This window comes from Noviherbaspirillum sp. (genome assembly GCF_035254685.1).
In the GTDB taxonomy this organism is placed as follows: domain Bacteria; phylum Pseudomonadota; class Gammaproteobacteria; order Burkholderiales; family Burkholderiaceae_D; genus Noviherbaspirillum.
The window spans coordinates 1-55,944 of the sequence record NZ_DATFAI010000045.1; the positions used below are offsets into that span (position 1 = coordinate 1).

57 protein-coding genes and 1 tRNA gene (1 of these 58 only partly in view) are annotated in these 55,944 nt (G+C 60.0%); 35 read left to right on the forward strand and 23 right to left on the reverse strand.

What is annotated here, in order from left to right:
* From coxB to VJ698_RS20935, 6 genes are all read left to right on the forward strand, one after another.
* Positions 1-505: cytochrome c oxidase subunit II (coxB, locus tag VJ698_RS20910; protein WP_324104748.1), on the forward strand; the 505-nt coding region annotated here is incomplete at its 5' end.
* A 51-nt stretch (positions 506-556) separates the two neighbouring features.
* On the forward strand, positions 557-2,155 hold the full coding sequence (gene ctaD / locus VJ698_RS20915; RefSeq protein WP_324104749.1) for a cytochrome c oxidase subunit I: 1,599 nt from the start codon (positions 557-559) through the stop codon (positions 2,153-2,155).
* A 36-nt stretch (positions 2,156-2,191) separates the two neighbouring features.
* Positions 2,192-2,299, forward strand: a complete 108-nt coding sequence (locus VJ698_RS20920; RefSeq protein WP_324104750.1) for a cytochrome oxidase small assembly protein — start codon at positions 2,192-2,194, stop codon at positions 2,297-2,299.
* A 1-nt stretch (position 2,300) separates the two neighbouring features.
* Positions 2,301-2,864: a cytochrome c oxidase assembly protein gene (locus VJ698_RS20925; protein WP_324104751.1), complete on the forward strand. Its 564-nt coding sequence runs from the start codon at positions 2,301-2,303 to the stop codon at positions 2,862-2,864.
* Between the two features lie 16 nt (positions 2,865-2,880).
* Complete coding sequence (locus tag VJ698_RS20930; protein WP_324104752.1) at positions 2,881-3,096, forward strand: DUF2970 domain-containing protein; 216 nt, start codon at positions 2,881-2,883, stop codon at positions 3,094-3,096.
* Between the two features lie 29 nt (positions 3,097-3,125).
* Positions 3,126-3,986: a cytochrome c oxidase subunit 3 gene (locus VJ698_RS20935; RefSeq protein ID WP_414691200.1), complete on the forward strand. Its 861-nt coding sequence runs from the start codon at positions 3,126-3,128 to the stop codon at positions 3,984-3,986.
* Positions 3,987-4,046: 60 nt separating this feature from the next.
* On the opposite strand, the gene VJ698_RS20940 is transcribed toward VJ698_RS20935, so the two are convergent.
* Positions 4,047-4,247: a twin transmembrane helix small protein gene (locus VJ698_RS20940; RefSeq protein WP_324104754.1), complete on the reverse strand. Its 201-nt coding sequence runs from the start codon at positions 4,245-4,247 to the stop codon at positions 4,047-4,049.
* 73 nt (positions 4,248-4,320) lie between these two features.
* Here VJ698_RS20940 and VJ698_RS20945 point away from each other — a divergent pair, with 73 nt between their 5' ends.
* Genes VJ698_RS20945 through VJ698_RS20965 form a run of 5 tightly spaced genes read left to right on the forward strand, consistent with a single transcriptional unit; the run spans position 4,321 to position 8,266 of the window.
* The gene (locus VJ698_RS20945) at positions 4,321-5,034 is read left to right on the forward strand and encodes an SURF1 family protein (protein WP_324104755.1); all 714 of its coding nucleotides are present in this window, start codon (positions 4,321-4,323) and stop codon (positions 5,032-5,034) included.
* The gene (locus tag VJ698_RS20950; protein ID WP_324104756.1) at positions 5,021-5,611 is read left to right on the forward strand and encodes a cytochrome C oxidase subunit I; all 591 of its coding nucleotides are present in this window, start codon (positions 5,021-5,023) and stop codon (positions 5,609-5,611) included. Before VJ698_RS20945 ends, VJ698_RS20950 begins: the two co-directional genes overlap by 14 nt.
* Positions 5,612-5,617: 6 nt before the next feature.
* Entirely contained in the window at positions 5,618-6,730 is a 1,113-nt protein-coding gene (locus tag VJ698_RS20955; protein ID WP_324104757.1) for a COX15/CtaA family protein, read from the forward strand.
* A gap of 9 nt (positions 6,731-6,739) precedes the next feature.
* Positions 6,740-7,624: a heme o synthase gene (gene cyoE / locus VJ698_RS20960; RefSeq protein ID WP_324104758.1), complete on the forward strand. Its 885-nt coding sequence runs from the start codon at positions 6,740-6,742 to the stop codon at positions 7,622-7,624.
* Between the two features lie 3 nt (positions 7,625-7,627).
* Entirely contained in the window at positions 7,628-8,266 is a 639-nt protein-coding gene (locus tag VJ698_RS20965; RefSeq protein ID WP_324104759.1) for an SCO family protein, read from the forward strand.
* Between the two features lie 59 nt (positions 8,267-8,325).
* On the opposite strand, the gene rpoH is transcribed toward VJ698_RS20965, so the two are convergent.
* From rpoH to ftsY, 4 genes are all read right to left on the reverse strand, one after another.
* On the reverse strand, positions 8,326-9,216 hold the full coding sequence (rpoH, locus tag VJ698_RS20970; protein ID WP_324104760.1) for an RNA polymerase sigma factor RpoH: 891 nt from the start codon (positions 9,214-9,216) through the stop codon (positions 8,326-8,328).
* A 229-nt stretch (positions 9,217-9,445) separates the two neighbouring features.
* Positions 9,446-10,369: a cell division protein FtsX gene (locus VJ698_RS20975; protein WP_324104761.1), complete on the reverse strand. Its 924-nt coding sequence runs from the start codon at positions 10,367-10,369 to the stop codon at positions 9,446-9,448.
* Complete coding sequence (locus tag VJ698_RS20980; protein WP_324104762.1) at positions 10,366-11,046, reverse strand: cell division ATP-binding protein FtsE; 681 nt, start codon at positions 11,044-11,046, stop codon at positions 10,366-10,368. Before VJ698_RS20980 ends, VJ698_RS20975 begins: the two co-directional genes overlap by 4 nt.
* A gap of 1 nt (position 11,047) precedes the next feature.
* Positions 11,048-12,271 (reverse strand): signal recognition particle-docking protein FtsY, encoded by a 1,224-nt coding sequence (gene ftsY, locus VJ698_RS20985; RefSeq protein WP_324104763.1) that lies wholly within the window; start codon positions 12,269-12,271, stop codon positions 11,048-11,050.
* Positions 12,272-12,421: 150 nt separating this feature from the next.
* Between ftsY and VJ698_RS20990 the strand changes: the two genes are divergently transcribed.
* Genes VJ698_RS20990 through VJ698_RS21010 form a run of 5 tightly spaced genes read left to right on the forward strand, consistent with a single transcriptional unit; the run spans position 12,422 to position 16,610 of the window.
* The gene (locus VJ698_RS20990) at positions 12,422-13,792 is read left to right on the forward strand and encodes a pitrilysin family protein (protein WP_324104764.1); all 1,371 of its coding nucleotides are present in this window, start codon (positions 12,422-12,424) and stop codon (positions 13,790-13,792) included.
* Positions 13,793-13,806: 14 nt separating this feature from the next.
* Entirely contained in the window at positions 13,807-15,129 is a 1,323-nt protein-coding gene (locus VJ698_RS20995; RefSeq protein WP_324104936.1) for a pitrilysin family protein, read from the forward strand.
* Between the two features lie 3 nt (positions 15,130-15,132).
* The gene (gene rsmD / locus VJ698_RS21000; RefSeq protein ID WP_324104765.1) at positions 15,133-15,774 is read left to right on the forward strand and encodes a 16S rRNA (guanine(966)-N(2))-methyltransferase RsmD; all 642 of its coding nucleotides are present in this window, start codon (positions 15,133-15,135) and stop codon (positions 15,772-15,774) included.
* A gap of 49 nt (positions 15,775-15,823) precedes the next feature.
* Positions 15,824-16,312, forward strand: a complete 489-nt coding sequence (gene coaD, locus VJ698_RS21005) for a pantetheine-phosphate adenylyltransferase (RefSeq protein ID WP_324104766.1) — start codon at positions 15,824-15,826, stop codon at positions 16,310-16,312.
* A gap of 37 nt (positions 16,313-16,349) precedes the next feature.
* Positions 16,350-16,610, forward strand: coding sequence for a YfhL family 4Fe-4S dicluster ferredoxin (locus VJ698_RS21010; protein ID WP_324104767.1), 261 nt, complete (start codon positions 16,350-16,352; stop codon positions 16,608-16,610).
* On the opposite strand, the gene VJ698_RS21015 is transcribed toward VJ698_RS21010, so the two are convergent.
* The 11 genes from VJ698_RS21015 to VJ698_RS21065 form a co-directional block, all read right to left on the reverse strand.
* Positions 16,611-17,705 carry a GGDEF domain-containing protein gene (locus tag VJ698_RS21015; protein ID WP_324104768.1) on the reverse strand — a complete coding sequence of 365 codons (1,095 nt, stop codon included), beginning with the start codon at positions 17,703-17,705 and terminating at the stop codon, positions 16,611-16,613. It lies immediately after the preceding gene.
* A 142-nt stretch (positions 17,706-17,847) separates the two neighbouring features.
* The gene (locus tag VJ698_RS21020) at positions 17,848-18,702 is read right to left on the reverse strand and encodes an MOSC domain-containing protein (protein ID WP_324104769.1); all 855 of its coding nucleotides are present in this window, start codon (positions 18,700-18,702) and stop codon (positions 17,848-17,850) included.
* Positions 18,703-18,720: 18 nt separating this feature from the next.
* The gene (ychF, locus tag VJ698_RS21025; RefSeq protein ID WP_324104770.1) at positions 18,721-19,812 is read right to left on the reverse strand and encodes a redox-regulated ATPase YchF; all 1,092 of its coding nucleotides are present in this window, start codon (positions 19,810-19,812) and stop codon (positions 18,721-18,723) included.
* Positions 19,813-19,872: 60 nt separating this feature from the next.
* Positions 19,873-20,973, reverse strand: a complete 1,101-nt coding sequence (locus VJ698_RS21030; protein WP_324104771.1) for a patatin-like phospholipase family protein — start codon at positions 20,971-20,973, stop codon at positions 19,873-19,875.
* The gene (pth, locus tag VJ698_RS21035) at positions 20,970-21,548 is read right to left on the reverse strand and encodes an aminoacyl-tRNA hydrolase (protein WP_324104772.1); all 579 of its coding nucleotides are present in this window, start codon (positions 21,546-21,548) and stop codon (positions 20,970-20,972) included. Before pth ends, VJ698_RS21030 begins: the two co-directional genes overlap by 4 nt.
* A 168-nt stretch (positions 21,549-21,716) precedes the next feature.
* On the reverse strand, positions 21,717-22,331 hold the full coding sequence (locus tag VJ698_RS21040; protein WP_324104773.1) for a 50S ribosomal protein L25/general stress protein Ctc: 615 nt from the start codon (positions 22,329-22,331) through the stop codon (positions 21,717-21,719).
* A gap of 96 nt (positions 22,332-22,427) precedes the next feature.
* Entirely contained in the window at positions 22,428-23,378 is a 951-nt protein-coding gene (locus VJ698_RS21045) for a ribose-phosphate pyrophosphokinase (protein WP_324104774.1), read from the reverse strand.
* Positions 23,379-23,478: 100 nt separating this feature from the next.
* Positions 23,479-23,555 (reverse strand) — tRNA-Gln (locus VJ698_RS21050).
* A 54-nt stretch (positions 23,556-23,609) separates the two neighbouring features.
* Positions 23,610-24,488, reverse strand: coding sequence for a 4-(cytidine 5'-diphospho)-2-C-methyl-D-erythritol kinase (gene ispE, locus VJ698_RS21055; protein ID WP_324104775.1), 879 nt, complete (start codon positions 24,486-24,488; stop codon positions 23,610-23,612).
* The gene (gene lolB / locus VJ698_RS21060) at positions 24,473-25,114 is read right to left on the reverse strand and encodes a lipoprotein insertase outer membrane protein LolB (RefSeq protein WP_324104776.1); all 642 of its coding nucleotides are present in this window, start codon (positions 25,112-25,114) and stop codon (positions 24,473-24,475) included. The genes ispE and lolB overlap by 16 nt, the downstream gene beginning before the upstream one ends.
* Entirely contained in the window at positions 25,111-26,883 is a 1,773-nt protein-coding gene (locus VJ698_RS21065; protein WP_324104777.1) for a tetratricopeptide repeat protein, read from the reverse strand. Before VJ698_RS21065 ends, lolB begins: the two co-directional genes overlap by 4 nt.
* Before the next feature lie 230 nt (positions 26,884-27,113).
* Here VJ698_RS21065 and mutM point away from each other — a divergent pair, with 230 nt between their 5' ends.
* Genes mutM through mutY form a run of 3 tightly spaced genes read left to right on the forward strand, consistent with a single transcriptional unit; the run spans position 27,114 to position 31,071 of the window.
* Positions 27,114-27,935 (forward strand): bifunctional DNA-formamidopyrimidine glycosylase/DNA-(apurinic or apyrimidinic site) lyase, encoded by an 822-nt coding sequence (gene mutM, locus VJ698_RS21070; RefSeq protein WP_324104778.1) that lies wholly within the window; start codon positions 27,114-27,116, stop codon positions 27,933-27,935.
* A gap of 49 nt (positions 27,936-27,984) precedes the next feature.
* The gene (locus tag VJ698_RS21075; protein WP_324104779.1) at positions 27,985-29,922 is read left to right on the forward strand and encodes a dynamin family protein; all 1,938 of its coding nucleotides are present in this window, start codon (positions 27,985-27,987) and stop codon (positions 29,920-29,922) included.
* Positions 29,923-29,931: 9 nt separating this feature from the next.
* On the forward strand, positions 29,932-31,071 hold the full coding sequence (gene mutY, locus VJ698_RS21080; RefSeq protein ID WP_324104780.1) for an A/G-specific adenine glycosylase: 1,140 nt from the start codon (positions 29,932-29,934) through the stop codon (positions 31,069-31,071).
* A gap of 17 nt (positions 31,072-31,088) precedes the next feature.
* On the opposite strand, the gene VJ698_RS21085 is transcribed toward mutY, so the two are convergent.
* The 7 genes from VJ698_RS21085 to ilvA all read right to left on the reverse strand — a co-directional run bounded on the left by VJ698_RS21085 (position 31,089) and on the right by ilvA (position 38,309).
* A complete protein-coding gene (locus VJ698_RS21085; RefSeq protein ID WP_324104781.1) occupies positions 31,089-32,195 on the reverse strand; it encodes a GGDEF domain-containing protein in 1,107 nt (368 codons plus the stop codon).
* A gap of 300 nt (positions 32,196-32,495) precedes the next feature.
* Positions 32,496-33,131, reverse strand: a complete 636-nt coding sequence (locus VJ698_RS21090; RefSeq protein WP_324104782.1) for an LON peptidase substrate-binding domain-containing protein — start codon at positions 33,129-33,131, stop codon at positions 32,496-32,498.
* A 9-nt stretch (positions 33,132-33,140) separates the two neighbouring features.
* Positions 33,141-34,004, reverse strand: a complete 864-nt coding sequence (gene rapZ / locus VJ698_RS21095; RefSeq protein ID WP_324104783.1) for an RNase adapter RapZ — start codon at positions 34,002-34,004, stop codon at positions 33,141-33,143.
* Between the two features lie 68 nt (positions 34,005-34,072).
* Complete coding sequence (gene hprK, locus VJ698_RS21100; protein ID WP_324104937.1) at positions 34,073-35,011, reverse strand: HPr(Ser) kinase/phosphatase; 939 nt, start codon at positions 35,009-35,011, stop codon at positions 34,073-34,075.
* A 4-nt stretch (positions 35,012-35,015) separates the two neighbouring features.
* Positions 35,016-35,483 carry a PTS sugar transporter subunit IIA gene (locus VJ698_RS21105; RefSeq protein WP_324104938.1) on the reverse strand — a complete coding sequence of 156 codons (468 nt, stop codon included), beginning with the start codon at positions 35,481-35,483 and terminating at the stop codon, positions 35,016-35,018.
* Between the two features lie 325 nt (positions 35,484-35,808).
* Complete coding sequence (queF, locus tag VJ698_RS21110) at positions 35,809-36,648, reverse strand: NADPH-dependent 7-cyano-7-deazaguanine reductase QueF (protein WP_324104784.1); 840 nt, start codon at positions 36,646-36,648, stop codon at positions 35,809-35,811.
* A gap of 107 nt (positions 36,649-36,755) precedes the next feature.
* Complete coding sequence (ilvA, locus tag VJ698_RS21115) at positions 36,756-38,309, reverse strand: threonine ammonia-lyase, biosynthetic (protein ID WP_324104939.1); 1,554 nt, start codon at positions 38,307-38,309, stop codon at positions 36,756-36,758.
* 98 nt (positions 38,310-38,407) lie between these two features.
* Between ilvA and VJ698_RS21120 the strand changes: the two genes are divergently transcribed.
* The 16 genes from VJ698_RS21120 to clsB all read left to right on the forward strand — a co-directional run.
* A complete protein-coding gene (locus VJ698_RS21120) occupies positions 38,408-38,896 on the forward strand; it encodes a YqaA family protein (RefSeq protein WP_324104785.1) in 489 nt (162 codons plus the stop codon).
* A 146-nt stretch (positions 38,897-39,042) separates the two neighbouring features.
* Complete coding sequence (locus VJ698_RS21125; protein WP_324104786.1) at positions 39,043-43,038, forward strand: FAD/FMN-binding oxidoreductase; 3,996 nt, start codon at positions 39,043-39,045, stop codon at positions 43,036-43,038.
* Between the two features lie 8 nt (positions 43,039-43,046).
* Positions 43,047-43,484 carry an HIT family protein gene (locus VJ698_RS21130; protein WP_324104787.1) on the forward strand — a complete coding sequence of 146 codons (438 nt, stop codon included), beginning with the start codon at positions 43,047-43,049 and terminating at the stop codon, positions 43,482-43,484.
* 49 nt (positions 43,485-43,533) lie between these two features.
* Positions 43,534-43,968: a DUF971 domain-containing protein gene (locus tag VJ698_RS21135; protein ID WP_324104788.1), complete on the forward strand. Its 435-nt coding sequence runs from the start codon at positions 43,534-43,536 to the stop codon at positions 43,966-43,968.
* Positions 43,969-44,087: 119 nt separating this feature from the next.
* Positions 44,088-44,822, forward strand: a complete 735-nt coding sequence (gene ubiE / locus VJ698_RS21140; protein WP_324104789.1) for a bifunctional demethylmenaquinone methyltransferase/2-methoxy-6-polyprenyl-1,4-benzoquinol methylase UbiE — start codon at positions 44,088-44,090, stop codon at positions 44,820-44,822.
* Between the two features lie 29 nt (positions 44,823-44,851).
* Complete coding sequence (locus tag VJ698_RS21145) at positions 44,852-45,766, forward strand: Tim44 domain-containing protein (protein WP_324104790.1); 915 nt, start codon at positions 44,852-44,854, stop codon at positions 45,764-45,766.
* 79 nt (positions 45,767-45,845) lie between these two features.
* Positions 45,846-46,421 (forward strand): ubiquinone biosynthesis accessory factor UbiJ, encoded by a 576-nt coding sequence (locus VJ698_RS21150; RefSeq protein WP_324104791.1) that lies wholly within the window; start codon positions 45,846-45,848, stop codon positions 46,419-46,421.
* Positions 46,422-47,999 carry a ubiquinone biosynthesis regulatory protein kinase UbiB gene (gene ubiB / locus VJ698_RS21155; RefSeq protein ID WP_324104792.1) on the forward strand — a complete coding sequence of 526 codons (1,578 nt, stop codon included), beginning with the start codon at positions 46,422-46,424 and terminating at the stop codon, positions 47,997-47,999.
* Positions 48,000-48,002: 3 nt separating this feature from the next.
* The gene (locus VJ698_RS21160; protein WP_324104793.1) at positions 48,003-48,605 is read left to right on the forward strand and encodes a methyltransferase domain-containing protein; all 603 of its coding nucleotides are present in this window, start codon (positions 48,003-48,005) and stop codon (positions 48,603-48,605) included.
* Positions 48,606-48,762: 157 nt separating this feature from the next.
* Positions 48,763-50,226 carry a sodium:solute symporter family protein gene (locus VJ698_RS21165; RefSeq protein WP_324104794.1) on the forward strand — a complete coding sequence of 488 codons (1,464 nt, stop codon included), beginning with the start codon at positions 48,763-48,765 and terminating at the stop codon, positions 50,224-50,226.
* A 169-nt stretch (positions 50,227-50,395) separates the two neighbouring features.
* On the forward strand, positions 50,396-50,689 hold the full coding sequence (locus VJ698_RS21170; protein ID WP_324104795.1) for an FmdB family zinc ribbon protein: 294 nt from the start codon (positions 50,396-50,398) through the stop codon (positions 50,687-50,689).
* A gap of 51 nt (positions 50,690-50,740) precedes the next feature.
* Positions 50,741-51,376 carry a DUF502 domain-containing protein gene (locus VJ698_RS21175; protein WP_324104796.1) on the forward strand — a complete coding sequence of 212 codons (636 nt, stop codon included), beginning with the start codon at positions 50,741-50,743 and terminating at the stop codon, positions 51,374-51,376.
* A gap of 86 nt (positions 51,377-51,462) precedes the next feature.
* Positions 51,463-53,268 (forward strand): aspartate--tRNA ligase, encoded by a 1,806-nt coding sequence (aspS, locus tag VJ698_RS21180; RefSeq protein WP_324104797.1) that lies wholly within the window; start codon positions 51,463-51,465, stop codon positions 53,266-53,268.
* 213 nt (positions 53,269-53,481) lie between these two features.
* Positions 53,482-53,985, forward strand: coding sequence for a dihydroneopterin triphosphate diphosphatase (nudB, locus tag VJ698_RS21185; RefSeq protein WP_324104798.1), 504 nt, complete (start codon positions 53,482-53,484; stop codon positions 53,983-53,985).
* 83 nt (positions 53,986-54,068) lie between these two features.
* Complete coding sequence (locus tag VJ698_RS21190; protein ID WP_324104799.1) at positions 54,069-54,863, forward strand: endonuclease/exonuclease/phosphatase family protein; 795 nt, start codon at positions 54,069-54,071, stop codon at positions 54,861-54,863.
* Positions 54,864-54,928: 65 nt separating this feature from the next.
* Positions 54,929-55,944 carry the 5' portion of a cardiolipin synthase ClsB gene (gene clsB / locus VJ698_RS21195; RefSeq protein WP_324104800.1) on the forward strand. It continues 151 nt past the right edge of the window, so the window shows 1,016 of its 1,167 coding nt (coding positions 1-1,016); its start codon is at positions 54,929-54,931; the stop codon falls past the right edge of the window.

The following is a 55,944-nucleotide window of genomic DNA, read 5'->3' on the forward strand; positions in this document are numbered from 1 at the left end:
GATTCCCGCCGCCCGCACCCTGATCAAGATGGAAGATACGCGCGGCTCACAACTGACCGTCAAGGTCACCGGGTTCCAGTGGCGCTGGCAGTACGACTACATCGATGACGGCGTGCGCTTCTTCAGCACGCTGAAGCGCGACAGCAACGCGGCGCGGAAGCTCAACTCCGGCATCGATCCGAAGACCGTCGACAATTACCTGCTCGACGTCGACAACCCGCTTGTGGTGCCCGTGAACACCAAGGTCCGCCTGCTCGTGACGGCGGCGGACGTCATTCATTCGTGGTGGATGCCGGCATTCGGCGTCAAGAAGGACGGCATCCCCGGCTTCATCAACGAAGCGTGGTTTCAGGCCGACACCGAAGGCACCTACCGAGGCCAGTGCGCGGAGCTCTGCGGCATGGATCACGGCTTCATGCCGACCGTGGTGCGCGTCGTGAGCCGCGCGGAATACGACAACTGGCTTAAAACGCAGCGCGCTCAGGTGAGCTCGCTCGCGCCGTAAATATTCGCTTCGCGCTCGGACGCGCGTAACGCAACAAGGAAGACTTGGGTTATGAGCAGCACTGCAATCGACACCGGCGCCCACGGCCATCACGGCGAGCACGAGCATCACGCTCCGAGCGGCATCATGCGCTGGATCACGACGACGAATCACAAGGACATCGGCACGCTGTACATGTGCTTCAGCCTGTTGATGCTGTTCATCGGCGGGGCCATGGCGCTCGTGATCCGCGCGGAGCTCTTCCAGCCCGGCCTGCAGTTCGTGAACCCGGCTTTCTTCAACTCGATGACCACCGTGCACGCGCTGATCATGGTGTTCGGCATGATCATGCCGGCGTTCGCGGGCTTCGCGAACTGGTTCATCCCGCTCATGATCGGCGCCCCGGACATGGCGCTCCCGCGCCTGAACAACTGGTCGTTCTGGCTGCTGCCGTTCGCCGGCGCGTTGCTGCTGCTGTCGTTGTTCGTCCCGGGCGGCGGCCCCGCCGGCGGCTGGACGCTGTATCCGCCGCTCGTGCTGCAGACGGGCGACGCGTTCCCGTTCGCGATGTTCGCCGTGCACCTGCTCGGCGTGTCGTCGATCCTCGCGGCGATCAACATCATCGTGACGATCATGAACATGCGCGCGCCCGGCATGACGCTGCTCAAGATGCCGATGTTCGTATGGACGTGGCTGATCACGGCGTACCTGCTGCTGCTCGCGATGCCGGTGCTCGCCGGCGGCGTCACGATGCTGATCACGGACCGGTTCTTCGGCACGAGCTTCTTCTCCGCGGCCGGCGGCGGCGACCCCGTGCTGTTCCAGCACATCTTCTGGTTCTTCGGCCACCCCGAGGTGTACATCATCATTCTGCCGGCGTTCGGCGTCATCTCGGAGGTCATTCCGACGTTCTCGCGCAAGCCGCTGTTCGGCTACGCGTCGATGGTCTACGCCACGGCGTCGATCGCGATCCTGTCGTTCATCGTCTGGGCGCACCACATGTTCACCACCGGCATGCCGGTGACCGGCCAGTTGTTCTTCATGTACGCGACCATGCTGATCTCGGTGCCGACCGGCGTAAAGGTATTCAACTGGATTGCCACGATGTGGAAAGGCGCAATGACCTTTGAAACCCCGATGCTGTTCGCGGTCGGTTTCATCTTCGTGTTTACCATCGGGGGCTTCTCCGGCCTGATTCTGGCGGTGGCGCCGATCGACATCCAGATGCAGGACACCTATTACGTGGTGGCGCATTTTCACTACGTGCTGGTGGCCGGCTCGCTGTTCGCCCTGTTCGCCGGTTTCTATTACTGGAGCCCGAAGTGGACCGGCTACATGTACAACGAGGCGCGTGGCAAGTTCCATTTCTGGGGCTCGATCATCACCTTCAACATCACCTTCTTCCCGATGCACTTCCTCGGCTTGGCCGGCATGCCACGCCGCTACGCTGACTATCCGGCGCAGTTCACCGACTTCAACATGATTGCATCGATCGGCGCCTTTGGTTTCGGCCTGATGCAGGTGTACTTCCTGTTTGCCGTAGTGCTGCCCGCGATCAAGGGAGGTCAGAAGGCACCGGACAAACCGTGGGACGGCGCGGAAGGACTGGAGTGGACCGTGCCGAGCCCGGCACCGTTCCATACCTTTGAACTCCCACCGACGGTCAAGTAAAGGAAAGGCGGGCGCAAGCCCGCCTCGGAAGGATTTATGTCTGATCCAAGGAAACGGAACAATATCAGGACCGCCTTGATTCTGGCGTCGGTTGCATTGGCATTCTTTGTCGGTATCTTTATCAAGCGGATCTGGTTGAGTTGAAATGAAACAGCAGAATCAATCCGGCCAAGCCCGCAAGCTGAACGCGCAGATGCTCGGCAAGCTGCTCGTCATTGCAGTGTTGATGTTCGGTTTTGGCTATGCATTGGTTCCGGTTTACAAGAAGATCTGCGAGATCACGGGCGTCAACATCCTTACGCAGAAAGACGTGTCGACGCAGCAAGCCGTGAATACGCAGGTTGACATGAGTCGCACCATCACGGTCGAGTTCGATGCGAATGCGCACGGCCCATGGCGGTTCCGTCCAATGGTATCCAGCCTGCAGGTGCATCCGGGCGAGATGGCGCAGGTGGTATACGAAGTTGTGAATACACAGGCGCGCAGCATTGATGCCCAAGCCATTCCAAGTTACGCACCGCAGCAAGCCGCTTCGCATTTCAAGAAGGTGGAATGCTTCTGCTTCAAACAGCAGACGCTTGGCCCAAACGAGGCGAAGCAGATGCCGGTCGTATTTTTCATTGATCCGACATTACCGAGAGACGTAAAGACGATTACCTTGTCTTATACCTTCTTTGAAGTCGGCGGGACGGGGAAAAAGGCAACATGACGCAGCGAGTAATCCGATGGATGAATTGAAAGAGACGACGCAACGCAAGGCATCTTTCGGAAAGACAATGAAGGCCGTGTTCTGGTCGTTTTTCGGGATCCGGAAAAAAAGCGACTATGAAAAGGATGCGCAACAACTCAACCCGGTGCATGTGATCATCGCCGGCCTGATTGGAGCAATTATTTTTATCGTGACGCTGCTGCTCATCGTCAAGAGCGTCGTCGGAAAGTAACTATTTAAAATCTGTATTGGGAGATGGAGATGAATGCTCATCCGCAAGGCAAGGCGCCTTATTACTTCGTACCCGGGCCGTCCAAATGGCCGGTGCTGGCAGGAGCATCCCTGCTGTTGACCATGCTCGGCGCATCGGCGTGGGTCAATGGTTACGGTTGGGGGCCGTACGCGAATATCGCCGGCATCCTGGCGCTGATCGTCGTCCTGTACAACTGGTTCGGTGATGCAATCCGTGAATCCGAAGGCGGCCTGTACAGCAATCGGATCGATGTCTCGTATCGTTGGAGCATGAGCTGGTTCATCTTCTCAGAAGTGATGTTCTTCGCCAGCTTTTTCGGCGCCCTGTTTTATGCACGCAGTGTCACCCTTCCGTGGCTGGCCGATATTGATCACAAGATCCTGTGGCCGGACTTCAACGGACAGTGGGGCAATACGCCGGGCGGCACGATTGAGCCCTTTACCAAGATGGGACCGTTCCCGATCCCGACCATCAACACGGCACTGCTGCTGAGTTCCGGCGTGACCCTGACGATTGCACATCACGCGCTACGTGCCGGTGAGCGCGGCAAGACTGCATTCTGGCTGTTTCTAACGATCGTGCTTGGTGCAACCTTCATGGGATTCCAGGCTTATGAGTACATCCATGCCTACCATGAACTGAACCTGAAGCTGACCTCCGGCATTTACGGCTCGACCTTCTTCATGCTGACCGGTTTTCACGGCTTCCACGTGACTATGGGTGCGATCATGCTGGCGGTGGTGCTGGTTCGCGTGATGAAAGGGCACTTTACGCCGGACCATCACTTTGCATTTGAGGGGGCTGCATGGTACTGGCACTTTGTTGACGTGGTATGGCTTGGTCTGTACGTTGTGGTCTATTGGCTCTGAGCTTGCGACTACAGCAATAAATGGAAAGCCGCACATCCGTGCGGCTTTTTTACTCAGGCCTTATCGAAGCCCGGTCGGCTGGATCCAGCCTAGGCTATAGGCGACCAGAATCAGGACGAACAAGGCAATCGAGAAGCCGACGCGAAATGCCAGCGCCTGCACGGTCCGATTGCTTTTACCCTTGTCGCGCATGAGGAACACGAGCGCCGAGCCGAGACTCGCGAGAATGAGTATGAAAGCAATGGCAACGATAATCTTCATGGATGCAATGTCTTTACGAGCCAGGCCGGGCGGCCTGTAATAATAGGCGGGAATGAATTCTAAAGACATTGTAATGCCAATCAGATTCCGGTTTCGCTGGATTCCGTTTATCGCGGCGATCATCGCTGCGGCCGTTGGCATTGCCTTGGGTAATTGGCAGACGCGGCGTGCGCACGAGAAGGAGGCTATCGAAGCCAGGCTGACGAAGCGCGAGTCGGCGCCGCCCGTCTCCATCGGTGGCGTTACCTTGGCGCCGGAAGAACTGGAGTATCGCAGGGTCGTGGTCAGGGGAGAGTTCGTGCCAGGCTGGACCGTCTACCTGGATAATCGCCCCTATGAAGGTATGGCCGGATTTTATGTGCTTGCGCCACTGAAGATCGCAGACACGGGGCGCTACGTGTTGGTAGCGCGTGGCTGGATCCGGCGCGATCCCCTTGATCGGGCTAAACTGCCTCCAATCAGGACGCCCGCGGGCGTGGTCGAATTGCAGGGAATCGGAGTTCGCGGCCCGGGCCATGTGCTTCAGCTCGGTGCGCCCGAATTGCTTCGACCAAGTGCGATTGTGCAGAACTTGAGCGTCGGCGAGTTTGCGCAGGCGAGCCAGCTTCCGATGCAGCCGTTCGTCATTGAGCAGTTGAGCGACACGCAGGATGGTTTGGTGCGCGACTGGCCAAGGCCTTCGCTTGGTGTGGAAAAGCATCGAGGTTACGCGTTCCAGTGGTATGCACTGGCGGCGACGGCACTGATATTTTTTGTGGTGACAGGATTCAGACGTGGAAGAGAATAAGCAGCGACATCGGGGGGGCTGGAAGCTCCTGGCGATTCTTGCGGTGTGCATCGCACCCGTAGTGGGATCGTACCTTGCCTATTACGTCATCAAGCCGCAAGGGCGCACCAATTACGGCGAGCTGATCGATCCTCGCGACTACCCGGTGCCGGCATTGGATGCGGTCATGCTGGACGGCAGGCCGGTTTCACTCGATGCGTACAGGGGCAAATGGATCATGTTGCAGGTCAGCGATGCCGAATGCAATGCCTCCTGCCAGAAAAAGCTGTATGACATGCGCCAGCTGCGCCTTGCGCAAGGGAAGGATATGGACCGCATCGAGCGAGTCTGGCTGATCACGGACGACAAGCCGCTCGAAACCATGCTCATGCGCGAGTACGATGGGACGCACTTGCTGCGCGTCAAGCCGGCCGCGCTAAAATCGTGGCTACCGGCCGAGGCCGGCACGACGTCGGCAGACCATATCTACATGATTGATCCTCTTGGGAACCTGATGATGCGGTTTCCCAAGGATGCCGATCCCAACAAGATCAAGAAAGACCTCGCGAAGCTGCTCAAGGCCTCGCGCATAGGATAGATCCGTATGCTGATACAACTTGCGATCATGGGGGTGCTGGCGGCGTGCCTGCCGCTGACGGTCGTCTGGGTTTCCAGCGACAGCAACAAGTACCGGAAGCTTGTGTGGGTGACCGCTTTCCTCACGTTTGACCTGATCATGTTCGGCGCATTCACACGCCTGACGGATTCCGGCCTGGGGTGCCCCGACTGGCCCGGCTGTTATGGCCATGCCAACCCGATCCAGGCTCATGAACATATCAGTGCAGCGCAGGCTGCAATGCCCACTGGCCCGGTGACCGCGGCGAAAGCATGGATCGAAATGATCCATCGCTATGTGGCAATGGGCGTCGGCGTGCTGATCGTGTCGACGATGCTGATTGCATGGCGCGGGTGGCTGAAGTCGAAGAGGCAGGACACGCGGTTTACCCCCTGGCTGCCGACTGGACTCCTCGGTTTTGTCTGCCTGCAAGGTGCATTCGGCGCATGGACGGTGACGATGAAATTGCAGCCGGTCATCGTAACCACGCACCTCCTGCTCGGCATGTCGTTGCTGGCGCTGCTTTCGTGGCTCGGAACGCGTCAGAACGAGCGCGCAAAGGTGTCGCCATTGGCAGCCACCCTGCGCATCCCGGCGGCGCTTGGCTTGACATTGCTGTTCGTGCAGATCGCGCTCGGTGGTTGGGTAAGCACCAATTATGCCGCCTTGGCCTGCAATGATTTCCCCCTGTGCCATGGCACGCTATTGCCGGAAATGGATTTTGCCAACGGCTTTGCGTTGTGGCGCGACCTCGGCAAGACAGCATCAGGGGAATTCCTGCCATTCTCCGCGCTGACGGCGATCCACTGGACGCACCGCGCCTTCGCCTTCGTGGTGGTCGCCTATGTGATCTGGCTGGCTTCACGGGCCATCAGGATCGAAGGTTTGCAGAAGACCGGGCGCTGGCTGCTGGCGGCAGTGCTGGTGCAGTTCATCACCGGCATGTCGACCATTTTCCTGGACTGGCCGCTTGCGCTGGCGGTCCTCCATAACGGTGGCGCGGCCTTCCTGGCGCTGATGCTCACCATGTTAAACTCCGAGGTTCGAACGACGGCACAACCCGCGCCGGATCGAACCGCAACGCGGTTGTCGGCCGCCTGAGGAACGATTGTGAATACGCTGACCGTCCATCCGAATCGCCTCGCCCAGTACTGGGCATTGACCAAGCCGCGCGTGACACAGCTTGCCGTATTTTGCGCGGTGATCGGCATGTTCCTTGCAACCCCGGATCTCCCTGACTGGCGGGTGGTTGTGGCGGGAACTATCGGCATCTGGCTCCTTGCCGGCGCCGCGTTCGCGGTCAATTGCCTGGTCGAACGTGAAATCGATGCACGCATGGCGCGCACTGCGCGCCGACCTTTGGCGCGCGGGGAGATTACAGCAACGCAAACAATTGTGTTTTCGGGCGCAATCGGCGGTATGGGCATGTGGGTGCTGTTCAATTTCGTCAACCCGCTCACCATGTGGCTGACCTTTGCGACGTTCGTGGGCTACGCTGTCATATACACCATGCTGCTCAAGCCCGCGACGCCGCAGAACATCGTCATCGGCGGGTTGTCCGGCGCGATGCCGCCGGCCCTCGGTTGGGCTGCCGTCGCCAACGACGTTCCGATGCAGGCGTGGATCCTCGTGCTGATCATTTTCGTCTGGACACCGCCGCATTTCTGGGCGCTCGCGCTCTACCGTCGCGACGACTACGCGAAATCAGGGTTGCCAATGCTGCCGGTGACGCATGGATTGCAATTTACGCAGTTCCATATCTGGCTCTACACCATCGTGCTCGTGGCCACGACCATGCTGCCTTATGCCGTGCACATGAGCGGCCTGATCTATCTCGCCAGTGCCGCGGTGCTCGGTGCAATCTTCCTCTGGTATGCGTGGCAGATCTATCGCCATTACAATGACCTCGTCGCACGCAAGACCTTTGCTTATTCCATCATCTACCTGTCGCTGCTGTTTGCCGCGCTACTGGCTGATCACTACATCAGAATCTGAATCATGCGTTTTCTAGCCGCACTTCGCTTGTTGTCCCTTGCCTTGCTTGTTTCTACGCTGTCGCTTACCGGATGCGATCGGTCCGGCGGAGGAGGGCAGGCGACGGCGCCTGCGGGAAAGAGCGCATTCAAGAACACCGACGTCACCGGCCTGGATTACGCGAAGGATTTCGCGCTGCCGGATTTCAACGGGAAGATGCGCGCGCTTGCCGATTTCAAAGGCAAGGCCGTAGTGGTGTTTTTTGGCTATACGCAATGCCCGGATGTATGCCCTACGACCATGTCCGAGATGGCGAACGTGATGCAGCAACTCGGCCCCTTGGCGGACAAGGTGCAGGTCTTGTTCATCACTGTTGATCCGGAGCGGGATACGCCGGAATTGCTCGCCAAGTATGTTCCCGCATTCGATCCGCGCTTCCTCGGACTGGTGGGAGACAAGGCGGCGACGGAAAAGGTGGCGAAGGAGTTCAGGGTGTTTTACCAGAAGGTGCCAGGCAAGGAGCCGGGCAGCTATACGATGGACCACACGGCTGGAAGCTATGTATTCGACCCGCAGGGTCGTTTGCGTCTGTTTGTCCGCCATGGACAGGGGCCGGAACCCATCGTGCACGATCTAAAACTGCTGCTGGCCGAGGGGAGCTAATCTCACGGAAATAAAAAGGTGCTCCAAAAAGAGCGCCTTTTTTATGACAACTGCGGGACTTACGCGTAGGCGACCAGCGTGCCCTTCATCTTCTTCAAGGCTGCGCTTTCGATCTGGCGGATGCGCTCGGCCGAGACGCCGAATTCGTCAGCCAGTTCATGCAGCGTGGCGCCGGAGCCGTCATCGCTGGACAGCCAGCGTGCCTCGACGATGCGGCGCGAACGCGGATCGAGCGCGCCGAGTGCTTGCTCAAGTCCTTCGGACTGCAGGCGGTCATACTGCTTCGCTTCCAGCGTCTTGGTCGGTTCGCCGGCATCCGACGCCAGATAGGCAATCGGCGCGAACTTGTCTTCGTCGTCATCGCTCGGTGCGTCCAGCGCGATGTCGCGGCCCGACATGCGCGTTTCCATCTCGATCACTTCCTCGCGCTTCACGTTGAGCGATTTCGCCAGATCGTCGACTTGCGCCGGCGTCATCGCGTCAAGGCTCTCCTTGTGGCTGCGAAGGTTGAAGAACAGCTTGCGCTGCGCCTTGGTCGTCGCGACTTTGACCAAGCGCCAGTTCTTCAGGATGTACTCATGGATTTCGGCCTTGATCCAGTGCATTGCATACGACACGAGGCGTACGCCCTGATCCGGGTCGAAACGCTTGACGGCTTTCATCAGACCGATGTTGCCTTCTTGAATCAGGTCAGCGTGCGGCAGTCCGTAGCCAAGGTAACCGCGTGCAATCGATACCACCAGGCGCAGATGCGACATCACCAGCGTTTGCGCCGCACCGAGGTCATTCTTGTCGTGCAGCCGACGGGCGAGTGAACGCTCCTCCTCATGCGTCAGCATGGGAATGCGATTGACTGCCGAAATATACGCTTCGATGTTGCCAAGGCTGCCCGAAAAACCGAGTGCCAAGGCCTGATTGCCAACAGGTACCAATGCAGACTGTGCTTTCATTCTTTCTCCTTGCCTCCTAACAGAGGCCGACCATGGAATGAACCGATCTACCTCTCACAAATATATTAGCACTCTATTGAGGTGAGTGCTAATCGGCTATTTCAACTGATCGAATCGAAAAATTCTATTGAATTTTCTGTTTCAATTGGAAATTCCTAGATTAGAGCAAGCAAAGCGCGAAAAGTTGCGAAAGCTCAAAGGAATTTTCGAGAGCTTTTGTTCGGGCGCACTAATTCAACCTGGCCAAATGCCGCCTCACTGACAGCATGGCTCCCATCAGGCCGAGAGCCGAGCTTGTTGCAAGAAGTGCAACCGAGCTAAGCAGCCCGAGGGGCGACAGGCGGAATTCCGAGGCATATAGCCTGGCAAAATCGGCAAGTGCCGTGTTGAACGGTTGGAGCGCCAGGGCCACCAGGCCAAGGGCCGCACTGCCGGCAACCAGTCCAAGAAGTGCGCCGGTGTAGTAAAACGGACGGCAGATAAAGGAATCAGTGGCACCGAACAAGCGGCATACCGTTATTTCCTCGCGTTGCGTCATGACTTGCAGCCGGATCGTGTTGAACACGACTGCGACCACGACCACACCCAGCGTGAGCGCCAGAAAGAGCAGCGCAAGGCGCAGCACTTGCATCAGCCCGGCAAGGCGCTTCACCCACGCAGAATCGATCTGCACGTACTCGACACCGGGCAATGCCTTGAGCTTCACGGCCAAACCCTCGACACGGGTCGCATCGCTTGCATCCTGCATGCCCGCAAGTTTGAGTACATAGCCGTCCGGCAGCGGATTTTCGCCCAATGCCGTAATCGCATCCGACAATCCACTCTTGTCTTGCAGCGATGACAAGGCCTTTTCGCGCGGCACGAACTCCAGCTTTCCCTTGTTTCCGGACGCCAGGACCAAGTCGCGGATCTGCGGTGCAAGTCCTGTCGCACGCTCTCGCGGCGTCTCCATGGCCATGAAAATGCTGATTTCGGGTTCGATCGCGAGCTGCTCGGAAACCGGGCGGACGTTCTCGATTACGGTCAGCCCGGCAATGGGGAGTGCAAGCGCAATACCGACCACCAGGACATTCAGCACGAAGCTCCCGGGTGTCCGCGCCAAGTGACGGAAGGCATCCGCAAGCGCCACCATGTGCAATCTCAGCCAGTTCATGCCGCACCTTCCGTTTCAGCATGGCTCGGGTCGACAAGCCGCCCGCGGTCGAGGCAGATCACGCGTTGCGCGCCGCCGAGAATGGTCTCGTCGTGCGTCGAGATCAGGCAGGTTACGCCTACGCCATGGAAGGCCTTGAGCGCGTCCATTACCTTGCCGGCACTGGCGCGATCGAGATTGGCCGTGGGTTCGTCGGCGAGGATGATCTGCGGACGATTGACGATGGCACGTGCAATCGCGACGCGCTGCTGTTCGCCTCCCGACAACGACAGCGGTTGATCGACTGCCTTGTCGAGCAGGCCGACCTTGTCGAGCGCGGCGCGCGCGCGTTTCTCCGCGTCGGCCCTCGCCGTGCCGGCAACGAGCAGGGGCAGCATCACATTCGAAAGGACGCTGCGATCATTCAGCAGGCATTGCTGCTGGAAGATCAATCCGAGCTTGCGCCGCAGGTAGGGCAGGCCGGACGCCTTTATCTTGCCGACATCCTCGCCGTTGACCGAAACCGTGCCCGCACTTGGGCGCTCGATCACGCCAATCATCTTCAGCAGTGTCGATTTCCCGGCTCCGGACGGACCGGAGAGAAACACGAGTTCGCCCTTGTCGATGGACAGCGAAATATTGGAAAGCGCCGCCGTATCGCGCGTGTACTGCTTGGAGACGTTGCGGAATTCGATCATGTCAGCTCAGGAGTGCATCGACGAATTCCTCAGCGTTGAATGGCTGCAGGTCCTCGATCTTTTCGCCCACCCCGATGAAGTACACCGGCACCGGGCGCGTCTTGGCGATGGCAGCCAGTACGCCACCCTTGGCCGTGCCGTCGAGCTTGGTAATGACCAGGCCGGTCAGCTGCAGCGCATCGTCGAAGGCCTTGACCTGCGCTAGCGCGTTCTGGCCCGTGTTGCCATCGATGACCAGCAGGACCTCGTGCGGTGCGCCCGCCAGGCCCTTGGCAATCACGCGCTTGACCTTCTTGAGCTCCTCCATCAGGTGCAACTGGGTCGGCAGGCGGCCGGCGGTATCGATCATTACGACGTTCACGTCGCGCGCTTTGGCCGACTGCACGGCATCGAAGGCGACGGCCGCGGGGTCGCCGGACTCCTGCGCGATCACCGTCACGTTATTGCGCTCGCCCCAGATCGCCAGCTGCTCGCGCGCCGCCGCGCGGAAGGTATCGCCCGCGGCCAGCAAGACAGACTGCTGGTGCGCCTGCAGGTGTTTTGCCAGCTTGCCGATGGTTGTCGTCTTCCCGGCGCCGTTGACTCCGGCAATCATCATCACCAGCGGCTGGTGGCGACCAAGCACGAAGGGCTTCTGGAGCGGCGTTAACATGTCGATCAACAGGGTGCGCAGCGCGGTCTTGACTTGTTCGGCTTCCGTCAGCTTCTCGGTCTTGACCTTTTTCTTCAGCGCATCGAGGATGAATTGGGTCGCTTCCACGCCTGCGTCCGACACAAGCAGTGCCGATTCGAGCTCTTCATACAACTCGTCGTCGATCCTCGCTCCTACGAATAGCGTCGTCAGGTTCGAGGAGGTCTTTGAGAGGCCTGCCTTCAGGCGCTGCATCCAGGAACGCTTCTGCTCAGGAGGAGGCGGCGGAGGTGGAACGATCTCGCCTTCCGGCTCGGCTGCGGCTTCAGGTTCGGCAACAGGAGGCTCGGCAATGGGCGGCTCGACAGGCACAGTGCTTGCTGCGGGTTCGACCGGAGCGGCGGGGTGAACGGGAACGGAGGGTGATTCTTTCCTGAACAGGTTCAGCCATGACGACTTTTGTTCGACAGGTACGGGCGATTCCTGCGCGGGCGCAGCAGGTGTCGCCGGCGGCTCCTGGCCTTCGGGCTGCGTCGCGACCTCTTGCGGAGGAGCAGGCGTATCTTTTGGTTTTTTCTTGAAGAAACTAAACATGGGGGAGCTGTGCGGAAAGGCGGTTCAGGGCGCTTGAGCGCCGCAGAAAGAAGATACAATCGGAACCTTGTCTTGCAAGACGTTCAATGCAAACACATGCAAATGCGTCCCGGCACCTAACAAGCACCCTATTTTATCAGAGCAGAGATTATGAAATTCCGGATCGCTGTATTGCTGTCGACATGGCTGCTGGGCTTCCTGCCCACTGCCGCCCATGCCGAACTGGCAAAGGAATACATGTTGAAGAACGGCATGAAGGTCATCGTCAAGGAAGACCACCGTGCGCCGACCGTGGTCCATATGGTCTGGTACAAGACCGGAGCGATGGACGAAACGAATGGCACCACCGGCGTTGCCCATGCGCTGGAGCATATGATGTTCAAGGGCACCAGGACCGTCGGGCCGGGGGAATTCAGCAAGCGTGTCGCCGCCCTGGGCGGGCGCGAGAACGCATTCACCAGCAAGGACTACACCGCTTATTTCCAGCAGGTCGAAAAATCGAAACTGGAAAAGGTGATGGCACTGGAATCCGATCGCATGGCCAACCTGGTTTTCGACAAGAGTGAATTCTCCAAGGAAATCCGTGTCGTGATGGAAGAACGCCGCTGGCGCACCGAGGACCAACCGATCCCGCTGGTCTATGAGGCGTTGAATGCGGCGTCGTTCGAGGCGCATCCCTACCACCACCCCGTTGCCGGCTGGATGAGCGACCTGCAAAGCATGACAGTGAAGGACGTCAAGGCGTGGTATGAGCACTGGTATGCGCCCAACAATGCCGTCATGGTGGTGGCGGGTGATGTCGATCCCAAGCAGGTGTACGCGCTCGCTGAAAAGTATTACGGCAGGATTAAACGCAAGGACCTGCCTGTCAGAAAGCCGCAGACGGAGCCGGAGCAGCACGGCATCCGACGCGTTACCGTCAGGGCACCGGCTGAAAATCCGTATGTCGTGCTGGCCTTCAAGGCACCTCGCTTGGAGAATGTTGAAAGGGACGAGGAGTCCCATGCACTCGATGTGCTGGCAGCCATTCTTGACGGCTACGACAATGCACGCCTGAATGCGAAATTGGTGCGCACGGACAAGGTCGCCAATTCGGTCGGTGCAGGCTACGAGAATGTCGGCCGTGGTCCGGAGCTGTTCCTTCTCGACGGCACGCCAGCGAAGGGAACAACGACCGAGCAGCTTGAAAAGCTGCTTCGCGGTGAGGTGGAACGCATCGCGAAAGAAGGTGTGTCCGAAGACGAACTCAAGCGTGTCAAAGCCCAGCTGATTGCCGGCCAGATCTACAAGCGCGACTCGGTTTTCGGCCAGGCGATGGAGATCGGCACGATGGAAATGTCAGGCCTGTCGTATACGCAGATTGATCGCATCATCGAGAAGCTGAAGGCTGTCACCGCCGACCAGGTGCAAGCGGTGGCGAAGAAATACTTCGGCGACAACAGCTTGACTGTGGCCACCCTCGTGCCCTTGCCCTTGTCCGAAAAGAAACCGTCCGCGCCGCCCAAGGGATTGCGCCACTAATCGAAACGACCATGATGAAGCGAATTCTTTTTGTCTTTGCAGTGGCATTCACCTGCCTTGCGCCGGCGCATGCCGCCTTGCATATCCAGTCGTGGACCTTGGTCGATGGAGCAAAGGTCCTGTTCGTTGAAAACCATTCGATTCCCGTGCTCGATATCAGTGTCGAGTTCGATGCCGGTGCGCGCCGCGACCCACAGGGCAAGTCCGGGTTGGCGGCACTGACAAACGCGATGCTGGCGCGCGGCGTGCATGAGGCCACTGCGCCCATGGCCGAGCCGGCAATGACCGAGGCGCAGATTTCCGATGCGTTTGCGGATATCGCCGCGCAACGCGGTGGCGGCGCCGGCACCGACCGCGCCGGCGCGACCTTGCGCACCCTGGCAAGCAGCGCGGAGCGCGATGCAGCAGTTTCCCTACTGGCTCGCATCCTCGCGCAGCCGAGCTTCCCGGAGAATTTCCTCGAACGCGACAAGGCGCGCATGATCGCATCGATCAAGGAAGATGAAACCAAGCCGGAATCGATAGCGAGCAAGGCGTTCTGGAAGCTGATGTACGGGACGCATCCGTATGGAGACCATGAAACAGTCGAATCCGTCGGATCGATCACACGCAACGACCTGGTTGCCTTCCACGGCGCGCACTATGTCGCCAACCGTGCAGTGATCGCGATCATCGGCGACGTTACGCGCGCCGAAGCCGACAAGCTCGCACAGCAGTTGACCTTGCGTCTTCCGCAGGGCGCGCCGTTGCCTCCAATGCAGCAGGTAGAAATCGCGCCCGCCAGGGAAGACTGGATTCCCCATCCCGCCTCGCAGGCGCACATCTTCACCGGTATGCCTGCGATTGCGCGCGGCGACTCGGATTATTTTCCGCTCATGGTAGGCAACTACACGCTGGGAGGAGGCGGTTTCGTATCGCGCCTGACGCGCGAAGTGCGTGAAAAGCGCGGCTTGTCCTACAGCGTGTACAGCTACTTCAATCCGCTAGCGCAACCAGGTCCGTTTGAAGCCGGTCTGCAGACGCAGAAGGAACAGACGGACGAGGCGCTCAAGGTGGTGCGAGACACGATTGCCGCCTTCCTGCGTGACGGCCCCACGCCGCAGGAATTGCAGGCTGCCAAGGACAACCTGATTGGCGGCTTCGCCCTGCGCATCGACAACAACAGGAAAATCCTCGACAACATCGCGGCGATCGGCTTCTACAACCTTCCGCTCGACTATCTCGATACCTGGACTTCGAAGGTCGCCAAGGTGACGATTCCGGACATCAAGGCCGCCTTCCATCGCAAGATCGCGCTCGACAGAATGTCCACGGTGGTGGTCGGCAAGGCGAAGTGATCCATGCAGAAAAGCCGTTCATCAAGATCTGCTCCCTCAGCACGACCGGGACGCCCGGCACGCCAGGTCCGGATCATCGGCGGGCAGTGGAAACGCACGCCGTTGCCCGTGCTGGATGCGGAAGGCTTGCGCCCCACGCCTGACCGCGTTCGGGAAACCGTCTTCAACTGGCTCAACCATCTGCTCGACGGCGCATGGGGGAACGTCAATTGCCTGGACCTGTTTGCGGGTACGGGCGCACTCGGCTTCGAAGCAGCCAGCAGGGGCGCCGCGCGGGTTGTCCTGGTGGAAGACAACGCGGGCGCTGTGCGGCAACTGGAATCGAACAGGGATAAACTCGATGCCACGCAGGTGCGCATCATGCGCGGAGATGCTTTGTCGGTGGCAACGCGGCTGGCGGCAAGCGCTGGTGAAAACGGCCTGCGCTTCCAGGTGATCTTTCTCGACCCGCCATATCATCGCGACTGGCTGGCAAGAATCCTGCCCTTGTGTGCGCGGCTGCTGGCCCCCGGTGGCCTGGTCTATGCCGAAGCTGAAATGCCGCTCGATCCCGAGGAGCAGCATGGATGGATGGACGGATGGGAAGTGATTCGGACCGACAAGGCCGGGATGGTGTTCTATCATCTGTTGCAGCGCAAAATTTGAGGCATAATGCGCCTTCCGGCATTTGTTCATCACTGGTCAGGGAGCCACGATGGTCACAGCAGTTTACCCAGGAACGTTCGATCCGCTCACGCGTGGTCATGAAGATTTGGTGCGGCGCGCATCGGGCTTGTTCGACAAGCTGGTCGTTGGCGTAGCGGACAGCAAGGCAAAGAAGCCATTCTTTTCGCTGGAAGAGCGTTTGCTGATTGCCAACGAAGTACTCGGGCATTACCCGAATGTTCAAGTGGAAAGCTTTTCCGGCCTCCTGAAGGATTTTGTGCGCGCACATGATGCGCGGGTGATCGTACGGGGCCTTCGCGCCGTGTCCGACTTCGAATACGAGTTCCAGATGGCTGGCATGAACCGCTATCTTCTGCCTGACGTCGAAACCCTGTTCCTTACACCATCCGATCAATACCAGTTCATTTCCGGTACCATAGTCCGCGAGATTGCATTGCTGGGTGGCGATGTTTCCAAATTTGTATTTCCTTCGGTTGAAAAATGGCTGAAGGAAAAAATTGCCGCAGGCGGACAGTAAGAACGCACGATTGCGGGTTCAAGTAGCAGAGGTTGTCATGGCTTTAATGATTACGGACGATTGCATCAATTGCGACGTATGCGAGCCGGAGTGCCCGAACGACGCCATTTCGATGGGGCCGGAGATTTACGAGATCGACCCCAACAGGTGCACGGAATGCGTCGGCCATTACAAGGAGCCGCAGTGCCAGCAGGTGTGTCCGGTCAGTTGCATTCCGTTTAATCCCGCATGGCGTGAAACGAAGGAAGAGCTGCAGGCCAAATACGAGCGTCTGCAAGAGGCGGCCGAAAAGGCGTAATTAGCTGTCAACAACGACACGGTTGCGTCCGCCGTTCTTTGCCTGATACAGCGCCTGGTCGGCACGCGCCAGAAACTTCTGCAAGGTTTTTTCTATCGACGCCTCGTCCCTCGCGTTTTCGAGTGACGCGACGCCGATCGAGACGGTGACGGGGATCTGCTCGCCGCTGCCCAGTATCATCGGCTGTTCTCCCACGCTCCTCCTGATGCGCTCCGCAACATTCATGGCATCATCCGCCTGCGCATCGATCAGCAGCACCACGAATTCCTCCCCGCCGAAACGGCCGAGCGCATCGGAAAGGCGCAATTCCGCCTTGATGCGTCCGGCGACATCGCGCAGCACTTCGTCACCGGCTTGATGACCAATCCTGTCATTGATCTGTTTGAAGTGATCAATGTCGATATACATGCACGACAGAGGATAACCATGCCGCTGGCTGCGCCCGATTTCTTCGAGCAGGCGCCGTTCCACATAGCGCCGGTTGTTTATGCCGGTGAGCGGGTCAGTCAGGCCGATATGCTTCAGTCGCTCGGTGTTGATGACATTTTCGAGGCAGATCGCGACGATGGATGCCAAGTGCGCGAGAAAATCGCTGCTCATGTGCGGCGCGAAACGCGCGGGATCGTTGCTGCCGAGGCCGAGGCAGCCAATCAGCGCTTCGCGCCGGATCAGGGGCACGATGGCGACGCTGGCCGGCGGCGACAGCGGCTCCGGGAAGACGAGGCCATGCAGTTGTTCCGAATAGCTACCAAGGAACGGGTCGTCCAGTTGGGCAGACAGCTCGCCGAACTCGCTCTCGTCGTGCATGAAAAGCAGCTGCGGCAGCTTGGACAGGTGGACATTGAGTTCGACCAGGATGCGCCGGATAGCATAGTCGGGATCCAGCAGCGCGAGTGTCACCACGTCCAGGCCGGATGAGCCGGCGAATGCGTGGAAGATCGTGTCAATCAGTTCGAGGAAGCTGTCGGCGCCGATGAGCTGGAGGTCAATCTCCTGGTGGCGTTGCAGGATCTGCTGATTCTGCTGCGCCTGGTGGAGCAGTTGCGACAGTTGCTTGCGCAGGTGCAGATTCTCCGTTATCAGATCGTGCGACATCGGCCGGTGCTCCTCATGCGGTCATCGGCGTATCGCGGATAACCTCGCAGTGGCGCCCTGCAGTCGAGCTTCAGCGGGGCGAAAGTTGGACAAATACTACCGCGCGTACCCCCTGCCTGCAATCCCGGAAGAAACGGGCTACTCAGTCGAATGCGAGGCTGACTTCGACATTCTGTCCGATGCGCAGCACCTGGTCCCCGCCTTCGAGCAGGATAGTATTCATGCCGAAGGTGATGCCGCCGTCGACCCTCGGGTCGACGCGATAGGTGCGCAGGATATCTAGCGGGTCGGGACCGAATTCGCCAGTGGACGGATCGATCGACGGAATCGGGCAGCGCGGGCAGGGCTTCACCGGCTTCAGCACGGCACTGCCGACCCGGAATGCTGCCGCGTGATCTTCATCGAATGCTTCAATTCCGCCGATCACAATACTTGGGCGAAAGCGATTCATCGGCAGCGCGGCGCGCCCTTGCGCTTTCAGCTTGTCGTTCAGATCAACGAGTGATGCCTCGGAAATGACCAGCATCGGAAAGCCATCGGAAAACAGCGTCGGCGCGTCGACGCCACCGGTCCATTTAGTGCTTGCGAAGCGTTTTGTATTGGCATGAAAACGCACTAGCCGGCAAGGCTTGCCGAGGAAGTTGGAGAACCACGCGGCAGTCGTCTCGTCGCAGTCATAAGCCGTCACGACGTCGTCCCAGACCTTCACCTCGATGGTTTTCTCATCCTCCGGATCGGGGAGCCCGAGCGGAATCTCGATGCGCAGCATGCCGGGCGCGCGCAGTTCCAACGTTTCGGTCTTGATGCGCGGCGTAATCAGCGCCATCCTCGGATGCTCGCGCTGCGTCATGAACGCGCCGTTCGCATCGACCACCATCCATTCCCGATCGTAGATGTGTTCGGTCATCAGGCCGGCCGCAGTCAGGGTTGCTTCGCGCAAGGCGATGCCTGCGCAGGACTTGATCGGATACAGGTACAGTTCGGTAAGGATGGGCATGCTGGAGCGTGTGATAGATCAGACGTTGAACAGGAAATTCAGCACATCGCCATCCTTGACGACGTATTCTTTGCCTTCTGCGCGCATCTTGCCCGCTTCCTTCGCACCTTGTTCGCCCTTGTAAGTGATGAAGTCTTCGTAGGAGATGGTCTGCGCGCGGATGAAGCCACGTTCGAAATCGGTGTGGATCACGCCCGCTGCCTGCGGCGCGGTGTCGCCGACATGGATGGTCCAGGCACGCACTTCCTTCACGCCGGCAGTGAAATAGGTCTGCAGTCCGAGCAGCTTGAACGCAGCACGGATCAGGCGATCCAGGCCCGGCTCTTCCATGCCGAGGTCGGCCAGGAAGGCGCCCTTGTCTTCCTCGTCCAGGTCGGCGATCTCTGCTTCGATCGCCGCGCAGATGGCTACCATCGGTGCATTCTGTTCCGTCGCGTAGGCGGCGAGCTGGTCGAGCAGCGGGTTGTTGGTGAAGCCGTTTTCCGCCACGTTGCCCACATACATGGCAGGCTTCGCGGTGATGAGGCAGAGCGACTTGATCAGCGCCATCTCTTCCGCGTCAAGGCCCATTGCGCGCACCGGCTTGGCGTCGTTCAGCTGTGGCAGGATGCGTTCGAGCAGATTGACCAGCTTGATGGCTTCCTTGTCACCTGCCTTGGCTTTCTTGCCCTCGCGCTGGATGGCTTTTTCGACCGTGCCCATGTCGGCCAGCGCCAGTTCGGTCTGGATCACGGCTATGTCGTCGAGCGGGCTCACCTTGCCGGCGACGTGCACCACGTTCGGATCTTCGAAGCAGCGCACCACGTTGACAATCGCATCCGTCTCGCGGATATGCGCGAGGAACTGGTTGCCCAGGCCTTCACCCTTGGATGCGCCAGCAACCAGGCCGGCGATGTCGACGAATTCCACGACAGCCGGCAGGACGCGTTCCGGCTTCACGATTTCGGCGAGCGCCTTCAGCCGGGGGTCGGGAACTTCGACGATACCGACGTTCGGCTCGATGGTACAGAACGGATAATTTTCCGCAGCGATGCCAGCCTTGGTCAGCGCATTGAACAGGGTGGATTTGCCGACGTTAGGCAGGCCGACGATGCCGCATTTGAGACTCATGATATGTACTTCGGGAAGTGTTTGAATTAACCCGCTATTTTACCGTACCGCGGGGTCAGGTCAGAGCGCTTGCACCCGGTCCAGGTCCGGACAGGCGATAAATTCAGCCAGCTCGTCGCGCAGCCGCTCCCCTTCGTCGATGGCGAGTTTCCAGTTGAGGATGCGGAAAGCATGGTTCTGGCCGTAATACAGGAAATCCTTGCGGTCTGGAAGCTTGCTGCGCGACAAGGTCTGCAGGAACGCCTGCGTCGGAGCAACGACCACCACGTTGGCCAGCCAGTCGCTGTTGCGGCCGAAATTGGCGCGCCGCCATGGCAAGGATTTGTCGAGCCAGCCGGGGATGATCTGTTCGCTGAAATGCGGATAAAGAACGAGCCCGCCTTCCGGATTGCCGGCAACCCGGGAATAGGGCAGGGCAAGGTGGTAATCAATCAGGCCGCCGTCCCAGTAGGTGCCCTCGGGGGCCTTGGGAATGCCGCGCACTGGTTCCATGATGAAGGGCAGCGTGCCTGATGCCAGCAGCGCGCGGCCGAGGTTGTCCGGTGTGAGTGGCGCAAATTGCGTGTCGAAGGCATCGAACTTTGCCTTCAGCCAGAAGGCGGGGTCGCGTTCGTCGCTGATCAGGACGCGCGCAAGATGGTTGGCCAGCTGCGAGCGCGAAACAAGGTTGGCGGCTACGGCGAGGCCGAAGCCGGCGGTGACCGAAATGTTCAGACGCGGCGCCTTGAGGAAATGCCTGCCGCGCGAGGCGAGGATGTGCAGGCGATAGTGCGGATGGCTCGTGATTTCTCGTTCCCGGCCGCCGATGAATTCGTCAAGAAAACGTTCGCAGGTTTCCGTCACAAAGTGCGGAGTCGGCTTGTTCGGGTAGGACTGTGCGCAGTACAGGTCGCCGAGCAGCGCGAATGCATTGACCGGGTCAGCCTGGCACGCTGCAGCCATCCGCCAGGCACCGATCGACGCGCCGATGAGAGTCCGTTCGCGCGGCGCCGACGGCAACCAGCTTCCAAACAGCCACTGATCCATCTTCTGAAAAATCAGGCCCTTGGGCCCGCCCGCGGCCGCAGGCACAATTGCAATGTCACGCGCTCGCAGACCGTGCTCGCGGAGATGCGCGAGGGCCTTTGGGCCGGCATGGATCGACAGCGCGTGCTTCGTCATTTTGCGGTGGAATGCAGCTTCATCATGGCTGCTTCGAACTTTCCTTCGCAAAGCATGGGAATGACGTCCAGGCTCTTTTCGAGGGCACCGTTGATCAGCTCCTGTTCTTCCTTGCGTGGACGGTGCAGGACAAAATCGACGACCTGCTGCTGCAGGTTCATGTTGCGTGGATGGCCGATGCCGATACGCAGGCGCCAGTAGTCCTGCGTGCCGAGGGCGGCGGTGATGTCTTTCAAGCCATTGTGCCCACCGGACGAGCCGCCTTTCTTGATCTTTGCCGCGCCTGGAGGAAGGTCGAGTTCATCATGCGCAACGAGGATTTCATCCGCCGCGATCTTGTAAAAACGCGCGAGCGCGCCTACTGACTGACCTGAGCGGTTCATGTAGGTTTGCGGTTCAAGCAGCCACACTTCCTGGCCGGCGATCACGGTTTTGCCGGCGAGGGCGTTAAAACGCGCTTCGCGCCGGAGCAGGCTGCCGGCGAGGTTGTCGACCAGCCAAAAGCCCGCGTTGTGGCGCGTTTGTTCGTATTCAGGGCCTGGATTGCCGAGGCCGACGATGAGGCGAATGGGCATGGATTTGCATGTCCTGTAGCGATGGTCCGGGAAAATGTATCCCAGCGAAAAGCATTGATTATCACGGATGTCGCGCTGCGTCGTCCAATCCGGAGGAAATGCTTACAAAAACAAAAACCCCGCCACAGGGGGCGGGGCTTGGTTCTGTGGCATGACTGCCAAGTCAGATTACTTCTTCTCGGCCTCGCCGGCTGCGCCTTCTGCTTCACCTTCGGCGGAAACCTGGCCAGCCGGGATGCTTGCGATAACGATGGTCGGATTCTCGCCGTGCGCAACGGCGGTGATGCCCTTGGGCAGTTGGAGTTCGCCCAGGTGCAGCGATGCGCCGGCTTCGATCTTGGAGAGGTCGACTTCGACGAATTCCGGCAGATCGCCCGGCAGGCAGGAAATGTCCAGTTCGTTCATCACATGGCTGATGACTGCGCCGCTCAGCTTCACAGCCGGCGAAACTTCAGCGTTCACGAAGTGCAGCGGCACTTTCACGTGGATCTTCTGGTTCGGATCAACGCGCTGGAAATCGGCGTGCAGCACGATCTGCTTGTATGCGTGCATCTGCACGTCGCGCAGCAGAACCTTCTCGACCTTGCCTTCGATTTCCATGTCGAGAATCGACGAATGGAAGGCTTCCTTCTTCAGCGCGTGGAACAGCGCGTTGTGGTCCAGTGCGATGGTGACGGGCGCAGCGTTGCCGCCGTAGATGATGGCCGGTGTCTGGCCCGCGTTGCGCAGGCGGCGGCTCGCTCCGGACCCCTGCTCATTGCGTGGGAATGCGACTACTTTCATTTTTTAGCTCCAAAGTATGCAAGGCGCAGCCTTGCGTTGTATCCCCCGCGACCAGGGGATCTGAAAACCCGCTCCTCGTTGAGCAGCGGGGAAATCTTAATCGACGAACAGCGAGCTGACGGAATCGCCCTTGGTGATGCGCTTGAAGGTTTCTGCGAGGAGGCCAGCAGCGGTCAGCTGGCGGATCTTCGGGCAGGCCTTGGCAGCGGCTGTGAGCGGAATGGTGTCGGTGACGACAAGCTGGTCCAGCGGCGAGGTAGTGATGCGTTCGATGGCCGGGCCCGACAGGACGGGGTGCGTACAGTAGGCAACCACCTTCTTCGCGCCGCGCTCTTTCAGAACTTCGGCTGCCTTCGTCAGCGTACCGGCGGTATCGACCATGTCGTCCATGATCACGCAGTTACGGCCTTCGACTTCACCGATGATGTGCATGACTTCCGACACGTTGGCTTTCGGGCGGCGTTTGTCGATGATCGCGAGGTCGCAATTCATGCGCTTGGCGAGTGCGCGGGCGCGCACTACGCCGCCGACGTCCGGGGAGACGACGAGCAGGTCGTCGAAATTCTTTTCCACCAGGTCGCCCAGCAGGATCGGGGATGCATAGATGTTGTCGACCGGGATGTCGAAGAAGCCCTGGATCTGGTCGGCGTGGAGATCCATGATCAGCACGCGGCCGACGCCGGCGTTCTGCAGCATGTTGGCAACGACCTTGGCCGAAATCGCCACGCGTGCGGAGCGCGGACGGCGATCCTGGCGGGCATAGCCGAAATACGGGATGGCAGCGGTGATACGGCCGGCGGAAGCGCGCTTGAGCGCATCGACCATTAACATGATTTCCATCAGGTTGTCATTGGTTGGCGCGCAGGTGGATTGCAGTACGAATACATCCTTGCCGCGGACGTTTTCGTTGATTTCCACCATCACTTCTCCGTCGGAGAATTTGGAGACGACAGCCTTGCCGAGCGGGATACCGAGCTGCTTGACGACACCGGCGGCCAGGTCCGGATTTGCGTTGCCGGTAAAGACCATCAGGTTTTCAAGCGCCATGACACACCTAAAGCAAACGGGTTTAAAAGGATGAAAAGCCGCCAAAACTTGACTTGTCGTCTTGCGTTGGCGGCTTATCGTTTTTTTTCAATGTATTTAATGGCAGGGGAACAAGGATTCGAACCTTGGAATGCCGGAATCAAAATCCGGTGCCTTAACCAGCTTGGCGATTCCCCTACACAACCGGTTGTCTGCCGTCGCAATGCATGCAACGTCAAACGAATTCTTGAGCTACGACTTCAGCAAATGCGAGAGCGGATGCCGCTCGATCGCCTTGGCTTTCCACGCTTCCCAGTGCGGTGATCCAGCGCCGCGCAGTTCTTGCAGCACTTCGTTCGCTTGCTGTTCATGCTGAAACGCACAAAACACACAAGCTCCCGATCCGGTCATCCGCGCGTCCCCGTACTGCCCGAGCCATTTGATGGCCTCTGCAACGGGAGGAAACAGCTTGGTCGCTACGATTTGCAGGTCGTTTTTCCCGAAACAGTTGGGTGCTCCGGAAAAGTCCAATATTCTGACTGGTTTCGTGTTTCTTGTCAAATCCGGATCGGAAAAAATTGCAGCCGTGGGCACCGACACACCAGGTTCGATGACCACGAACCAGCAATCCGGAGTGGTCACCGGCACCAGTGCTTCGCCGATACCTTCGGCAAACGCATTTCTGCCAAAAATGAAAAACGGAACGTCAGCCCCCAATTGTAGCCCAAGCTTCATCAGCTCGCTGCGAGTGAGACCGGTTTGCCAGAGGTGGTTCAGCGCGATCAGAGTGGTTGCTGCGTCGGAAGAGCCGCCGCCGAGTCCGCCGCCCATCGGCAACCGCTTGTCGATGCGGATGCTGGCACCGAATTGCTCCGCCTGCGAGTTTTTTGACGCTGCCTTGAGCAGCTTCGCCGCGCGCACCACGAGGTCGGATTCTTCCGGTACGCCAGCAATATCGGTGACGCGCCGGATTACGCCATCGTCGCGCGCTTCGAAATGCAGCACGTCGCCGTGGTCGAGCAGCTGGAATACGGTCTGCAGCAGATGGTAACCGTCGGGGCGGCGGCCGGTGACATGCAGGAAGAGATTGAGCTTGGCCGGAGCAGGGCAGTTGTTCAGTGAGCTTGCCATGAATCGATAACGATGCGGATGGAGACGTCGCCGGCCTGTTCGGTGTAGCGTGAGAGGTCGATGCGCTTGGGGCGGTTCTGCGAGCCTGACGTGTTGTCTTCCTGCCAGTTGTCATAGCGGATGTGCCAGCCGTCCCTTGTTGTTACTTCCGATGTTTGCGGCGTCGCGACAAAGCGCTGTCCTTGCGCATTCACGGCAAAACCCTGCAGCCAGTCGCGCAGGCCGGCGACCGGGAGGGGCCAGCCGAGGGTTTGCACCGTCAGCGCGTCGACATCGGATGCCTGGCGTGTCGCTTGTCCGCCCTGTCGCAAGCTTGCGCCATCGGGTGTTACGTCGATGATGGCGATGGTTTGTCCGAGCGGGGACAGCAATGTCACGGAGGTCTGCGTCAGTGTCTGTGCCCACAAGAAGGAGCCGTGCAGCGCTTCTTCGTTGCGCGGGCCCTGGTAGTGCACGGAAAGGCGTCCAGTGAAATCGATTGCGGCGTAGTAAGCATGTTTCACGTCCGCCGGTACGACGACCGCTCCCTCGCGGGATACTGTCGCCGGTTGGACACTAGCGCATCCGGCAAACAGCAGCGGCAGCGCCGCGATGACCAGCGCAGAGCGGGCAGCGCGAACGTTCATAGATTCACATTCAGTCGTGCCAGGGTGTTCCTGAGGGTGTCGTTCTGCGGATCCTTGGTCTGCGCGTCGCGCCACAGCTTTTGTGCGTCAGCTTTCTGTCCCTTCACCCACAGGACTTCTCCCAGGTGTGCGGCGATTTCGACGTCGGGCCGCAACTGGTAGGCCTGGCGCAGGATGTCTTCCGCTTCCTTTAGCTTGCCGAGCCTGAATTGTACCCAGCCCATGCTGTCCATGATGAAGGGGTCATCCGGCGCCAGCTTCAGCGCCTTTTCAATCAGGGTGTACGCTTCATCGAGGCGGATGTTGCGTTCCGCCAGCGAATAGCCGAGGGCGTTGTACGCATGCTGGTTGTTCGGCGCGAGTTCCATGATCTTGCGCAGCGTGGTTTCCATCAGGTCCCACTGTGAACTTTTTTCCGCTGCCATCGCGTAGTCGTACAGCAGGTCGGTGTCTTCGGGGAAGCGCTTCAGGCCATCCTTGAGGACATCCATTGATTCCTGCGCATGGTTTGCGTCGCGCAGGAGCTGGCTCTCGGCCAGGATAAGCTGCGATTGTTCGCGTTCGCCGTTCGCACTGGTTTCATGCAGCACTCTGCGCGCGCCAGCCAGGTCGCCGCGCCTGGCGATCACTTGCGCGCGCTTGACTTGCGCACCAAGGTAGGCTTCGCCCGGTTCGACCTGTGAAAGCCACTTGAGCGCGGCGTCAGTATCGTTCCGTTCTTCCGCGATCTGCGCGAGCACGAGCAGGGCCTGGTTTGGATCGCGCTCATCGTCCGGCTTCGCCTCGAGTACGTTCAGATAGGTGGTCAGGTATTTTTCCGCGGCCTTCAGATCCTTGGTCTGCATGTTCAGCACGCCGAGTGCGTACAGCGAAGTGAGGTCGTCCGGCTGATTCTTGAGCAGCGTTTCAAATTCGCGGCGCGCCTTGCCGTACTGCTTTTCTTCCACCAGCATGCGCGCATAGGCCATGCGTACGTCGCGTGCTTTGGGATACCTGGACAGGAAGTTCGAAAGCAGGCTGGCGGATTCCGCCTTGTCCTGGGTGACCTGCGCGAGGGCGAGAATCGCGAGTTCCGAATCGGGCTTCTCCTTCAAGGCGGATTGCGCTTCTTGCCGCGCACGTTCGGCATCGCCCCTGGCAAATGCGCCTTGCGCCAGCGCGAGATGCGCCTCCGGAAGATCGAGATACGGTGCGAGCACTTCCTCCAGCAGCGTGAACGCCGCTGCCTTGTCCTTGGCGCGCGCGAGCAGGCGCTGCATCTGGAATGCCAGCAGACCACGCGTCTGGGGGCGGGCTTCCTTCATGCGTTCTTCGAGGATCGGCTTCGCTTCGGCGAGGTTGTCGCTGAGGATCACGAAGCTCAGGTAGTATTGTGTCGCTTCGTCGGAATGGGGAGCCAGTTCGCGCCAGAGACGCACTGCACTCAGCGATTCATCGGCCTGCTTGGCGGACAGCGCGATTTCGGCGGCGCGGCGCGCAACACGCGGGTCGCCTGTCTGATGTGCAACGCCCATGAGCGTCACATACGCTGTCTGCCAATCGCCGCGCTGGAATGCGATCTCGGAGCTGAGCAGCTTGAAAAGCAGCTCTTCGGATAGTTCGACTTCCGGAAGCGGATCTTCCGCCTTCGGCTCGCTGGCGACGGTGACTGTCTTGCGGGCCGCTGCTTGTTTGTTGGACGAAAGTCCTTTCTGGACTGCCGGCACGGCCGACTGTTCGGTGAGCGGCGGAAGGGAGGCTGGCGTCCATGTCGCGCATGCAGACAACATGATCGACGCAGTTGCAATAAGAAGAGTGTTTTTCAAGAGAAATTTCCAGCAAATCAAGCAGAGGTCATTCTACGCCCAACGGCGCCGTGTGCGCATCCGGCAATATGACCTGATTTTACAGACAGCGATCCCTCGCCGGCCGTGCATGCATCTCTTTGTACAATGCAGTCAGGTCATAGCATGCATGTCTATCCTCAAGTTTATCTTTCTGCAAAGAGTGTGCTCCAACGATGCCAGAATTGCCAGAAGTAGAAGTTACACGCCGCGGCGTCGCGCCGCACCTGGATGGAAAAATCGTCACTGCCGTGACTTTGCGGCACGATGGCCTGCGCTGGCCGTTTCCCGACAAGCTCGCGGCTCGTCTGTGTAACCGGAGAATTCACGCGACAAGGCGGCGCGGCAAATATCTCTTGATCGAATTCGACCACGGTACATTGATCCTGCATCTCGGCATGTCTGGGCACTTGCGCATATTGCCCAAGGACACTCCAGCCCGGAAGCATGATCATTTTGATTTGGAAATCGGCGCGCAGGTCCTTCGCATGACCGACCCGCGCCGTTTTGGCGCAGTACTCTGGCATGGCGCCGAAGAGGGGCCGGTCGAGGAGCATATTCTATTGCGTGGACTCGGCGTCGAGCCGCTCGAGGAAGGCTTCTCCGCAGAGATGCTGTATCGAAACACGCGCAATCGCAGCGCCGCGATCAAGCAGGTGTTGCTGGCGGGCGACATCGTTGTCGGAGTCGGCAATATCTACGCATCCGAAAGCCTGTTCAAGGCGGGCATCAATCCGAAGACGGCAGCGCAGCGCATCGGGCTGGCACGCTATGAAAAGCTGGTGGCGGCAATCCGTGAAACGCTCGCTGCAGCCATCGCCCAGGGCGGCAGCACTTTGCGGGATTTCATGGCGGCGAACGGTCAGCCCGGCTATTTCCAGCAAAGCTATTTTGTCTACGACCGTGCCGGCGAACCGTGCCGCGTCTGCGGCGCAACGGTGCGCCAGCTCAAGCAGGGGCAGCGCTCGACCTTCTATTGCCCGAACTGTCAAAAATGAGTACGGCTGTGCTAGATTCGGGCTTGTAAATAATCAAGTTGGAGAAACCGTGAGCAACCTGGTCCAAAAGTTCCAGCAATACAGCGGCTGGCGCAATGGCGTGATGTCCGCGCTTGAGCGTTACCATGCATGCATTGTTGCGTCCGATCTGGCTGATTCGGCGAGCGATCAGCGTTTCTCACGTCTGCAGGCAAGACTCTCGGATGACAAGCTCTCGATCGCCTTCGTGGCGGAATTCTCGCGTGGCAAGTCCGAGCTGATCAATGCGATTTTTTTCGCGGATTACGGCCAGCGCATCCTGCCGTCTTCTGCGGGCCGCACCACGATGTGCCCGACCGAGCTGCTGTACGACGAGACATTCCCGCCCTCGATCCGCCTGCTGCCGATCGAGACGCGCGCCGAGGCGGCATCGACCAGCGATTTCAGGGAGCGAAGCAACGTCTGGACCGTGCTTCCGCTCGACGTGAATTCCGGCGAAGGCATGCTCGAGGCATTCAAGCAAGTGAGCCTGACCAAGCGCGTGCCGGTCGAGGACGCAAAGCGCTATGGCCTTTATCATGAGGACGACCCGGATGCAGGCCTGGCGGTGGGCGAGGATGGCCTCGTGGAGATTTCGCAATGGCGCCATGCGATCGTCAATTTTCCGCATCCGCTGCTGAAGCAGGGGCTTGTCATCATCGATACGCCGGGCCTGAATGCCATCGGCACCGAGCCGGAGCTGACGCTCAACCTGATTCCCAACGCCCATGCGGTGCTGTTCATCCTCGCGGCCGATACCGGCGTGACAAAAAGCGATATCGAAGTGTGGCGTGATCACATCGGCAGCGGGCCGGCGCGGATGGTGGTGCTGAACAAGATCGACAGTATGTGGGACGAATTGCGCTCGGTCGAGGAAATCGAGGGACAAATCGCGAAGCAGGTGGAGAGCGTCGCGCAGACGCTCCATCTCTCGAAGCATCAGATATTCCCGATTTCGGCGCAAAAGGGCCTGGTCGGCAAGGTCAATCACGATCCTGAACTGCTGGCGAGGAGCCGCCTTCCCGTGCTGGAATCGGCCTTGTCCGATGAGCTGATCCCGAGCAAGCAGGAAATCGTGCGCGGCCAACTGCTCACTGAAGTGGATGAGCTGGCGGTAGCGAAACAGCAATTGCTGGCGGCGCGTGCCCGCAACGTGGTTGAACAGCTGGTGGAGCTGAAGAGCCTGCGCGGCAAGAACCAGAACATCATCGAGCACATGATGAAGCGCGTTGAACTCGAGAAGAAGGAGTTCGATGCCAGCCTGCTGAAACTGCAGGGCACGCGCGCGGTGTTTACCCGCCTGTCGACGGAAGTGTTCACCAGCCTCGGCATGGACATCCTCAAGGAAGACATTCGCAGGACGCGCGACGCGATGGAGAAGAGCAAGTTCTCGGCCGGCTTGCGCGCCGCGGTCAAGTCCTTCTTCGAACAGATCCGGCACAACCTTGATCTCTCCAGCCAGAAGATCGAGGAAATTACCTCGATGATGACGGTGATGTACCGCAAGTTCTCGACGGAGCACGGCCTTGCATTATCCTCGCCAATGCCGTTCTCGCTGGAGAAGTATGTGAAGGAAATCGAACTGATCGAAGGTGTCTATCACAAGCAGTTCGGCGCGGCGGCGATCTTGACGACCCCGCAGGTGGCCTTGATGACCAAGTTCTTCGACTCGATCGCCTCGCGCGTGAAGCAGAGCTTCCTCCAGGCCAATCGAGATGTGGAAGCCTGGCTGAAGGTGGTGATGGCACCGCTGGAGGCGCAGATCTGGGAGCATCGGTCGCAGCTGAGGAAACGCAAGCAGTCGATCGAGCGCATTCATCTCGCGACTGACAGCCTGGAGGAAAAGGTCGAGACGCTGGAGAAGATGCAGGCTGAGCTGGAGGGACAGAAAAAGACGCTGCTGATGCTGGAAGCCGAACTCAAGAACGCCATCGCCGCGGAGCTTGCCGCACTCAAGGCCGCCGCCTGATATCCCGACATGAAACGTATTGCAAAGGCGCCTGCCGCCGCGGCGGATGGCGCCGGAGATTTTTTCGATCCCGGTTTTTCCGAAGCGGTCATTCGCTGGCAGAAGCAGCATGGACGGCATGCGCTGCCATGGCAGAATACGCGCGACGCGTATCGCATCTGGCTGTCGGAAATCATGCTGCAGCAGACGCAGGTCACCGCGGTCATTCCCTACTATCAGCGCTTCCTGGCGCGCTTCCCCGATGTCGCATCGCTGGCGGCTGCTGCCTCCGAAGAGGTGATGTCCTGCTGGAGCGGGCTGGGTTACTACACCCGCGCGCGCAACCTGCATCGTTGCGCACAAAAGGTCGTTGCGGAGCATGGCGGTGAATTCCCATCCGATCCCGAAGCGCTCGCCGCATTGCCGGGCATCGGGCGCTCGACAGCGGCTGCGATTGCTGCGTTTGCCTATGGTGTGCGCGCTGCCATTCTCGACGGTAACGTGAAGCGCGTTTTCTGCCGGGTGTTTGGCGTGGAAGGTTTTCCCGGTTCGAAACCCGTCGAAGATGCGCTGTGGCGGCGTGCCGTGGCCCTCTTGCCTGCGCAGGGAATAGAAGCCTACACACAGGGGTTGATGGACCTGGGCGCAACCTTGTGCACGCGCAGCGGTCCGTCCTGCGCCAAGTGCCCCTTGTCGGAGCGCTGCGTGGCACTCGCTACCGACCGGGTGCAGGCGCTGCCCGCGCGCAAGCCGAAAAAGGTAATTCCAGAAAAGACGACGGCGATGCTGGTCGTCACCGAGCAGGACCATGTATTGCTCGAGCAGCGGCCTGGAAGCGGCATCTGGGGCGGGTTGTTGTCATTGCCGGAGGTGGATGCGCCGGCTGGCCAGATGACTGGCGAAGCCCTGGGCGAGTGCGTGGCGAACAAAGTGGCATCTTTCGGCGCTGTCGCTTCATGCGAACCGCTGCAGCCATTCACGCACGTCTTCACTCATTTCAGGCTGCACGTGTCGCCATACCGCATCCGCCTGGCGCATCGCGCGCAGCATGTGGCAGAAGCCGGGCACGTCTGGTATCACGCTGCGCAACTGCAGGACGCGCCCTTGCCGGCCCCGGTCAAGAAGCTCTTGCTGGCGGTATTCCGCGGGCCTGATCTGCTTTCAGGCTAGCATCGACACAGCCGCCTTCAGTTCGCATCGGTCCATTCCACGCGATTGCGTCCCCGTTGCTTCGCCTGATACAGCGCTGCGTCTGCGCGCGCGATGAGGTCGGTCAGCTTTTCGCCGCGCCGGTATTGCGCCACGCCGATGGACAGTGAAATATGCTTGCTCTGAAGAACTTTCTGAAAGTCGAGGAAGTGCGCATATACCCTCAGGCGTTCGGCATGCATCACGGCGCCTTTCAGCTCGGTATCCGGCAGGATCTGCATGAATTCGTCGCCGCCGTAGCGCCCCAGCATGTCGGTATCGCGGATGCTGTCGCGCGCCACCTTGGCGAACTCCTTGAGGATGATGTCGCCGGTCAGGTGGCCATTGTTGTCATTGATTTCCTTGAATCGGTCGATGTCGATCAGGCAGATCGAGAAAGGAGCGCCCTGCGAGTCAGCCTGCATCTTCGCCCGATCGAGCTCGGCCTGGATCTGGCGGCGGTTGTAGAGGCCGGTCAACTCGTCGCGCACGGATTTTTCTTCGAAGTGTTCCAGCTGATAGCGCGTCGCCCTGAGCAACTGGCGCAGGTTATGGATCTGCTTGCCGAGCAGGATCATGCCGGGCAGGGTCAGGACCAGCACGAACCATTGCACCATGTCTGCGCGAAATGCCTGGCCGTAGCCTTCTGCGTAGCCGCGGATGACAATGATGCCGAAATAGGCGCCGAGGCAGCCGGCAGCCAGCAGAATGAGCGGCACGGTCGAAAGCCTGAATATCCCGAATGAAAAGGCGATCAGGATGAAAGGCACCAGCGCGATCTGGGTGGCGCGTTCGAGGTAGGCAACGACCAGCATCAGCAGCAGCGAGCTCACCAGCTGCGGCAGCATCAGGCTGGGTTCCTCGAAGCGCGTGTTCAGGCCGAACCGGAACATGCCGTAGAACAGTGCGACGATGCACAGTACGATGGCGGCGACGCTGGCGAAGGTCATGCCGCTGATGAAACCCTGGCGGTAGAACATGAACAGGCTCAGGGCATACAGCAGCGAAATCAGGCTGATGGGCGATATCTGTGGAACGCGCACGGGTTGCAGGTTCTTGCGGCGGTTTGCCGGCTCGGACCGCATGGCTTCGCGTGCATCATCCATAAACATACGATTAGCGCTCAAAGTAGTGCCATGTAAATGCCTGCAGGGCAGGAAGCAAGTGGGAATGTACAAAGGGCTGTCCCGGCTGGGAACAACGGCGGCTTTTTCCGGCTCTCCGCCGGGAGAGGCAGAGCCGACCCGACATTTATCCTACGAATGCCGTGTCTCGAATTTGCGCGGTGACAAAGAGCCTGTGAAAAGTGCTGCGTGGACAGGATGCGGAATGGCGATTCTCACAAAAGTCACACTGGGCGACCTGAGTGGGCGCGGCCCATTGCCTTTTAATTAAGAGCGGCCGAGTCAGATGATCTTGTGCTGCTGAAGATACTGATGGATGATCGAGAGCCGGGTCGGCGCATCGTCGAGCTCCATCAATTTCTGGCGCGCCTTGAGCGGGATGGGAAGGAGTTCGCACCAGCGGTTGGCGACCCAGCCCGCGCTGTCGAGCCGGGCCGGCTGGGAGAACGGGCTGCTGAAGGTGTCGCCCTGCTGCGTACGGCCCTTGGCATTGACATCGTCGATGACGAGCTTCAGAGTCGTGGCGCAGGCGACATGCATGTCGGTGACGGGGGCGGGTTCATCCGGCGCGATCATTTCAACCTGTGCTTCCAGTCGCTGGTCCGGTAGCACGCGGGTTTCGATGATGCGGAAGCGTTCGCCGCCTACCGTCCGCAGCATCATCACGCCCAGCTTCTCCATGTCCCAGGATGCAATGTGTGCCAGGCACCCGACCGATTCGGGCTCGGCTGCCACGCCGACTTCCTGTCCGGCCTTGATCAGCACCACACCGAAAGGCGCATTGCGCCGCATGCATTCGCGCACCATGTCGATGTAGCGGGTCTCGAAAACTTTCAGCGGCAGTATCCCTTCCGGGAACAATACCGTTTTCAGCGGGAAAAGAGGAAGCCACGAATCGTCGGAGCGCATGGTCGGCATGAGGCCTCGTCAGGAAAGTTCGCGGTGGCGCAGCAGGACGCGCTCCGTCGCGCCAAAATGTTTTGCGAGCTGCTCGACCATGTAGACCGATCGGTGCTGGCCGCCTGTGCAGCCGATGGCGACCGTGAGGTAGCTCCGGTTGTCGTTCTTGAATGCCGGCAGCCACTTTTCGATGAAGGTACGGATATCGAACAGCAGCTCCGCGACATGCGCCTGCGCATTCAGGAACTCGATCACCGGCTCGTCGCGGCCGGTGAAGGGGCGCAGGTTGATGTCGTAGTAGGGATTGGGCAGTACACGCACGTCGAATACCAGGTCCGCATCCAGCGGCACGCCGAACTTGAAGGCGAAGGATTCGAACAGCAGGGTCAGCGGCGCGTGCTCGGTTTCCACAAGGTCCTTGATCCAGCCGCGCAGCTTGTTGGCGGACAGGCCTGAGGTATCAATGACGTGGCCGATGCCTTCGATCGGGGAGAGCATCTCGCGCTCGCGCAGGATGCATTCGGTCAGCGTCGGCTGATCGGCGGCGTCCTGGCTCGTGCGTACGCGATGCGACAGCGGATGGCTGCGGCGGGTCTCGGAAAAGCGGGCGATCAGCGATTCTGTCTTGGCGGTCAGGAACAGCACCTTGACGTCATGGCCCTCTTCCTTGAGCGACTTGATGTCGGCGGGAAGTCCAGCCAGCGAATCGGCGCTGCGGGCATCCATTGCCACCGCCAGGGAATCCGCGTCTTCTTCCTGGCGTGTCTGGACCAGTTGGCGCAGAAGCTTGGGCGGCAGGTTGTCGACGCAGAAGTAGCCGGCGTCTTCGAGTGCATTCAGGCCGACCGATTTACCGGAGCCGGAAATGCCGGTGATGAGGATGATGCGCATAGGCGAAATCATACCGCAAGGGGCGCGGTGTGACACCGAAAGTCGGTGCAGGAAAAACAGGCGTGTGGCTAATCGTTCCCCATCGCCTTTTGCTGCCGCTCCATGAACTCCTTGAGCGTGTCGATGCCGCGCAGCTGCAGGATGGTGTTGCGCACCGCAGCTTCCAGCAGCACGGCGAGGTTGCGGCCGGCTTCGACCGGAATCACGACCTTGCGGATTGGCAGGCCGAGCACTTCCTCGGTCTGAGAGTGCAGGGGCAGGCGCTCGTAATTCTCTTCCAGCGTGCTGCGGCGCACCAGGTGCACGATCAGCTTCAGCCGCATCTTGCGGCGCACTGCGGTTTCTCCGAAGATGGTCTTGATGTCGAGCAGGCCGAGGCCGCGCACTTCGAGCAGGTTCTGCAGCAGCGGCGGGCAGCGTCCTTCGATCATGTTGGGCGCGATGCGGGCGAATTCGACGGCGTCATCGGCGACCAGTCCGTGGTTGCGCGAGATCAGTTCGAGGCCGAGCTCGCTCTTGCCAAGCCCGGATTCACCGGTGATCAGCACGCCCACACCCAGCACGTCCATGAACACGCCGTGCATCGTTACGCGCTGCGCCAGTTCCTTGGACAGGTAGACACGTAGGTAGTCGATCACCTGCGCGGCGGGCAGCGGCGTGGAGAACAGCGGGATGTTTTTCTCGTCGCACACCTCGAGGATGTACGGCGGCGTCTCCAGGCCTTGTGCGATGATGAACGCCGGCGGTTCGCCGACCACCAGTTCTTCCGTCTGGTACTTGCGCGAGGCGGGAGAGAGCTTGTTGTAATACTGGATTTCCTGGTGACCGAACACCTGGATGCGGCCGGGATGGATCAAGTTCAGGTGGCCGACCTGGTCGGCAGCGGAGGTGGCATCGCCCGAAATGCGCCGCTCGCCGCCCGGGAAACCGGCAAACCATCCGAGCTGCAGCGCTTCTCGCGTGTCGTCGTAGAGTTGCTGGATCGATAAGTGCGTGGTGGCGGGCATGGTGTCAGGCGTGTACGCTCGGCTGCCAGTCAGTGATGCGTGCATGGACCGAAGCGGCGTCCGGATCGACCGTCAACTGTTCACGGAAGGTTTCGTCGGAAAACATCTCGGCGATTTCGGACAGGATTTCGAGGTGCTGCTGCGTCACGTGATCCGGAATCAGCAGGAACACCAGCAGCTTCACCGGCAGACCGTCCGGGGATTCGAACGGAATCGGCTCCTTCAGCCGCACGAATGCAGCCAGCGGCGCTTTCAGGCCCTTGATGCGGCCGTGCGGCACGGCCACGCCATGCCCGAGGCCGGTCGAGCCGAGGCGCTCGCGCGCGAACAGGTTGTCCGATACCACCGAACGGGCGATACCGCAGTTGTTTTCAAAAATCAGTCCGGCTTGCTCAAATGCCCGCTTCTTGCTTGAGACCTCAAGGTCAAGCACGACATTGTCCACCGACAGGATTTTGGCAAGGGTCGTCATGTTGCGAAATGGCATGGTGCACTGCACAAAAAGAACATTCGAGTCGCATTATAGGCTGGTTTCCCAACTGTGGAACGAGAAAGCATAGAGTGGGCCTGTGAAACCATGTTGATTGTAAGCAGGAAACCGACAGGAAAAGTTCAATAATGGCTGAGTGTCTCGTCAACGCTAATCGATTCCGTTATGGCGAACATTTCACTTTGGCAAGAGAGCTGCGGGTTTCCTATGATTCTTGTCTCGAGCCTCGGGCCGATTTGTACCCCGTGAACATGACAGTATCCTGACAAGCGCCTGGTATTGCCGCAGACCCAATGGATTTTCGTCGCTATTGCCGCGCATTGCGCAAATTCGACGGGCGCTGGCCGGTCGTGAAATTGCTGCGCCAGGGGTTGATGTCCAGGCCGCCGCGGCGCGTGTAGCGCGCATACACTGATAGCTTCTGCGGCCTGCATTGACGCAGGATGTCCATGAAGATGCGCTCCACGCACTGTTCATGGAATTCGTTGTGGTTTCGGAAACCGATCAGGTATTGCAACAAGCTTTCCTGGTCGATCTGCGCGCCGACGTAGCGGATCTGGACGCTGCCCCAGTCCGGCTGTCCGGTCACGAGGCAATTCGACTTGAGCAGATGCGAAACCAGCGTCTCCTCGACCATCGCCTCCGCATGGTTGGCCTTCAACAGAGCCGCGTCGGGCGTGTACTCGCCAACTTCGATGTCGAGACGGTCCAGCAGCAATCCATCCAGCTCGCCCATCTCAATGGACGAAAAGGCCTCAGGCATGACCAGCTTGACCTGCACCGGCGCGCCGAATCCTTCCGAAAGGTCGGCGCGCAGCACATCCGCAAGCGCTTCCGGGGAAGCCAGCTTCGTCTGGTTGAAGGAATTGAGGTAAAGCTTGAAGGATTTCGACTCGATGATGTTGGGCGAATCCGCCGGAACCGTGAACGTCGCAATGGCGACCTGCGGCTTGCCGCGCAGGTTCAGCCACGACAGTTCATAGGCATTCCAGATGTCTATGCCGAAAAACGGCAGGGTACTGCCAACACCGATCTCATCGCGCTTTGGTTGGCGCGAAATCGGGAACAGCAGCGACGGCGCGTATTCGGCCACGTAACTGGAGGGCTTGCCGAGCGGTGAAGCTTCCGGCGCTTTGGGGTCGGACATGGATGGAATACCGATAACACGCTTTCAGTTTCGCTTGTGAGCGAAACCGGAAACCAATAATTACCTATGACAGCGGGCGATGTTGCCGGTTCGCCCGCCAACTGCGGTTACAGAAACAGCTTGTAAGCCGGATTGTCGCTTTCGTCCCAGTTGCGGTAACCCAGTGTCGAGAGGAAGGCACGGAAATCCTTCATTTCCTTCTTCGGCACCTGCAGTCCCACCAGGATGCGGCCGACATCGCCGCCCTGGTTGCGATAATGGAAAAGACTGATGTTCCAGTTCGGCGCCATGCTGTCGAGGAAACGCATCAGCGCGCCCGGACGTTCTGGGAATTCGAAGCGGTACAGCAATTCGTTATTCGCAAGGGGGCTCTTGCCGCCGACCAGATGACGGATGTGCAGCTTGGCCAGTTCGTCATGCGTCAGGTCGATCGTCTTGAAGCCGTGCTTCTCGAAATTCTTCGTGATCTTGCCTGATTCATCGCGGCTGGAAACCTGGATGCCGACGAAGACATGCGCGACCTTCTCGTCGCTGATGCGATAGTTGAACTCCGTCACATTGCGCGGCCCGACCAGCTGGCAGAAGCGCTTGAAGCTGCCGCGCTCCTCCGGAATCGTGACCGCGAACACCGCCTCGCGCGATTCGCCCACTTCGGCCATTTCGGCAACGAAGCGCAGGCGGTCGAAGTTCATGTTGGCGCCGCTGGTGACCGTCACCAGGGTTTCATTCGCGATTGGCTTCTTGTTGGCCTTTGCGCGTTCGACGTAGGCCTTCGCGCCGGCCACTGCCAGCGCGCCGGCCGGCTCGAGGATGCTGCGCGTATCCTGGAATACGTCCTTGATCGCAGCGCAGACTTCGTCGGTATCGACCAGGATCACGTCATCCACATACTCCTTCGCGAGGCGGAAGGTTTCTTCGCCAACCAGCTTGACCGCCGTGCCGTCGGAGAACAGGCCGACATCGTTGAGCGTCACGCGACGGCCCGCTTTCAGGCTGCGCGCCATGGCGTCGGAATCGGTGGTCTGCACGCCGATCACCTTGATATCGGGGCGCACCGACTTGACGTAGGCGGCCACGCCGGCAATCAGCCCGCCGCCGCCGATGGCACAGAAGATCGCATGAATGGGTTCTGAATGCTGGCGCAGTATCTCCATGCCCACCGTGCCTTGCCCGGCGATGACGTAGGGATCGTCGAAGGGATGGACGAAGGTAAGCTTGTGCTTCTTCTCCAGCGTCAGCGCGTGGTTGTAGGCATCCGAATACGAATCGCCGAACAGCACCGCTTCGCCGCCGCGCGCCTTCACCGCATCGATCTTGACCGGCGGTGTTGTGGTCGGCATCACGATCACGGCACGGCAGCCGAGCCGCGCCGCCGACAGGGCGACGCCTTGCGCGTGGTTGCCGGCCGAAGCGCAGATCACGCCGTGCTTGAGTTGCGCCGGGGTGAGGTGGGCCATCTTGTTGTAGGCCCCGCGCAGCTTGAAGCTGAACACGCTCTGGATATCCTCGCGCTTGAGGTAGATCTTGTTGCCCATGCGTTCAGACAGCGTGGGCGCGAGCTCCAGGGGTGTTTCGATGGCGACGTCGTAGACGCGGGCGTTCAGGATTTTCTGTAGATAGTTGGTAGTCATATGCTTCGGGTCGTTCGCGCGTTCCCCAATAATGCCGCGCGCAAGCTGACCATTATAATGGACGGCCCTGACATGCTTCCATGCCGTTGTCCGCCCGTATCCCCGTCCGCCGTGGACAGGCTCCATTCATGATCGAATCTGCAATCCGCTGGCTGCTGAATATTTTGGCAATTCCCGATGTCGGACTGACATCCCTCTTCCTCATCAGCACCCTGTCGGCGACGCTCTTGCCATTAGGGTCGGAGCCTGCGGTATTCGCTGTGGTGAAGGCCAATGGCGCCCTGTTCTGGCCGGCGATGACCGTCGCCACCATCGGGAACACGCTGGGCGGCGCGATCGACTACTGGATGGGCTCCGGCGCGAAACAGGCATTTGCCAGGGAACGCGAAAGTCGCTGGTTCGCCTGGCTGCAGCGCTACGGCGCGAAAACCATGCTGCTCGCCTGGCTGCCGGGCATCGGCGATCCGATCTGCACGCTTGCCGGCTGGCTGAAATTGCCATTCTGGCCATGCATCATTTACATGGCGGCAGGCAAATTCCTGCGCTACCTCACCATGACCACGGTGCTGATGGTCGTTCCCGACGGGTTCTGGCGGCGATTGGTGGATCTGCTCTGATTGTCGTAAATTCAACACTTTTCCGATGCGAATCCGCGCCGATATCCTCTGTTTTCGGGAGTTTGGCCGCAAGGACTGTAAGGCTGTTCAGCCTGCTGCATTGCGATAAGCTAAAATGCGCCTTTAAGGATTTGCCACCAACCTTGATGAACGCCCCAGCACAAATCCAAGCTTTGCTTCCCGACGCGCCCAGCGATTCAGCGCCGACCCGCTTGCGCGAAATCCCGTATAACTACACCTCGTTTTCCGACCGCGAGATCGTCATTCGCCTTCTGGGTGAAGATCCGTGGCGCATTCTCGACGAGCTGCGCAGCGAGCGCCAGACCGGCCGCTCCGCGCGCATGCTATACGAAGTCCTTGGCGATATCTGGGTGGTGCGGCGCAATCCGTACCTCCAGGACGACATGCTCGACAATCCGAAGCGCCGCCAGGCGCTGATCGATGCGCTCAACCACCGCCTGACGGAAATCGAAAAGCGCCGCCTCACCACCGATCTGGCCGAGGCAGGCGATGCGCAGGCCAAGCGCCGCAGCACGAATGTCGAAACCCTGCTCAAGGCCGCCAGAAAGGCGGTCGCCGATTTCGGCGAAGAGTTCCGCCAGACCTATGACTTGCGCAAGCGCGCCACCAAGGTGCTTGGCCGTTGCACGGCGAAGGACAACATCAAGTTCGACGGCCTGTCGAGGGTATCGCACGTTACCGACGCGACCGACTGGCGCGTGGAATATCCGTTCGTCGTCCTGACGCCGGACAGCGAGGATGAGATGGCTGGCCTGGTCAAGGCCTGCATCGAACTCGGCCTGACCATCATTCCGCGCGGAGGCGGCACCGGCTATACCGGCGGCGCCGTTCCGCTGACGCCGCTCTCGGCCGTCATCAATACCGAAAAGCTGGAGCAGCTCGGTACGGTCGAAATGACCATGCTGCCCGGCGTGGACAAACCCTACGCAACCATTTACACCGGCGCCGGCGTGGTCACCAAGCGCGTCTCGGATGCAGCCGAACGGGCCGGTTTCGTCTTCGCGGTCGATCCGACTTCGGCGGAAGCCTCCTGCATCGGCGGCAACGTCGCGATGAATGCAGGCGGCAAGAAAGCCGTGTTGTGGGGCACCGCGCTGGACAACCTCGCAAGCTGGCGCATGGTCGACCCCAACGGCGACTGGCTGGAAGTCACGCGACTCGAACACAACCTCGGCAAGATCCACGATGCGCCCGTGGCGAAGTTCAAGCTGGAATGGACGCATCCGGACGAAAAGGGCAGGAATGCCAAGCCCTTCAGGACGGAAATCCTGGAAATCGAAGGGCGCCGCTTCCGCAAGGAAGGCCTGGGCAAGGACGTCACCGACAAGTTCCTCGCCGGCCTGCCTGGCGTGCAGAAGGAAGGCTGCGACGGCCTGATCACCTCCGCGCGCTGGATCCTGCACAAGATGCCGAAGCATGCGCGCACCGTTTGCCTCGAATTCTTCGGCCAGGCGCGCGACGCGATTCCGTCCATCGTCGAAATCAAGGATTATCTCGACGCGGAAGCGAAGAAGGGCGGTGCCATACTCGCCGGCCTCGAACATCTCGACGAGCGCTACCTGCGCGCGGTCGGCTATGCCACCAAGTCCAAGCGCGGTGTGCTGCCGAAGATGGCCTTGTTCGGCGACATCGTCGGCGATGACGAAGACGCCGTGGCACGCGCCGCGTCCGAAGTGATCCGCATGGCCAATACCCGCGTCGGCGAAGGCTTTGTCGCCGCCAGCCCTGAAGCGCGCAAGAAGTTCTGGCTCGACCGCGCGCGCACGGCGGCGATCGCAAAACATACGAACGCGTTCAAGATCAACGAAGACGTCGTGATTCCGCTCAACCGCATGGGCGAATACACCGACGGCATCGAGCGCATCAACATCGAGCTGTCGATCAGGAACAAGCTGCAGTTGCTGGGTGAATTGCGCACCTTCTTCACCGTCGGCCATCTGCCGCTCGGCAAGAGCGAGGACGCGGATGCGAAGGACATTCCGCCGGAAGAATTGCTCGGCGACCGCGTTGCGCAGGCGGTGGACCTGATCGATGCCGCGCACGCGCGCTGGACCTACCTGCTGACGCAACTTGACAAGCCGCTGCGCGACGCGCGCGACGAACTGGCTGCGCTCGACGTGTCGACCACCTGGCTCGATGAACGCCTCGCGCGCCAGCCGGACGCGAATGTGTTCCACGTCGTGCAAGACCGCACCATCCGCGTTTCGTGGAAGGCGGAAGTGCGCGCACAACTGCGCCAGATCTTCAATGGCGGCGCGTTCAGGCTGATCCTCGACGAGTGCAGTGCCATTCACAAGCGCGTGCTGCGCGGCCGTGTATTCGTCGCCCTGCACATGCACGCGGGCGACGGCAATGTGCACACCAACATCCCGGTCAACTCCGACGATTACCAGATGCTCAAGGATGCGCATGCCGCCGTGGCGCGCATCATGGTGCTCGCGCGTTCGCTCAACGGCGTGATTTCCGGCGAACACGGCATCGGCATCACCAAGCTGGAATTCCTGACCGAAGACGAGATTCACGATTTCCGCGATTACAAACTGCGGGTCGATCCGCAGGGCCGCTTCAACAAGGGCAAGCTGCTCAACGATCCGACGATGCCGGCCGATCTTCGCAATGCCTACACGCCGTCGTTCGGCCTGATGGGGCATGAATCGCTGATCATGCAGCAGAGCGATATCGGCGCTATTGCCAACAGCGTGAAGGACTGCCTGCGCTGCGGCAAGTGCAAGCCGGTGTGCGCCACGCACGTGCCGCGCGCAAACCTGCTTTATTCGCCGCGCAACAAGATTCTCGCGACCTCCCTGCTGGTCGAGGCATTCCTGTATGAAGAGCAGACGCGCCGCGGCATATCGATCAAGCATTGGGAAGAGTTCGAGGACGTTGCCGACCACTGCACTGTCTGCCACAAGTGTGTGACGCCGTGCCCGGTCGATATCGATTTCGGCGACGTCTCGATGAACATGCGCAACCTGCTGCGCAAGATGGGCAAGAAGTCATTCAAGCCCGGTACCGCTGCGGCGATGTTCTTCCTGAATGCAACGGACCCGGCGACGATCAATGCCACACGCGCGGCGATGACGGGCATCGGGTACAAGGCGCAACGCTTCGCGAACGATCTGCTGAAGACGGTCGCCCGCAAGCAGACCAAGGCGCCGCCGGCAACGCACGGCAAGCCGCCGGTCAAGGAGCAGGTGATTCACTTCATCAACAAGAAGATGCCGGGCAACCTGCCGAAGAAAACGGCGCGCGCGCTGCTCGACATCGAGGACGACAAGATCATCCCGATCATCCGCGACCCGAAGAAGACAACGGCCGACACCGAAGCCGTGTTCTATTTCCCGGGCTGTGGATCGGAGCGGCTGTTCTCGCAGGTCGGCCTGGCCACGCAGGCCATGCTGTGGCATGTCGGCGTGCAGACCGTGCTTCCGCCGGGCTATTTGTGCTGCGGCTATCCGCAGCGCGGCAACGGCCAGTACGACAAGGCCGAGAAAATGGTGACGGACAATCGCGTGCTGTTCCACCGCATGGCCAACACGCTGAACTACCTCGACATCAAGACAGTCGTAGTTTCATGCGGCACCTGCTACGACCAGCTGCAGAGCTATGAATTCGAGAAGATTTTCCCTGGCTGCCGGATCATCGACATCCACGAATACCTGCTCGAAAAAGGCGTGAAGCTGGAAGGCGTGAATGGCGTCCGCTACATGTACCACGAGCCTTGCCACAACCCGATGAAGCAGCAGGATTCGCTGAAAACGGTGAATGCGCTGATCACGACGGCTGACGGCCAGAAAGTGGAAAAGAACGAGCGTTGCTGCGGCGAGTCCGGCACCCTGGGTGTCAGCCGCCCCGATATCGCAACGCAGGTGCGATTCCGCAAGGAAGAGGAAATGCGCAAGGGAGCGGACAAGCTGCGCGCCGATGGTTTCAAGGGCGACGTCAAGATCCTCACTTCCTGCCCGTCCTGCCTGCAAGGCTTGCTGCGCTACAACGAGGATGCCGATACCACCGCCGATTACATCGTGATTGAAATGGCGAAGTATCTGCTCGGCGAAAACTGGCTGCCCGACTATGTCGCGCTGGCCAATGACGGCGGCATCGAACGCGTGCTGGTCTGAGGAAGCCCATGAAAGAAGCGCCCTGCGAATTGTGCATCCAGCCCGGCGGCGACGTCGTGTACCGGGATGACAACTACCGGATCGTGCTGGTCGACGACGAGCGCTATCCCGGTTTTTGCAGGGTGATCTGGAATGCACACGCGAAGGAAATGACCGATCTGTCCACTGCGGATCGCGCGATCCTGATCGCTGCCGTGTGGCAGGTGGAAGAAGCCGTACGCGAGGTCATGCAGCCGCACAAGGTCAATGTGGCCAGCCTCGGCAACGTCGTACCGCACCTGCACTGGCACATCATTCCGCGCTACGAGGACGATGCGCATTTCCCCAATCCGATCTGGGGAGAGGTCAAGCGCACGCCGGATTCCGCCGAGCTGGCCAGGCGCAAGGCGCTGATGCCGAGGCTGCGCGAAGCCTTGCTCGATCGTTTCGAAAGCTCTCTTCTCTGACACGCCGGTTGCTGCCGGTCAAAAGGAAATCCTCAACATTTTCACGCATATGGCTGACACAAAGACTGCTGCAACGACACCGACCGCTATCACCGTCCACAAGCAATCGCGCGAGCTGGAGCTGGCATTCGCCTCTGGCGAGGTGTATTCCCTGCCGTTCGAATTCCTGCGTGTGCAATCGCCCTCCGCCGAAGTGCGTGGCCATGGCGCGGGGCAGGAAGTCCTGCAGACCGGCAAGCGCAATGTGCTCATGACGGCGATCGACCCGGTCGGCAACTATGCCGTGCAGCTGCATTTCTCGGATGGCCACAATACCGGTATCTATACCTGGGATTACCTGCACTGGCTCGGCGCCAACAAGGACCAGCTCTGGGAGGATTACATGAAGCGCCTGGAGGCAGCGGGGTTCACGCGAGAAACCGGACGCGATGCGCCCATGCCGGAGGCCCAGGGTAAGGGTGGAAGCTGCGGACACAAGCATTGATACTCACGATTTGATGCCAGGCAAGGGATTCAAGGCAGCAACGGCCGGCACATGGAACTTCTGGCAACACCCGCTGCCTGCACTTGTATAATGCGGGCTGGATTTACAGGCTCCTACCCATGACCAATACCACCCATTTCGGTTATCAGACCGTCCCCGAAGAAGAAAAAGTACAGAAAGTCGCCCAGGTTTTTCATTCCGTCGCCAACAAATACGACGTGATGAACGACCTGATGTCCGGCGGACTGCACCGTATCTGGAAGGCCTTCACGATTGCGCAGGCCGGCGTGCGCCCCGGGTTCAAGGTACTCGACATCGCGGGCGGCACCGGCGACCTCGCCAAGGCATTCGCGAAGCAGGCGGGACCGACGGGCGAAGTGTGGCTGACGGACATCAACGAGTCGATGCTGCGCGTCGGTCGCGACCGTCTATTGAACAAGGGCCTTGCCACCCCCACCTTGCTCTGTGATGCGGAAAAACTGCCGTTCCCGAGCAATTATTTCGATCGCGTCAGCGTGGCATTCGGCCTGCGGAACATGACGCACAAGGACGTTGCCTTGTCCGAAATGCATCGCGTGCTGAAACCGGGCGGGAAATTGCTGGTCCTTGAATTTTCCAAGGTCTGGGAGCCGCTGCAGAAGCCGTACGACGTCTATTCGTTCTCGGTCCTGCCGTGGCTGGGCAAGCGCATCGCCAACGATGCCGAGAGCTATCGCTACCTGGCCGAGTCTATCCGTATGCATCCTGACCAGGAAACGCTGAAGAAGATGATGCAGGATGCCGGGCTGGAACGCGTCGAGTACTTTAACCTGACCGCGGGCGTGGCCGCGCTGCACACCGGGATCAAGCTGTAGCAGTCCGAATCGACTGCAAGGAGAGTTCCATGAAGAAGTTTCTGATCGCCCTGGTAGTCTTCCTGGGCGCGATGTCTGTCGTCGTTTCCGACGCGGAAGCTCGACGGCTGGGCGGCGGAGGTTCGTTCGGCCGCCAGGCGCCGAGCTACAGCCGCCAGGCACCTGCGCAGTCCCCCAGCCGTTATTCCAATTCGAACCAGGCGAGCCCCACGGCGCCGTCCACGGCACCGCAAAACAGCATTCCGCCCCGGCCTGCAAGTCCGTGGCGCAACATGCTCGGCGGCGCCTTGCTCGGCTTGGGTTTGGGCGCCTTGCTGTCGCATTTCGGCCTCGGCGGCGCCATGGCTGGCATGATCAGCACGATTCTGATGCTGGCATTGATTGCACTGGCAATTGCTTTCCTGATGCGTCTGTTCCGCGGCAAGAGTGGCGGCGATTCGCAACATGCTTATGCCGGCAGCTATTCCGCCGATAACGCCAGGCCGCGCACACCGGAAATCGGCTCGCGCGTCGAGCCGCAGATGCAGCATGCCGCGTTCGAGGCTGAACCGGCCAGCAGCGCGCCCGGCCTGCCGCCTGATTTCGACGCACCGGCTTTCCTGCGCCATGCGAAGACGTATTTCATCCGGTTGCAGGCGTCCTGGGATCGTGCCGACATCAATGACATCCGCGAATTCACGACGCCGGAAATGTTCGCCGAGCTGCGCCTGCAGCTGCAGGAGCGCGGCGCATCACCCAACCAGACCGACGTGGTGTCGCTGGATGGCGAATTGCTGGGTATGGAAAGAACCGGCAATGAATACATGGCTAGCGTCAAGTTCTCGGGAATGATAAAAGAGGCCGAAAACGCGCCGGCCGAACCTTTCGCCGAGATCTGGAACCTGACCAAGCCAGTATCGGGGCAGGGCGGCTGGGTGCTGGCAGGGATTCAACAATTATCCTGAGCCGGCTGAAATACCGAGCGGCAAACTGGTAAACTTGTGGCCGCCCGTGAATAGTCACGGGCGGTTTTGTTTTATCGCCATGATCTCCTCCACTACGTCCGCCGCACTCAACCATCTGCTGGCCCGGGAAACCTGGGCGCGCGACAAGCTTGTCAAGCATGCAGGAAAAGTCGCTTTTTTCGATGCGGGCGTTACCGGCGTGCGGCTGAAGGTTGCTGCCGATGGCATGGTCCAGGCGGCTACTGCGGACGAACCGGCGAATGTCCGCATCCGCATCAAGCTGTCCGACCTGCCGCTGATCCTGCAGCATCGCGAACATGCCTTTTCCTACGTGCAGATCGATGGTGACGCGGATTTTGCCAACACGATTTCGCAACTTGCCGACACGCTGCGCTGGGAAGCCGAAGAAGACCTATCCAGGCTGGTCGGCGACGTCGCCGCGGTGCGCGTCATGGGAGGCGTGCGCGCGGCTGTTGAAACTGCCCGGTCCACGCAGCAGAAGCTGGCGGAGAACGTAGCCGAATACTTCCTGGATGAGAAGCCCTTGCTGGTGCGTCCGCAGACGGTGGAGGATTTTTCTGCCGAGGTCGCACGCTTGCGTGACGACGTCGAGCGGCTTGCCAAGCGTATCGAAAAACTGAAGGGAAGCCGCTAAATGCTGTTCAAATTCCTGCGGGTTCTCAAGATCGGCCGGGTTGCCGTCAAGTACGGTCTTGACGAGATCGCCATGACCGAGCTGGCGCATCCGCGTATCGTGAAGCTGATTGCCGCGCTGAGCTTCTGGCGCAATGTCTCAGCGCCGCGCGGCGTGCGCTTGCGGCAGGCGCTGGAAGAACTTGGCCCGATCTTCGTGAAATTTGGCCAGGTGCTCTCGACGCGACGCGACCTGATGCCGCCCGACATCGCCGATGAGCTGGCGAAACTGCAGGATCGCGTCCCGCCTTTCGACTCCGAACTCGCGATTGCACAGATCAAGAAATCGCTTGGCGAACACCCCGACTACTTGTTTGCGGAATTCGACCGCAAGCCGGTCGCATCGGCCTCGATTGCGCAAGTTCACTTTGCGAAGCTGAAGAATGGCACCGAAGTCGCGGTCAAGGTCCTGCGGCCCGACATGAAGAAGTCGATCGAGAAGGACCTCGCGCTGATGCGCATCGCCGCCGAGTGGGTCGAGAAACTGTGGGCCGACGGGCGCCGCCTGAAGCCGCGTGAAGTGGTCGCTGAATTCGACAAATACCTGCACGACGAGCTGGATCTGATGCGCGAGGCGGCCAATGCCAGCCAGCTACGCCGCAATTTCCAGAATTCGAAGATGCTGCTCGTGCCGGAAATGTTCTGGGACTACTGCTCCACGTCCGTGATCGTGATGGAGCGCATGCGTGGTATTCCGATTTCACGCCTCGACCGCCTGGTCGCTGAAGGCGTGGACCTGAAGAAGCTCTCGCGCGACGGCGTCGAAATCTTTTTCACGCAGGTATTTCGTGACGGCTTCTTCCATGCCGATATGCATCCCGGGAACATCCTCGTGTCGATCGAACCGGAGACGTTCGGCCGCTATATCGCGCTCGACTTCGGCATCGTCGGCACGCTGACCGACTACGATAAGGATTACCTCTCGCAGAACTTCCTCGCCTTTTTCCGCCGCGATTACAAGCGGGTGGCCGAAGCGCACATCGAATCCGGCTGGGCGCCGAAGGAAACGCGCGTCGATGAACTGGAATCGGCAGTGCGCGCCTGCTGCGAACCGATCTTCGACCGGCCGCTGCGCGACATCTCCTTCGGCACCGTGCTGCTGAGGCTGTTCCAGACCTCGCGCCGTTTCAACATCGGCGTGCAGCCGCAACTGGTGCTGCTGCAGAAAACCCTGCTCAATATCGAAGGCCTCGGCCGCCAGCTCGATCCGGACCTTGATCTCTGGAAAACGGCCAAGCCGTACCTGGAGAACTGGATGCAGGAGCAGATCGGCTGGCGCGGCCTGGTCGCGCGCTTCAAGGAAGAGATCCCGCACTACAACAAGATGATTCCGGAACTGCCACGCCTCGTGCACCAGGTGCTGAGTGCGCGTGCGGAAACGCCGCCGCAGGAGAATACCGAATTGATGAGGCAATTGCTGGCCGAGCAACGGCGGACGAACATATTGCTTGGCCTCGGCGTATATTTTGGCGGCGGCCTGCTGATAGGCATCGTGATCGCGCAGATGCTGATCCGTTTCTTTCAATTCCATTGGTGGTAAGACATGCCGAGCTTTGCGAGCCGCGATCCTTCCGCGCCCGAATTCTGGTCGGAGCGCTTCGAGCAGGAGTTCACACCCTGGGATCGCGGTGACGTGCCCGAGGCCTTCCGGCATTTCGTGGAGAAGTCGCCCCAGCCTTATGTCACGCTGATTCCCGGTTGCGGCACCGGCTATGAAGTGGCCTGCCTGTCCGAAGCAGGGTGGGATGTGACCGCCATCGATTTTTCACCGGCTGCGGTAGATGCGGCGCGCAAGGCGCTGGAGCGCTGGGCGGAACGTGTCGTGCAAGCCGATTTTTTCGGATTTGCGCCTGCGCGTCCTGTCGAACTCATCTACGAGCGCGCGTTCTTTTGCGCATTGCCGCGCCAGATGCGGCAGGCCGTGGTGAACCGCTGGGCGGAACTGCTTCCGCCGGGCGGCCTGCTGGCCGGTTTCTTTTTCTTTGACGATGCGCCGAAAGGCCCGCCCTTCGGCATTGTTCCCGCCGAGCTGGAGAACCTGCTGACTCCATTCTTCGAGCGCATTGCCGATGAAGCCGTGGCGGATTCGCTGCCCGTGTTTGCTGGCAGGGAGCGCTGGCAGGTCTGGCGGCGCAAGGCACACTGACTACTTCGCAAAAGTATTGCTTTTTGGTTTTCGGAATCGTTGTGGCCGGTTTCTGAAGCTATAATCCCGGAAAATTTGACGCAGGGGCATGCATGTATCGGCATGACCTCTGGCAAAAGAGCCTGAAGGTCAAGAAGCGCATGCGGAGCGAAGAGACATGAATTACACGCTGATTTCTTTTGTCGTGCTGTATCTGCTGGGCACCCTTGCGCTTGGTGTATGGGCCGGTACACGGATCAAGAGCACCAACGACTTCGCCATAGCCGGACGCAGCCTGCCGCTGATCATGGTGGTGACGACAACGTTCGCGACCTGGTTCGGCGCCGAGACCGTCATGGGCATTCCAGCCAAGTTCGTGCAGGGCGGGTTGAATGCCATCGTGGAAGACCCCTTCGGCGCGGGCACCTGCCTGATCCTGGTGGGCGTGTTTTTCGCCGTCCGGCTTTACAAGCTGCATCTGCTGACCATCGGCGACTTCTACCGCCAGCGCTTCGGCAAGGGCATCGAGGTATTCTGTTCCGCCGCCATCATCCTGAGCTACCTCGGCTGGGTCGCGGCGCAGATCACCGCGCTGGGACTGGTGTTCTCGGTGCTGACCAATGGCGCCATGTCGGAGACCGCCGGCATGATCGTCGGTACGCTGGCTGTGCTGATCTATGTCGTGATTGGCGGTTTTCTTGCCGTTGCGTGGACCGATTTTATCCAGATGATCGTGCTGGTGATCGGCCTAAGCATCATCGCATTCTTCTCCGCCGATCTCGCCGGTGGTGCTGGCCAGGTGTTTGCCATGGCGCGCAGGGACAACCTGTGGCAATTCCTGCCGACGCCCACCTTCACCGATATCGCCGCCTTCGTCGGCGCAGGGGTGACAATGATGCTTGGCAGCATTCCGCAGCAGGATGTGTTCCAGCGCGTGATGTCGGCCAAGGATGCGCCGACTGCGCGCGCCGGCGCAATGATCGGCGGTGCGAGCTACATCCTGTTCGCCTTCGTGCCGATGTTCATCGTTTCCTGCGCGGTCCTGGTGATGGGCCAGAGTGCGGTGGAGATGATGAAGAACGATTACCAGCGCCTGCTGCCGACCTTCGTGCTGACCAAGATGCCGCTCGTGATGCAGATCTTCTTCTTCGGCGCGCTGCTGTCCGCCATCAAGAGCACCTCCTCGGCCACGCTCCTGGCGCCATCCACCAGCTTCGTCGAGAACATCCTCAAGAATCTGCGCCCTGGCATGAGCGACCGCCAGCAACTGTTCGCAATGCGTGCCACCATTGTTGTATTCGCGTCGCTGGTGCTGGCCTATGCCATCGCCATGAAAGGCACGCCAATCTACGACCTTGTTTCCGCTGCCTACCAGGTGACGCTGGTCGGCGCCTTCGTGCCGCTGGTGACGGGCCTGTACTGGCATCGCGCGACGACACAAGGCGCGATCGTGTCGCTGGCAGCGGGCATCGGCACCTGGATCCTGTTCTTCCCGCAGTTGACCGGACTGGGCGAGCATTTCCCCGGTCAGCTTGCCGGACTGATCGCCGCGCTGGCCGGCATGGTTGTCGGATCTCTCCTGCCACAGGTGCTGAAAAACCGCCATGAGCCGCGGCATTCGGTCAAGGGTGTGAGTGCCTGAGGCGCTGCGGATCGGGTTTTGTTATTCCTGTTGCAAGCTTGACGCCTTGCGGGAGGTCCAGAGAGCACGCTATACGGCTTTCTGCTTGCGGGTATTCGTGCATTCGCGCAAAGCGAGCCCAAAAACCTTTATAATTCAGGGTTTTGGATGATTTTTGCAGGAGATTTCTATGCCGATTTATGCTTATCGCTGCGAAACGTGCGGATTCACAAAGGATGTGCTGCAAAAGCTGTCCGATGCGCCGCTGACAGAATGCCCGTCCTGCGCGAAGAGCACATTCAGAAAGCAGCTGACCGCCGCCGGCTTCCAGTTGAAAGGTACCGGCTGGTACGCCACCGACTTCAAGAATAATGGCTCCAGCACTTCACCCTCGAGCGGCAAGACCGCGGCGGCCGAGCCGGCATGCCCCGCAGCGGAATCCTGCGGAGGCGGATGTGCGGCCGATACCAGCGCTGCGGCCTGACCACGTTCCCTATGGAGCGCACCAACCGAGCGCTCTTGCCCGAAGAAGACCATGCGTAAATATTTTGTCACCGGCCTGCTGATCCTCGTTCCACTGGCGATCACCCTGTGGGTGTTGAACTTGATCATCAGCACGATGGACCAGTCGCTCCTGCTGCTGCCGGAGAGCTGGCGACCTGCAGCGCTCCTCGGTCTCCATATTCCCGGACTGGGCACGATACTGACCCTGCTGTTCGTGTTCGTCACCGGGCTGCTTACGCGGAACTTCATCGGCAAGCAGGTGGTGCATGCCTGGGAAATGCTGCTGACTCGTATTCCTGTGGTCAGCTCGATCTACTCCAGCGTCAAACAGGTGTCGGACACTTTGTTCTCGTCGTCCGGCAACGCATTCCGCAAGGCAATGCTGGTGCAGTATCCGCGCGAAGGCACGTGGACCATTGCCTTCCTGACCGGCATTCCTGGCGGTGACGTCCGGAACCATCTGCAGGGCGATTACATCAGTGTGTATGTGCCGACCACGCCGAACCCGACTTCCGGCTTTTTCCTCATGTTGCCGCGCGCCGACGCCATCGAACTCGACATGAGCGTCGAAGAAGCCTTGAAGTACATCGTGTCGATGGGTGTCGTTTCGCCCGAACATGTCGTAGCCGCCTCGAAGAATCTGAAGGCCGTACCTCCTCCACTCTGAAGCCGGCGCACTTTCACCCGGGTCCCGACTGGAATCCGATGCGGGAAGCGGGACCATTACAAAGAATCTGAAACTGGAAAACAATCATGTCTATGCGAACTCAATATTGCGGCCTCGTTACCGAGGAGCTTCTCGGCCAAACCGTTGCCCTGTGCGGCTGGGTGCATCGTCGCCGCGATCACGGCGGAGTCATCTTCATTGACCTGCGCGACCGCGAAGGCCTGGTGCAGGTGGTGTGCGATCCTGACCGCGCCGATGTCTTCAAGACCGCGGAAGCCGTGCGCAACGAATTTTGCGTCCGCATCACCGGCGTGGTGCGCAACCGCCCGGAAGGCACGACCAATTCGAATTTGAAGTCGGGCAAGATCGAAGTGCTGGCGCATTCGCTCGAAGTGCTGAACCCGTCGGTCACGCCTCCGTTCCAGCTTGACGATGACAACCTGTCGGAAACCACGCGCCTGACGCATCGCGTGCTCGACCTGCGCCGCCCGCAGATGCAGAACAACCTGCGCCTGCGCTACAAGGTCACGATGGAAGTGCGCAAGTTCCTCGATGCCAACGGTTTCATCGACATCGAAACGCCGATGCTGACCAAGTCGACGCCGGAAGGCGCACGCGACTACCTTGTGCCGTCGCGCGTCAACGCCGGCAACTTCTTCGCGCTGCCGCAATCGCCGCAGTTGTTCAAGCAGTTGCTGATGGTCGCCAACTTCGACCGCTACTACCAGATCACCAAGTGCTTCCGCGACGAAGACCTGCGCGCCGACCGCCAGCCGGAATTCACGCAGATCGACTGCGAAACCTCGTTCATGAACGAGCAGGAAATCCGTGACCTGTTCGAAGGCATGATTCGCGGCGTGTTCAAGAAGGTGCTGGACGTTGATCTGCCGAACCCGTTCCCGGTCATGGATTACGCGACCGCGATGGGCATGTACGGCTCAGACAAGCCGGACATGCGCGTCAAGCTGCAGTTCACCGACCTGACCGACGTGATGAAGGACGTGGACTTCAAGGTGTTCTCCGGCGCCGCCAACATGGCGGGCGGCCGCGTGGTCGGCCTGCGCGTGCCGGGCGGCGGCGCGATGCCGCGTTCGGAGATTGACGCTTACACGCAGTTCGTGGCGATCTACGGCGCCAAGGGCCTGGCCTACATCAAGGTCAACGAGAAGGCCAAGGGCCGCGACGGCCTGCAATCGCCGATCGTGAAGAATCTGCATGACGCCGCACTGAATGCGATCATCGAGAAGACCGGCGCGCAGGACGGCGACCTGATCTTCTTCGGCGCCGACAAGGCCAAGGTCGTCAACGACGCCATCGGCGCCTTGCGCGTGAAGATTGGCCACAGCGATTTCGGCAAGAAGAGCGGACTATTCGAAGACACTTGGAAGCCGCTGTGGGTGATCGACTTCCCGATGTTCGAATACGACGAGGAAGACCAGCGCTACGTTGCCGCGCACCATCCGTTCACCTCGCCGAAGGACGGCCATGAAGACCTGCTGGAAACCGATCCGGGTAAGGCGGTGGCCAAGGCCTACGACATGGTGCTGAACGGCTGGGAACTCGGCGGTGGCTCGGTGCGTATCCACCGCGCAGATGTGCAGAGCAAGGTATTCCGCGCGCTCAAGATCGATGCGGAAGAGGCGCAGGCCAAGTTCGGCTTCCTGCTCGATGCGCTGCAATACGGTGCGCCCCCGCACGGCGGCCTCGCATTCGGCCTCGACCGCATTGTCACCATGATGACCGGCGCCGAATCGATTCGCGACGTGATCGCCTTCCCGAAGACCCAGCGCGCACAGTGCCTGCTCACGCAAGCGCCGTCCGAAGTCGACGAGAAGCAGTTGCGCGAATTGCACATCCGCCTGCGTAACGTGGAACCGGCAGCGAAGGCGTAATCAAGGCCTTGCAGCATCAGGAAAGCGCGGAGTAGTCCGCGCTTTTTTGTTTTCGGCATAAAGACTTGTGTCCACGGAAAACACGGAAAGCACGAAAGCTTTCCACCTTGCCAGGTTGATCTGTTTTTTCCGTGTCTTCTGTGTTTTCCGTGGACCCAAACGCTCTTCGGTTATCATGTCGCATGAGTCACTGCGAAGCGTCATGGAAGGTGCATGTCGAAGCCCTACAAAATTCCTGAATCGGTTCTTGTCGTGATCTACAGCGCCAACCTCGACGTGCTGCTGATCGAGCGTGCGGACAAGGAAGGCTACTGGCAGTCGGTCACCGGATCGAAGGACACGCAGGATGAACCCTTGATCGAGACGGCGGTGCGCGAGGTGTTCGAGGAAACGGGTATCCGCATCGTCGACGAAGCATCGGCACACGAACGGGACGCAAACAGTGTTCCAGTCGCCAGCCTGCGCGACTGGCATCTTTCCAACATCTACGAAATCTACCCCGTGTGGCGCCATCGTTATGCGCCCGGCGTGTTTACGAACACCGAGCATGTGTTCGGACTGCTCGTGCCGCGCGATATCGCCGTCACGCTTGCGCCGCGCGAGCACGTGGACCATCTCTGGCTTCCCTATCGCGAGGCGGCCGACAAATGCTTCTCGCCGTCGAATGCAGAAGCGATATTGCAACTGCCCAAGCACGCGCGCCACGCCGGAACTTAATCTGAAACAAGCCCGCCGGAAACAATTTCCCGTCATCGCGATCGAACCCTGCACATCTCTTGCATAGGGTCTAGAATAAATTCATGAAACTTCGCATCGCGACGTACAACATCCATAAAGGCGTCAGCTCATTGCGCGGCATGCCGCGTGTTCATGCCCTCAAGCAGGCATTGGCGTCAATGGAATCAGACATCTTCTTCCTCCAGGAAGTGCAGGGGCGGCACGACAAGTACGCCATGCGGCACGCCGACGTTTGGCCGGAGGAGGCCCAGCACCAGTTTCTTGCCGGCGATTCCCACCAGGCCGTCTACGGGATGAATGCCGTGTATGACCATGGCCATCACGGCAATGCCCTGCTGAGCCGCTTTCCGGTACTTTCGTCGATCAACCGGGATGTCTCTGATCATGCTTTCGAGGCACGCGGTATCCTGCATTGCGTGGTGCAGGCGCCGAAGGCCGACCTGCATTGCTATGTGATCCATCTCGGCCTGTTCGCGCGCAGCCGGAGACGGCAGACCGAAGCGCTGATCGAAGCCGTGCAGACCTCATCGCCGCCCGATGCGCCCTTGGTCATTGCCGGTGATTTCAATGACTGGACCAACGAGCTGAGCGATTCGCTGCGCCAGCATCTCGGGGTCACCGAAGTGTTCGACAAAGACCTGTCTTCGCGCGGCTTCGGCGCCTATATGCGCATGCTGGCCGGACGCGGGCCCAAGATGAAGCCGGCGCGGACCTTCCCGGCCGCGCTTCCCTGGCTGCGGCTGGACCGGATTTACGTGCGGGGATTGGAGATCGAGTCGGCGCAGGTGCTGCATGGCGGCTTGTGGGCGAAGCTGTCGGACCACGCGCCCATCGTTGCATCGCTGGCACTCAGATAAAGGATGGCGGCTCCGACCATGTAGAATGCTTGCCAGGCATACATCCCCGGAGTCGTTTCCCCTTTATGCGTCCGGTAGAATTTACCGCTCACAACAAAATCACGCTTCTGTTTCGCGGCGCCGAATTCTATCCGGCGCTGATTGCCGCCATTGATGCGGCACACTACGAAATCTTCCTTGAAACGTACATTTTCGCGTTGGACGAAACCGGCCTCAGGGTGAAGGATGCGCTGGTGCGCGCCGCGGCGCGCGGCGTGTCGGTAAACGTCATTACCGACTGGCTGGGCACCGGGCACCGGCAATCGGTACGGCTCAACCATCTGCTGCGCGAGGGCGGCGTCAATCATCGTGTGTTCAATGCCTGGTTCACGCGCGGCATCACCCGCACGCATCGCAAGATCTGCGTCGTTGACCGTCATGTTGCATTCCTCGGCGGGCTCAATATCAACTACGACTACGTGTCGGACGATGGTTTCAATACGCCCTTGCCGGCGCCGCGCTGGGACTTCGCCGTGCAGATCAATGGGCCGCTTGTGGTCACTATCCATCAGGAGATGCAGGCGCACTGGATGATGCTGACCGGGCTGGGCCTGAAGTACCGCTGGGAGCGCTTCATGGAGCGGCGGCCGATGGGCACGACGCTTGAAGAGGGACCAGCGCTTGCTGCCCTCGTGGTGCGCGACAACCTGCGCAACCGCCGCACCATCCAAAAGGCCTACCTGAAGGCGCTGGGCAGCGCGCGGAAAAGCGCGCTGCTCGCCAATCCCTATTTCGCCCCGGGCCGAAAGTTGCGCGACGGACTGGCAACGGCCGCGCTGCGCGGCGTCGAAGTCACGCTGCTGATCGGCGTGGGCCAATTCCGCATTCAGGATGCGGTGGCTCACTCGTTCTATCCGAAGCTGCTGCGCAGCGGCGTTAGGGTGGTGGAGTACCGCAAGACGCAATTGCACGGCAAGGTTGCCGTGGTCGACGATGAATGGGCGACTGTTGGTTCCAGCAACTGGGATGGCCTGAGTCTGCTCGTCAACCAGGAGGCCAACATCGTCGTGAAGGACCGTTGCTTCGCCCGGGACCTGCGCGA

Coding starts and splice junctions, on each gene's coding strand:
- VJ698_RS21170 (WP_324104795.1), top strand. CDS start 50,396: ATGCCGATTTATGCTTATCGCTGCGAAACGTGCGGATTCACAAAGGAT.
- VJ698_RS21015 (WP_324104768.1), bottom strand. CDS start 17,705: ATGTCGCACGATCTGATAACGGAGAATCTGCACCTGCGCAAGCAACTG.
- VJ698_RS21105 (WP_324104938.1), bottom strand. CDS start 35,483: ATGACGACCCTTGCCAAAATCCTGTCGGTGGACAATGTCGTGCTTGAC.
- rpoH (WP_324104760.1), bottom strand. CDS start 9,216: ATGAAAGCACAGTCTGCATTGGTACCTGTTGGCAATCAGGCCTTGGCA.
- VJ698_RS20945 (WP_324104755.1), top strand. CDS start 4,321: ATGCCAATCAGATTCCGGTTTCGCTGGATTCCGTTTATCGCGGCGATC.
- VJ698_RS20995 (WP_324104936.1), top strand. CDS start 13,807: ATGAAGCGAATTCTTTTTGTCTTTGCAGTGGCATTCACCTGCCTTGCG.
- aspS (WP_324104797.1), top strand. CDS start 51,463: ATGTCTATGCGAACTCAATATTGCGGCCTCGTTACCGAGGAGCTTCTC.
- hprK (WP_324104937.1), bottom strand. CDS start 35,011: ATGCCCGCCACCACGCACTTATCGATCCAGCAACTCTACGACGACACG.
- ftsY (WP_324104763.1), bottom strand. CDS start 12,271: ATGTTTAGTTTCTTCAAGAAAAAACCAAAAGATACGCCTGCTCCTCCG.
- ubiB (WP_324104792.1), top strand. CDS start 46,422: ATGCTGTTCAAATTCCTGCGGGTTCTCAAGATCGGCCGGGTTGCCGTC.
- VJ698_RS20925 (WP_324104751.1), top strand. CDS start 2,301: ATGAAACAGCAGAATCAATCCGGCCAAGCCCGCAAGCTGAACGCGCAG.
- VJ698_RS21165 (WP_324104794.1), top strand. CDS start 48,763: ATGAATTACACGCTGATTTCTTTTGTCGTGCTGTATCTGCTGGGCACC.
- queF (WP_324104784.1), bottom strand. CDS start 36,648: ATGTCCGACCCCAAAGCGCCGGAAGCTTCACCGCTCGGCAAGCCCTCC.
- coaD (WP_324104766.1), top strand. CDS start 15,824: ATGGTCACAGCAGTTTACCCAGGAACGTTCGATCCGCTCACGCGTGGT.
- VJ698_RS21150 (WP_324104791.1), top strand. CDS start 45,846: ATGATCTCCTCCACTACGTCCGCCGCACTCAACCATCTGCTGGCCCGG.
- VJ698_RS21090 (WP_324104782.1), bottom strand. CDS start 33,131: ATGCCGACCATGCGCTCCGACGATTCGTGGCTTCCTCTTTTCCCGCTG.
- VJ698_RS21135 (WP_324104788.1), top strand. CDS start 43,534: ATGGCTGACACAAAGACTGCTGCAACGACACCGACCGCTATCACCGTC.
- VJ698_RS20935 (WP_414691200.1), top strand. CDS start 3,126: ATGAATGCTCATCCGCAAGGCAAGGCGCCTTATTACTTCGTACCCGGG.
- VJ698_RS21145 (WP_324104790.1), top strand. CDS start 44,852: ATGAAGAAGTTTCTGATCGCCCTGGTAGTCTTCCTGGGCGCGATGTCT.
- rapZ (WP_324104783.1), bottom strand. CDS start 34,004: ATGCGCATCATCCTCATCACCGGCATTTCCGGCTCCGGTAAATCGGTC.
- VJ698_RS20930 (WP_324104752.1), top strand. CDS start 2,881: ATGGATGAATTGAAAGAGACGACGCAACGCAAGGCATCTTTCGGAAAG.
- mutM (WP_324104778.1), top strand. CDS start 27,114: ATGCCAGAATTGCCAGAAGTAGAAGTTACACGCCGCGGCGTCGCGCCG.
- VJ698_RS21120 (WP_324104785.1), top strand. CDS start 38,408: ATGATCGAATCTGCAATCCGCTGGCTGCTGAATATTTTGGCAATTCCC.
- VJ698_RS21040 (WP_324104773.1), bottom strand. CDS start 22,331: ATGAAAGTAGTCGCATTCCCACGCAATGAGCAGGGGTCCGGAGCGAGC.
- rsmD (WP_324104765.1), top strand. CDS start 15,133: ATGCAGAAAAGCCGTTCATCAAGATCTGCTCCCTCAGCACGACCGGGA.
- VJ698_RS20940 (WP_324104754.1), bottom strand. CDS start 4,247: ATGAAGATTATCGTTGCCATTGCTTTCATACTCATTCTCGCGAGTCTC.
- VJ698_RS20965 (WP_324104759.1), top strand. CDS start 7,628: ATGCGTTTTCTAGCCGCACTTCGCTTGTTGTCCCTTGCCTTGCTTGTT.
- VJ698_RS21125 (WP_324104786.1), top strand. CDS start 39,043: ATGAACGCCCCAGCACAAATCCAAGCTTTGCTTCCCGACGCGCCCAGC.
- mutY (WP_324104780.1), top strand. CDS start 29,932: ATGAAACGTATTGCAAAGGCGCCTGCCGCCGCGGCGGATGGCGCCGGA.
- VJ698_RS21085 (WP_324104781.1), bottom strand. CDS start 32,195: ATGGATGATGCACGCGAAGCCATGCGGTCCGAGCCGGCAAACCGCCGC.
- VJ698_RS21175 (WP_324104796.1), top strand. CDS start 50,741: ATGCGTAAATATTTTGTCACCGGCCTGCTGATCCTCGTTCCACTGGCG.
- VJ698_RS21065 (WP_324104777.1), bottom strand. CDS start 26,883: ATGTTGTCTGCATGCGCGACATGGACGCCAGCCTCCCTTCCGCCGCTC.
- VJ698_RS21030 (WP_324104771.1), bottom strand. CDS start 20,973: ATGACGAAGCACGCGCTGTCGATCCATGCCGGCCCAAAGGCCCTCGCG.
- ispE (WP_324104775.1), bottom strand. CDS start 24,488: ATGGCAAGCTCACTGAACAACTGCCCTGCTCCGGCCAAGCTCAATCTC.
- lolB (WP_324104776.1), bottom strand. CDS start 25,114: ATGAACGTTCGCGCTGCCCGCTCTGCGCTGGTCATCGCGGCGCTGCCG.
- VJ698_RS21020 (WP_324104769.1), bottom strand. CDS start 18,702: ATGCCCATCCTTACCGAACTGTACCTGTATCCGATCAAGTCCTGCGCA.
- VJ698_RS20980 (WP_324104762.1), bottom strand. CDS start 11,046: ATGATCGAATTCCGCAACGTCTCCAAGCAGTACACGCGCGATACGGCG.
- pth (WP_324104772.1), bottom strand. CDS start 21,548: ATGCCCATTCGCCTCATCGTCGGCCTCGGCAATCCAGGCCCTGAATAC.
- VJ698_RS20920 (WP_324104750.1), top strand. CDS start 2,192: ATGTCTGATCCAAGGAAACGGAACAATATCAGGACCGCCTTGATTCTG.
- ychF (WP_324104770.1), bottom strand. CDS start 19,812: ATGAGTCTCAAATGCGGCATCGTCGGCCTGCCTAACGTCGGCAAATCC.
- VJ698_RS21045 (WP_324104774.1), bottom strand. CDS start 23,378: ATGGCGCTTGAAAACCTGATGGTCTTTACCGGCAACGCAAATCCGGAC.
- VJ698_RS21160 (WP_324104793.1), top strand. CDS start 48,003: ATGCCGAGCTTTGCGAGCCGCGATCCTTCCGCGCCCGAATTCTGGTCG.
- ctaD (WP_324104749.1), top strand. CDS start 557: ATGAGCAGCACTGCAATCGACACCGGCGCCCACGGCCATCACGGCGAG.
- VJ698_RS20975 (WP_324104761.1), bottom strand. CDS start 10,369: ATGAACTGGCTGAGATTGCACATGGTGGCGCTTGCGGATGCCTTCCGT.
- VJ698_RS20955 (WP_324104757.1), top strand. CDS start 5,618: ATGCTGATACAACTTGCGATCATGGGGGTGCTGGCGGCGTGCCTGCCG.
- VJ698_RS21010 (WP_324104767.1), top strand. CDS start 16,350: ATGGCTTTAATGATTACGGACGATTGCATCAATTGCGACGTATGCGAG.
- nudB (WP_324104798.1), top strand. CDS start 53,482: ATGTCGAAGCCCTACAAAATTCCTGAATCGGTTCTTGTCGTGATCTAC.
- VJ698_RS21130 (WP_324104787.1), top strand. CDS start 43,047: ATGAAAGAAGCGCCCTGCGAATTGTGCATCCAGCCCGGCGGCGACGTC.
- ubiE (WP_324104789.1), top strand. CDS start 44,088: ATGACCAATACCACCCATTTCGGTTATCAGACCGTCCCCGAAGAAGAA.
- VJ698_RS20990 (WP_324104764.1), top strand. CDS start 12,422: ATGAAATTCCGGATCGCTGTATTGCTGTCGACATGGCTGCTGGGCTTC.
- VJ698_RS21190 (WP_324104799.1), top strand. CDS start 54,069: ATGAAACTTCGCATCGCGACGTACAACATCCATAAAGGCGTCAGCTCA.